A 53,003-nucleotide genomic window follows, 5' to 3' on the forward strand; every position below is an offset into this window, starting at 1 on the left:
CCGACGAACGCCAGCGACAGCGTCAGCGGCGCGACTATCATCAGGCTCTGATGACTGCGGCCGAGCACGGCGTCGAGGCCGATGAGGATCAGCGCAAAAATGATGATCGTGGTCCAGCCGGGTTTGAAAGGCTGCAGAAAGAAATCGACAGTGCCGGCAAAGTTGCCGCGCACGATCAGTTCGATGGCAAACACCAGGATGGCCGCGGCCAGCAAGCTGATAAGGCCATAGCGGATGACAGGCCATTTGCGCTCCGGTAGATAGCCGGTCGACGGATCGCCTTCAAGAAACTGTGGCGCCGCCTCGGCTGCGCTCTGCTTGGTCTTTGCCACTTCAATAGTTCCCCGGCCCGCAACAAAAGCGTCACTCGATTGTCATCGAACTGTGACGCAAAGCCTAGCGCCTGCGGCGAAAATAAGAAGAGCCAGCAAACAAATCGTGAGCGGTTTTCATCATGAGTGATCGCCAAAAAGGCCTGCCGAAACAGGCACTCGGCCGCCATTACGAGGTGAAGGTTGGACTTGACTTGGCCGCACGCCTTGCGTCACAGGCAACGAGAACCAGCAGCTGGGAGCCGACGATGGCCATCGCATTCACCTTTCCGGGGCAGGGCAGCCAAGCTGTCGGCATGGGCAAGGACCTCGCCGAAACCTTTGTGGAATCGCGGCAGATCTTCGAGGAAGTCGACGACGCGCTCGGCGAAAAACTATCGCAGCTGATCTGGGAAGGGCCGGAAGAGATGCTGACGCTGACCGCCAATGCCCAGCCGGCGCTAATGGCGGTGTCGCTTGCCGCAATCCGGGCGCTGGAGGCGCGCGGCTTCTCCCTGAAAGGCAAGGTCACCTATGTGGCCGGCCACTCGCTCGGCGAATATTCGGCACTTGCGGCCGCCGGTTTCGTTTCGGTCGCGGACGCTGCCCGGCTGTTGCGCATCCGCGGCAACGCCATGCAGGCGGCGGTACCGGCAGGCGAGGGCGCCATGGCGGCGATCATCGGGCTGGAACAAGCCGACGTCGAGGCCGCTTGCGCAGAGGCCGCCCAAGGCGCGGCTAAAGATCCCGCACAAGCCTTGGTTTGCCAGATCGCCAATGACAATGGCGGCGGCCAGCTGGTGATCTCCGGCGCCCGGCCGGCGGTCGAACTGGCGGCGAAGCTATGCACGGAGAAGGGCGCCAAGCGGGCGCTGATGCTGCAGGTCTCGGCGCCCTTCCATTCGGCGCTGATGAAGCCGGCGGCCGAGATCATGCGGGAGGCGCTGGCCGCCGTGACGAAGATTGCGCCGGTCGTGCCGCTGGTCTCGAATGTTACGGTGACCCCGACGAGCGATCCCGACGAGATTGCCCGCCGCCTCGTGGAACAGGTGGTCGGGCGCGTGCGCTGGCGCGAAACGGTGGAGTGGTTCGGCGCGAATGGCGTTGCGACGCTCTACGAAGTGGGCGCCGGCAAGGTGCTGTCGGGGCTGGCCCGCCGCATCAACCGCGACATTGCCACCAGCAGCATCGGATCGGCGGCGGAGGTCGAGACGGCACTTGCCGCCTTGGGGTGACCACGTAGCTTGAATTCATCGGTGCTTGCCGCTAGATGAATACATGTATCGCAACGAGGTGCGGCATGCCCACATCGATCCGCCTTTCTCCTGAAGTCGAGCAGCGCCTGGATTTTCTCGCCGCCAAGACTGGTCGCAGCAAGGCCTACTATCTGCGCGAGCTCATTGAACGTGGTCTGGAGGACTTGGAAGATTACTACTTGGCTGCCGAAGTCGTTGAGCGGATCAGGCGTGGTGAAGAAGACGTCATGAGAGCCGAGGACTTCTGGCGTGGCCTGGACGCTTGAATACGCCCGCTCGGCGCGAAAATTTGTCGAAGAATTGGATCCGCAGACACGTCACCGTATCCGTGATTTTATCGAAAACCGCATTGCCGTTCTCGACAACCCGCGTGAACTCGGCAAACCGCTGAAGGGTCCGCTCGCAACCTTTTGGAGATATCGCGTCGGAGATTATCGCATCATTTGCGATGTGCAGGATAACCGGCTCGTCATTCTGGTGGTAACCATAGGCCACCGCGGCGACGTTTTAAGATAGCCGAACTCGCCAGCCCCTATGATTGGCCAGTATGATTTGGGAAGAGGATAAAACATGTTCGAATTGACCGGCCGCAAGGCGCTCGTCACTGGCGCATCGGGAGGCATCGGCGAGGCGATCGCCCGCGTGCTGCATGCCCAGGGCGCCATCGTCGGCCTGCACGGCACACGTATCGAGAAACTGGAGGCGCTGGCCGCCGAACTGGGCGACCGGGTAAAGCTTTTCCCGGCCAATCTTTCCAATCGCGACGACGTCAAGGCGCTCGGCCAGAAGGCGGAGGCCGATCTCGAAGGCGTAGATATCCTCGTCAACAATGCCGGCATCACCAAGGACGGGTTGTTCGTACGCATGGCTGACGCCGACTGGGATAGCGTGCTCGAGGTCAACTTGACCGCCGTGTTCCGGCTGACCCGCGAGCTTACCCATCCGATGATGCGGCGCCGCCATGGCCGCATCATCAACATCACCTCAGTGGTCGGCGTCACCGGCAATCCCGGCCAGACCAATTATTGCGCCTCCAAAGCCGGTATGATCGGCTTTTCCAAATCGCTGGCGCAGGAGATCGCCACCCGCAATATCACCGTCAACTGCGTCGCCCCGGGCTTCATCGAATCGGCGATGACCGCCAAGCTCAACGACAAGCAGAAAGAGGCGATCATGGCGGCGATCCCGACCCGGCGCATGGGCACGGGCGCCGAAGTCGCCTCTGCCGTCGCTTACCTAGCTTCCAACGAGGCAGCCTACGTCACCGGCCAGACCATTCATGTCAATGGCGGCATGGCAATGATCTAACACTTGGGAAAACGCTTCATTCCGTCTTGGATGCACGGGATTTTTCGTGTAATGCCGCCCGCAACCCGGCGGTTCGGGCAAAAACCGGTCCTGTTCCGTTGCGTTTCCGGCAGGACCATCTTTCAGCTTGATTAGCGGCATTCTGCCCGCTAACGAAGACAGACAACCAAAAGACGAGGATGCCCAAATGAGTGACACCGCAGAGCGCGTCAAGAAGATCGTCATCGAGCACCTTGGCGTCGATGCCGACAAGGTGACGGAGCAGGCGAGCTTCATCGATGATCTGGGCGCGGACAGCCTCGACACGGTCGAACTTGTCATGGCGTTCGAAGAAGAATTCGGTGTCGAGATCCCGGACGATGCGGCCGAGACCATCCTGACTGTTGGCGATGCGGTGAAATACATCGACAAGGCCTCCGCCTGACGCTATTTGCAGTCATTACCGGGGAGGACCTGCGATGAGGCGTGTCGTCGTCACGGGCCTTGGGCTGCTTTCGCCGTTCGGCATGGGCTTCGAGCACAGCTGGAAGGAGCTTCTGACCGGCCGCAGCGCAGCCAAGCGCATCACCGAATTTGAGGTGGAAGACCTTGCCTGCAAGGTCGCCCACGTCATTCCGCGCGGTGACGGCTCCAATGCCACTTTCAATCCTGAAGCCGTTCTCGAGCCGAAGGAATTGCGCAAGATCGGCGACTTCATCCTGTACGGGATCGCGGCCGCCGACGAGGCACTCAAGGATTCCGGCTGGCAGCCGAAGACGCATGAGGAACAGTGCGCCACCGGCGTGCTGATCGGTTCGGGCATCGGCGGCATCGAAGGCATCGCCGAGAATGCAATGATCCTCAAGGAACGCGGTCCGCGCCGCATCAGCCCGTTCTTCATCCCCGGCCAGATCATCAACCTCGTCTCCGGTCAGGTCTCGATCCGGCATGGGTTGAAAGGCCCCAACCATGCCGTCGTCACCGCCTGCTCGACCGGTGCGCACGCCATCGGCGATGCCGCCCGGCTGATCATCTGGGGCGATGCCGACGTTATGGTCGCCGGCGGCGCCGAAGCGCCGGTGACGAGGCTTTCGATCGCCGGATTCGCCGCTTGCCGCGCGCTCTCCACCGAGCGCAACGACGCGCCGCAAACGGCCTCACGCCCCTACGATCGCGATCGCGACGGCTTCGTCATGGGCGAGGGCGCCGGTGTTGTCGTGCTCGAGGAGCTCGAACACGCCAAGGCCCGCGGCGCCAAGATCTATGCCGAGGTCACCGGCTACGGTCTGACCGGTGACGCCTATCACATCACCGCGCCTGCCGAAGACGGCGACGGCGCTTTCCGTTGCATGACCGCGGCGCTGAACCGGGCGAAGCTGACGCCGGCCGATGTCGACTACATCAACGCGCACGGCACCTCGACCATGGCCGATACGATCGAACTCGGCGCCGTCGAGCGGCTGGTCGGCAACGCCGCCTCGAAGATATCGATGTCGTCGACCAAATCGTCGATTGGCCACCTGCTGGGCGCGGCGGGTGCTGCCGAGGCGATCTTTTCGGTCCTCGCCATTCGCGACAACATCGCGCCGCCGACCATCAATCTCGACAATCCGGAGCGCGAAACGGCGATTGACCTGGTGCCGCACAAACCGCGGGCCCGGCAGATCGAGGTGGCGCTGTCCAACTCCTTCGGCTTCGGTGGCACCAACGCCTCGCTCGTCTTCCAGCGCTACAATGGCTGACCGCTCCGCCGGTTTCCGTCTGCCGTCAATTTTGCCATATTCGCCCCTACTCTGCCCGAGGGGATTCGTCGCAAGATCAAATGGTAGGGCGCTATGAACACAAATCCGGCCGATAACGGCGAATTCGGGCAGCGGCCAGCAACGCCCGGCCCGATCGTGCCGAAGACGGCCAGCGAGGCGTTGCGGCCCGAGGCCGGCACGCCGCCGCCGAAGCGCTCGCGTGCCTCGCGCAGCCAGTTCGTCGTGTTCATGAACTTCGTCATCTCTTCGGTGATGCTGATGGTTCTGGCGGCAGGCGTTGCGCTGTATTTCGGCAAGCAGGAGTTCAACGAGCCCGGCCCGTCGGCCAATGGCGACACGTTCCTGGTCAAGCCGAATAGCGGCGTCCAGGAGATCGCCGACCAGCTTGAGCGGCGAGGGCTGATCAGCGACGCCCGCATCTTCCGCCTTGGCGTGCGCGCCTTTGGCAATGATTCCGCCCTGAAGGCCGGCGAATACGAGATCAAGCCGCAGGCGTCGATGCACGATATCATGGAACTGTTGAAGAGCGGCAAGTCGGTGATGTATTCGCTGACTATCCCCGAGGGACTGACGGTCGAGCAGGCGCTGCAACGGATCGCCGAGCAGGACGCGCTGACCGGCGATATGCCGTCGACCACTCCACCCGAGGGCAGCCTCGCCACCGACACGCTGCGCTTCACCCGCGGCGCAACACGCCAGCAGATGGTCGACAAGCTTCTGGCCGACCAGAAGAAGCTGGTCGACGAAGTCTGGCAGCGCCGAGCGCCGGATCTGCCGATCGCCAACGTTGAGGATTTTATCACCCTGGCCTCGATCGTCGAGAAGGAGACCGGCAAGGGCGATGAACGCTCGCGCGTAGCCGCCGTCTTCCTCAACCGGCTGGCCAAGGGTATGCGGCTGCAGTCGGACCCGACCATCATCTACGGCCTGTTCGGCGGCAAGGGCAAACCCATCGACCGCCCCATCTATCAGTCGGACATCCAGAAGCCGACGCCCTACAACACCTATCTGATCAACGGCCTGCCGCCGACGCCGATCGCCAATCCCGGTCGTGCGGCGCTGGAGGCAGTCGCCAATCCGTCGAAGACCAGCGATCTTTACTTCGTTGCCGACGGCAGTGGCGGCCACGTCTTTGCCTCGACCCTCGATGAGCATAACGAGAATGTCGCTCGCTACCGGGCACTGCTGAAAAAGCAGGCGCAGGACGCCGCCAAGGCCGGGGCAACCAATACCGGAGCCGACACGCCGGCGGGAGCCATCGTTGACGATGCGGGCGCCACCGCCGCCCAGTAGGGCCGGACGCCATCAGGTTCGCCCTGTGCATGTCCGGGTGGATGTGCAAGGGCAGCTATGACATTGAAATTCACATGATCCTGTCCGGAGAAATCGTTCCGGCTTGAGAGCATTCGGCAAAGGGACGCACGGCTACATGAACTTGCAGAGCATGACCGGTTTTGCGCGCAGTGTCGCCGAACACGACGGCACTTCGATTGCCTGGGAAGCCAAGTCCGTCAACGGCAAGAGCGTCGAGGTCAGGCTGCGGCTGCCGCAAGGTTTCGACCGGCTGGAGCCGGCCGTCCGGCAGACGGTGCAAAAGCGTTTTGCGCGCGGCAATTTCCAGATGACGCTGACCATTGGCCGCGCCGCCGGCGCTCAAGCGCAACCCGTGGTCAACGAGGCTTTCCTGAAGGATCTGGCGGGGTTGGCCAAGCGACTGCAGGAGCAGTTCGGAGTAGCACCTGCGGCGGCCGACGGGCTGCTTGCGCTGCGCGGCGTCCTCGACATTCCCGAAACCATCGAAACCGAAGAGGCGCGCAGTGTGCTCGATACCGCGATACTGTCGGCGCTGGAAGCAGCACTGAACGGGCTGCAGCAGGCGCGCCAGGGCGAAGGTGCCGCACTTAGTTCCCTGCTGTCCGGCCATATCGACGCCATCGAGGCGCTGACGCTGCGGGCCGAGGCCGATCCATCACGCGAGCCGGCCACGATCCGCGAAAGGCTCGCCGAGCAGATCCGCCTGTTGATGGACGCGTCCGCCAACCTGGACGCCAGCCGGCTGCATATGGAAGCGGCGTTCCTGGCCACCAAGGCCGACATACGCGAGGAGATCGACCGGCTGAAGACGCACGTGGCGTCGGGCCGGGCGCTGCTCGCCGGCGGTGGCGCCATCGGCCGCAAGCTCGATTTCCTAGCACAGGAATTCAACCGCGAATCGAATACGCTGTGTTCCAAGTCGAATGCCGCTGCGGTCACCGCCATCGGGCTGGAGCTGAAGGCGGTCGTCGACCAGTTTCGCGAACAGGTCCAGAATCTGGAATGATCCCGATGCCAAGCCACATGACTGCCAAGCCCCATGACCGCTAGGGATGTGGGTTCCCGCATTCGGCGCCGCGGGCTGATGCTGGTCTTGTCGTCGCCGTCAGGCGCCGGCAAGTCGACGATTGCGCGCAATCTGCTGGAGAGCGATTCCAGCCTGGAATTGTCGGTCTCGGTCACCACGCGGCCACGCCGCGGCAGCGAGATCGAGGGCGTCCATTACCACTTCCGCACCATGCGCGAGTTCGAGCGGCTGCGCGATTCCGATGCGCTGCTCGAATGGGCGGAGGTGCACGGCAATTGCTACGCGACGCCGCGCGAGCCGGCTGAACAGGCGCTGGCCGAAGGCCGCGACATGCTGTTCGACATCGACTGGCAAGGCGCTCAGCAGCTCAAGGAGAAGATGCGCGCCGACATCGTCTCGATATTCATCCTGCCGCCATCGATGAAGGAATTGAAGGCGCGGCTGAAGCGTCGCGCCGAGGATCAGGAAGCGGTGATCGAGACGCGGCTCAAGAACGCCCGCAACGAGATCGAGCACTGGAAGGAATATGATTTCGTCATAGTCAACGACGATCTCGACCGCGCTTTCGCCGAGGTGCGGGGCATCGTCACGGCCGAACGGCTCAGACGCGATCGCCGGCCAGGCCTGTTCGATTTCGTCTCGGGGCTGCTCGACGAAAAGACGGATTGATCAAGGCGCTGTCCCCGCGACCAGGATCAGATTGCGACTGAGTGCGGCGTCGCGCAGTTCCAATGCCGCGGCATATTCGGCGGAGCGATACCAACGCCGCGCCGTGTCCATGTCGGGGAATTCGACGATGATCAGCGGCCCGGGAGACCAGTCGCCTTCCAACATTTCCACCTCGCCGCCGCGTACCAGATAGCGCCCGCCATGCTGGGCGATGGAGGCAGCCGCGCGGGCGCGATAGGCTTCGATAGCCTCTGCGTCACGGATCGCGACGTCGGAAATGACATAGGCGGCCACTGTTTGTCTCCGGGCAAGGTTTGTCAGGCTATCTATGCCATGAGAGCGGAAATTCCACGCGGACGCTTCCCTGCATCACACCGCGTTGGTCAGGCGAACGAATTCCTCGACGCTGAGCGTCTCCGCACGCCTGGTCGGATCGATGCCGGCGCGGGTGAGCAGTGCCTCGCCGCCGAGGCTTTTCACGCTCTGCCGCAGCATTTTCCGGCGCTGGCCGAATGCCGCTTCGGTGACGCGGCTGAGCCGTTTCACCTCTGCCGGCAAGGGGTTGGGGCGCGGCACCAGATGCACCACCGAGGACGTCACCTTGGGTGGCGGCGTGAACGCCTGCGGCGGCACGTCGAACGCAATCCTCGCCTCCGTCCGCCAGCCGGCCAGCACGCCGAGCCGACCATAGGCCTCGCTGCCGGGGCTGGCTGCAATGCGTTCGGCGACCTCGCGCTGGAACATCAGCGTCATCGATGTGTAGAAAGGCGGCCACTCGGTCACGGTCAGCCAGCGAACCAGCAATTCGGTACCGATATTGTAAGGCAGGTTGGCGACGATTTTCGCCGACCCGCCGCTTCCCGGCACTCCTTTGGCAAGCGCTGCAAAATCAGTTTTCAGCGCATCGCCGGCTACGATCTCGAGCCGACCCGGATAGTGGTTCGCGATCTCGGCCAAGGCCGCCAGGCAGCGCTCGTCGCGCTCGATCGCGACGACCCGCCGGGCGCCATTGAGGAGCAGGGCCCGGGTCAGCCCGCCCGGACCGGGACCGACCTCGATAACCGTAACATCGGACAGGTCGCCGGCGATCCGTGCAATCTTGCTTGTCAGGTTAAGGTCGAGCAGAAAATTCTGGCCGAGTGCCTTTTTCGCCTGCAGCCCATAGCGCTCGATCACCTCGCGCAGTGGCGGCAGGCCGTCTATGCTCATCGGGCTGGGCTCATCGGGTTAATGCCATGGAATTGGGCTCATTGGGCTCAGGGGCCTACGGCCTTTTCCCGGTATCGGCAAGCAGGCGAGCGAGTTTCAGCGCCGCAATCAGGCTGTCGGCACGGGCGATGCCCTTGCCGGCGATGTCGAAGGCGGTGCCGTGGTCGGGCGAGGTGCGGACGAAGGGCAGGCCGAGCGTGACGTTGACCGCCTCGTCAAACGCCAGCGCCTTGGCCGGGATCAGCGCCTGGTCGTGATACATGCAGAGCGCCACGTCGTAGCCGGCGCGGGCGCGGGCGTGAAACAGCGTGTCGGCCGGCAATGGCCCGAAGGCGTCGATCCCTTCCTGCCTCAGCCGGTCGATCGCCGGGCGCACGATCCGCTCGTCTTCGGTGCCCATCGCGCCGCCTTCGCCGGCATGCGGGTTGAGGCCGGCAACGGCGAGCCGCGGCTTGGCAATTCCGAAGCGGTTTGCAAGGTCGGCGGCGGTGATGCGCCCGGTGGCGACGATCAGGTCGGTCGTCAGCGCCTTCGGCACCTCGGCCAGTGCGATGTGGATGGTGACCGGCACGGTGCGCAGGTCCGGGCCGGCAAGCAGCATCACCGGCGTCAATTCGGTGCCGGTGTGAAGCGATGCCAGATGCGCCAGGTATTCGGTGTGGCCGGGAAAGCGAAAGCCGACATCGTAGAGCGGCTTCTTGGCAATGGGGCAGGTGACGACCGCGGCAGCGCGGCCAGCCAGGCAGTCGGCAACGGCGCGGTCGATCGCCTCGATGATGCCGGCGGCGTTGGCTGGATCCGGGCGGCCGGGACTGTCGACGAAACGGGCAGCAAGCGCCACCACCGGCAGCGCGCGCGAAAACACCCCCGGCGCTAGCGCCGGCGTCGTCTCGGCAATCGCGATATCGGTGCCGAGCCTGTGCGCCCGCGCGGCAATCAGTGCCGGATCGGCAAGGAGATAAAAAGACGGAACGCCAGCGCTATCGCGGGCCTGCCAAGCAGCGATGGCGATGTCCGGCCCCACGCCGGACGGATCGCCGACGCTCAACGCCAGCGGAAGCTCTACGTCAGGCACGGCGCTTCGACTTCAGCGCTCGATTATGCGGGCTTTCTTCCGCAACTCCTCGACATATTTCTTCGAGAGTTCGTCGGCGTTCTTGTCGTTCGAACCTTCACTCTGGAACACCATCTGCGCGGCTTTGTCGTCTGACACTTCGCGCGACGAGCAGATGCCGATGAATTCGACACCGCGGTCGGTTTCGCGCGTCGTGGTGGCGCCGCCGACCTTTGTAGCCTTTATCTGCTCGGCCCAGTCCGCCGGCAATTGCGGCGCCAGCACCCGGCCGAGATCGCGAACCGTGACATCGATCAGGCCCTTGGCGAATTCGCGCGTGGTGTTGCAGCCGTTGAAGCGGGCGCGCATGGCGTCGGCTTCGCGTTTGCGCTTGGCCAGCGTCGCGCTTCGCTCGGCGGCCGGCACCACGAAGATGACCTGTTGCAGCATGTACTCTGTGGCGCTCGGTTTGCTGCCGCCTTTTTCGAGCATGCGCTTGACGAGGTCCTGCTCGCTCATGGCGCCGCCGCCGTCGCTAGAACGGTGACGCGCGGTCAGCGCCTGGTTCCAGGCCATCTGCGCCCGGATAAACTCCTTGAAATGCTCCTTGGTGACGCCGGATTGCGCCATGGCGCCGTCAAGCTGCTTGAGCGGCATCTTGTTGCTGGTGGCGAAACGCTGATAAGCGGCATCGACCTGCGCGTCGCTGATGCGGATGCCGAGCCGCCGGGCTTCGGCCAGACGCAGCGTCTGGTCGATCATTTCCTGGCCGGCATCGCCCTTTCTGTGCTGCAGGCGCAGGAAAGCGGCCCGATGCTGGATGTCGCCGGTGGTGATCGGTATATTGTTGACGACGTATTTGATCTCGGTGGCGAAAACTGGCCGCGTCACTGCGGTGATCGAGAACGCCACCAGCAGCGCGAACCCTGCCGAAAAGAGGTATTTCCTCATCGAAAGCATCCCAATTCCATCCCGATTCGGCCCAACCTATCCCAGTTCAAGCCGCTGAAATTCGTGCCTGCTCTATGCGGCGAAACAATGTCGTCCGCCAGCCGCCCCGTTGCCGACCGCTGCCCGTTATTGAATGGTGTCGATGGAGCGTTGCGACGAGCCGAAATCGCCGAGCGTGCGGAACGACAGGTTGAAGCCGACGTTCTGCGATACTTCCTTGGTGTTCAGGTCACGTCTTTCCGAAAACGTCATCAAATAGGTAAAGCACGAATCACTATAGGCAAAGCCGACCCCGTCCTTGACCAGAACGCTCTGCTCCAGATCGTACGTGCCGGTGCCAAAGACGCGCCAATTCTCGGCAAGATGTGTCGAGGCGCCGAGCGTAACTTCATGGCGATCGGTCGAGAACCCATAGAGCGGCTGCGCCTGGATGAAGGCGTATTTGGCGCTCAGCGATACCGGCAGGCCTGAAAAGGCGGCCTTTACCTCAGCGCGGCGGATTTCGAAGCTTTGCTCGTCGAAACGGCCACTGACCGAGCCGGAAAACCCGCTGGGGCTGTTGAAGCCGACAAGGCCGACATAGTCGGAGGTTGCAGTTTCAAGACCCGAATAGGCGCCGACATTGACCAGGTCCGGCGTGCCGAACGAGTTCTGGCCGCCGAGCTGGTAGGATTGGCCGAACACCGCATTAGTGCCCCAGCCATTGTCGTATGCGCCGGAATAGCGCAGCCCGACATTGGCGCGTGTGCCGCCTTCCATGCGGTCATAGCCCGAGAATTTGTCGCGCTCGAACAGCGTCGTGGCGTCGAAGACGAAGCTCTGGGCGTCCTCGTTGGGGACCGCCAGCCCGCCGACATATTGCTCGTTCGGACGCATGAATACTTGCGCCATCGGTTCGAAGACATGGCTGGAACTGGTCATCGAGAACAGTACCGGCCAGCGCATCTCAAGGCCGGCGGTCGCCATGTAGCGGGCAAGCGATGAACGCATATCGTCCTCGACGCCGAGATTGGTCGCCATCTGGTTGATGGCGTCGAGCGAGGCCGAGGAGGCGTTGACGTAGCCGGCGTCGCCGCGCAGCGCCAGGAGCGGTGTCAGCAGCAGCCCGCCATCGGTGGTGAAGGTGCGCTTCCATTCGGCTTCCGCGGTAAGGCGGCCGGATTGACCGTCGATGCCGCGGACGTTGTTGACGGACGAAGGGATGCCCGAATTTGCAAGAGCCGTATCGAGCCTGTCGCGGTCAATGACCCGCGCGTTGACGTCGAACGACAGCTGCCCGCCGGCCACCGGCATGTCGGGGATATAGGCGTAGTCGAGCGAGGGCAGCACCCAGGGCTGCTTGGCGGCGCGTGCGGTCGGATCGCTGGCGAGCGTGTCTTCCTGAACGTCGAAGTGCATGGCGCGCACATCGAAGTAATTGCGATCGTTGAGCCCCGTCAGGTACACCTCGGAGCGGTGCACGCTATCGTTGAAGCCATCGATGTCGTAGGTGCGCGCGAAATTCTTGTCGCTCTGCAGCAGGATGTCCCAGCCGAAGTCCCAGCGCGGGTTGATGGCGAACTGGCCCTGGGTGCCCATCATGCCGCGGAATCTGTTCGGGTCGCCTTCGGTACCCGAATTCACGTTGTGGCCATTGTCGTCGATGAAGGCGTCGGGATTCTCCTGCCGGATGCCCGCAATCTTCAGGCTGTACTGACCGTTGTTGAAGCGCTGCCTCCACTCGGCCTCACCGAGGAAACCTTGCTTGGTATAGCCGCTGCCGGTGACAGTGAGATCGTAGGTCGGCGAGAGCGCGAAATAATAGGGAACTTTAACACCGACGCCGAGATCGCTCTTGTAGGCGACGCCGGGGATCAGGAAGCCGCTCTTGCGCTTGACCGTTGGGTCGGCGATCTCGAAAGCCGGCAGATAGGCCAGCGGAAAGCCGAAGAACTCGAAATTCGAGTTCTCGAAGCGAACCGTCTTCTTCTCGCCGTTCCAGATGATCTTCCTGGCCTTGATACGCCAGGTCGGCGCTTTGTCGGGCTTGTCCTCGCACGGCTCGCAGGCGGTGTAGACGCCATTGTGGAACGTCGTCAGCACGCCGCCCATGCGCTCCGCGCTTTCGGCGGCGAAATACGCCTTGTCTATGGTCTCGACACGCAGCGCGTTGACGAAGCCGTCGGCAAAATCGTCGGTGATGTCGGCATGCTGCGAATAGATTTTGGTTCCGTCGCTATTGACGAGCTCGACATTGCCGCTGGCGACGAGGCGTTTGGTGTTGCGGTTGTATTCGACCCGCTGGGCGACCAGACGGTTGCCGCCATAGTCGATCTGGACGCCGCCGACGGCCGTCACGGTCTGCTTGTCGTTGTCGTAGACCAGCGTATCGGCTGCCAGCAGCATCTGCGTGCCGCTCGGAACCTTCGTTGCCAGGTCACTGATCTCCTGGGCAAAAGCCGGAGCAACCGGGGCGACGCTGGCAAGCAGGCATGCCAAGGCGCTCGCCGCAGAGAGGCGTGCCAAACCGGCGTGCCTATGGCTGCGCAAAACCGCCTCCCTCACTAGCCGTCTTCCTTGTATAGCAGGAATGTCACCCCGAAGAACATAGCCACGACAACCGGGACCCAAGCCGCTACGGCAGTGGGTACGAATCCCGCTACGCCGAATGCCTTGACCAGCACCGAAACGACATAAAGCAGAAAGCCGGCCGCGATGCCACCCAGAATCATCGTTGCCGACTGCCCCATCCTCGCAAATCGCATTGATACCGTTGCCGCAATCAGCGTCATCGCGACAAGCAGGAAAGGCAGCGCAATCAGGGAATTGAATTGCATGGCGAAGGCATTTGCCTTGAGGCCGAAGGAGCGGGCCACCTCGATCTTGCCGGGCAGATCGTAGAAGGGAATGGTCTCAGGGCGCGCCAACCGCTCTTGCACGAATTCCGGCTTGAGATTGGTCGGCAGCCGATCGCTGGATAACGACTGGATGGTGCCGTCCCGGAACACCTTCACGTCCTGCAATTCCCAGTAGCCGTCCCGCAAAAAGGCGCGCGCCGCATCCTTGCGCTCGATGATGTCGCCTTGCGGGCTGAAACTGAAGAAGACCGCGTCGGCCATCTCGAGGCCTTGGTTGAGAATGGCGCGCGCGCCGATGATGGTGTCGCCGGCGTTGGTTTTCTGCCTGATCCAGGGCGCGGCATCGGCCGAGACGCTGTTCGACTTGCCCGAACGGAGCTGGGTCTCGATCTCCTCGGACCAGGAATAGGCGTGCGCGGCTACCGGATTGATGACGCCGACCGACAAGGCTCCAAACAGCAGCGCCCCGATGCAGCATGGCAGCAGGAACTGCCATGCAGAGACGCCGGCGGAACGGGCGATGACCAATTCATATTTGCGGTTGAGCGACACCAACGTCGCCATCGCCGAGAACAAGCCGACGAACGGCACCGTCTGCAGCATGATCATCGGCATCCTGAGCCCCGAAATGGCGAACGCAGTTGCGTAGGTGAAGCCCGGCACGCCGGTCGTGCGGCCGGAAAGCTCGGTGAAATCGATCAGGAACACCAGCGCCAAGAGGCCGATGAAGAACCAGATGGTGATCGTCACATAGCGAAAGAAGAAGTACCGACCCAGAGTCCAGCCCATCAGCCGGCCCCCTGTCCGGATGCGCCACGCCTGGCAAAACGGAGCTTGATGGCGCTCCAGCCGTCACTGAAGCGGCCGGCAAGATTGGTTATCCAATCGGCCCAGGCAACCGGCAATTCCATGGTCCGGTTGGACACGATGAACCAGATGGCGATCGCCGATGCCACGATCGGGACGCCGTAGACCATATAGGCATATTGCGGCACCTTGTCGGCCTTGCCGGCGGCAAAGAACCCGAGCCAGCGCACGAACAGCGCAATCGCGATTGCCGTGATCAGCGGGTGCACACGCGCCTCGCGATGCGAGCGCGCATCTCCGGCGACCGCAAGCGCGATCAGCGCGAAGACGAGCGAATAGGACCACTCGGAAAAACGCTGGTTGAGCTCGGCCAGGTACCTGTTCGGCTTTTGCTGGTACAGCTTGTCGTTCGGACTGGGATTGAGCAGATACTGGGTCGTCCGGTCCTTCGGCAAAAGCAGGATGTCAGATGAGGCCGACATGAAAGCGGACAGGTCGAAGGCATAGGAGGTGAACCGGATCACCGAGAGGTCGCCGGTCATGGTTTTGCGATGGATGACGCCGTCATTCATCATCAGCACCTTCTCGTCGCCGCGTTCGATGATGCTGCCGGTCTTGGCGTAATAGACGAGATTGACGCCTTCTTCGCGCGAATCGGCGACGAAGATGCCGCCGAGGCGATTGTCGGGAAGCCGTTCGCCAACCTGCAGGAACAGGCCGTCATCGATCTTGCGGAAGGTGCCTTCCTGGATGATCAACGACAACAGATCGGCACGCGACGACGCAATCAACTCGCGGTTCTTCTGGCGTGCGTAAGGGTCGACGCCATTGTCGACGGCGAACGAAAAAACGCTGGCTGCGAGCGCCAGAAGCATGATCGGCCTGACGATGGTCCAGCGTGAAGCGCCGGCGGCATTGATGACGGCGAGCTCCGAATCCGAATTCATCACACTGAGTATCTGAGCGACCGCGACCACCAGGGCGAACGGCACGACGATCGGAACAATCGTCGGGATGATCAACGCTGCGACTTCGAAGAAGGTGAGGGCCGACTGACCGCTATCGGTGACGAGGTCGATGCGGGCGAGCACCTGAGTCGTCCAGACGATCGCCAGCGTCCAGACGAGCGCCAGCGCGAATACCGCGAAAGCACGGCGCATGATGTAACGTTCAACGACCTTCATGAAGGCTTTTCTCGGCGATTTCGAACGGCATCATGCCTTGGAACAAGGTAGTCGTCCGGCGCCGGCTGCACAACTGGCTCAGTTTGGCGGTTCGATCTGGGTTCTGTCCCGTATCGCAAATTCCGCTGGGCCGGAGTGTCGGCGGCAATGGATAAGAAAGGGCGAACATTGTTGGTTAACAACAGGTTGCGGCGGGAAGCGGGGCCGTGCCGCGACGAATCGTAGATGGTTCGATATCGCATATGGGAGCGATTTCGGCCAAAGTCTTGTCAAATGCGGCAAAACGACCAAATGTCGCGCCGGTCGCGACCGCCGCGGCGTGATAAGACGGGTCAGGATCTGTTGAGCCCCAGCATGGAAGCGGAAAAATTGCGCAGTCAAACCGGTCGGGAAACCGTCTTTGACGGCGCGATCGTGGTCGGCGCCGGCGCGGCCGGCCTTGCCGCCGCCCACGCCTTGGTGAAGGCCGGCGTACCGACGCTCGTCCTGGAAAAGGAGAGCCGGCTTGCCGAACCCTGGCATCGGCGGCACCAGCGGCTGCACCTCAATACACATCGCGATCTCTCGACGCTGCCCGGCGTCGGCTATCCCGCAGGCACCCCGGCTTTTCCGCACAAATCGGCCGTCATTCGCCATCTGAACGATTTCAGCCAGGCGCATGGTCTGCCGATCGCATTCGGCGCTGCCGTTGAAGAGATCACGTTCGATGGCGATCACTGGACCGTGCGGACGAACGCCGGACGTCGTCTGGCGCGCCATGTCGTCGTCGCCACCGGGCGCGACCGGCAGCCGTTTATTCCCGCGTGGAAAGGCATGAACGATTTTGCCGGCCGAATTATCCATTCGGCCGATTTTGGCAAGGCGAAGGACTATGCCGGCAAAAAGGTGCTGGTGGTCGGTGCCGGCAATTCGGGGTTCGACGCACTCAATCATCTTGCGAATGCAGACGCCCAAAGCATCTGGCTGTCGGCCCGCAACGGCCCGTCGCTGCTGCCGAAACGCATCGGCAAGATCGCCGTCCACAGGCTTTCGCCTGTCATGGCGCGTTTGCCGATGCGGATTGCCGATGCGGTGATGACGACAACCCAGCGCCTGGTTTTCGGCGACCTGACGAAATTTGGGCTTCCGCCGGCTCCCATAGGCGGTGCGAGCCGTCTGAGCGCCGACTACACCGCGATCGCAGCCGATGACGGCGCGGTTCGCGCCATCAAGGCAGGCACGATCGTGGTGGTGCCACCATTGCGGGAATTTACCCAAGACGGCATCATACTGAATGACGGCAGGTTGATCACGCCCGACATCGTCATTGCAGCGACCGGCTATCGCACCGGTCTGGAGCAGATGGTCGGCAAGCTCGGCGTTCTCGACGGCAAGGGCGTTCCGCTTTTCAACGGCGGCGATGCCGATCCGAAATTGCCCGGCCTGTGGTTTGCCGGCATGCGGCCGAGCATTCGCGGTTGTTTCGCCAATGCCCGCATTCAGGCCAGGGCGATAGCGGCGCGGATTGTCAAGCAGCGATGATGAGCAGGACTGTGCCGACTGTTCCGCCCGCAATAGACACGCCTTGTCGAAACGTGCTCGAACCGAAAGGTCAATGATCATGACGCCAGTCAGCATTCGCTACATGGTCGATGATGTCGCCGCCTCGATCGACTTCTACTGTGGACATTTTGGCTTCGCCGTCGAACAGGACGCGCGACCGGCTTTTGCTTCCGTCACGCGCGGCGCGTTACGGCTCCTTCTAAGCGGACCCGGCAGTTCGGGTGCACGGGCTATGCCGGATGGCCGGCAGCCGGTTCCGGGAGGCTGGAACCGCATCCTGTTGGTGGTGCCGGACCTGAAAGAAGAGGTTGCGCGCCTCAAGAGTGCTGGACTTGTCTTTCGCAACGATATCATAACGGGCGTCGGCGGTTCCCAGACCCTGCTCGAAGACCCATCGGGCAATGTCATCGAGCTGTTTCAACCCGCCGCTCACTGACGCAACAACACGGCACCTTCGGTCCGATCTGCCCAATCGAACGCCTCCCGCGATAATCCAACGCACTTCCCGAAAGCAGGACATCATGAATTCGAGACCCTCGATCGCCTTCGCCAAATTCGCCGCGCCCAAAAAGGGCAGCGTTTTCGTTCTGGCGGCCGACGAGGGCGGCCTCAGCGATGCCGCCAGGGCTTGCGATCCGGCAAAGACCCTCGAGCGGGCTTTTCCGGTCGCCGACTTCACCGGCAAATTCGCCAGCCTGGTCGAAGTGCTGGCACCGGAAGGGACATCGCTCGAGCGGCTGGTGGCGGTCGGTGCCGGCAGGGGCTCCAATCTCGATGATTACGGTTGGCTGAAGCTCGGCGGCACGATTGCCGCGTCTTTTCGCAAGGCAACCGAAGTGGCCGTCGTGCTCGATCTTCCCGGTGCGGCCGTCAGCGGCAGGCAAGCCGTTCAGCTTGCAGCGGGCATCCTGCTGCGCAGCTATTCCTTCGACAAGTACAAGACCAAAAAGAACAATGGTGACGACAAGCGCGAGCCAAAAAAGCCGATCAAGGTGACTATTCACACCGCCGATCCGGCAGCTGCAAAGAAGGCCTTCGCCGATGAAGCGGCGGTGATCGACGGCGTCTTGCTGGCACGCGATTTGGTCAATGAACCGGCCAATGTTTTGGGACCGGTGGAATTCGCCGCTCGCATCGCCGAACTGGAGGCGCTCGGCGTCACGGTCGAGATCCTGGCCGAGAAGGAGATGAAGAAGCTCGGCATGGGTTCGCTGCTGGGCGTAGCGCAGGGTTCGCCGCGTGGCGCCCGCATCGCGGTCATGCGGTGGGACGGCGGCAAGGCCAAGGAAAGCCCGGTCGCTTTCGTCGGCAAGGGCGTCACCTTCGACACCGGCGGCAATTCGATCAAGCCGGCCTCCGGCATGGAGGACATGAAGGGCGACATGGGCGGCGCTGCTGCCGTCACCGGGCTGATGCACGCGCTGGCCGCGCGCAAGGCGAAGGTCAATGTCGTCGGCATTGTCGGGCTGGTTGAAAATGCCGTCGACGGCCACGCTCAGCGACCGGGCGACATCGTCACCTCGATGTCTGGCCAGACCATCGAAGTGCTCAACACCGATGCCGAGGGCCGCCTCGTGCTGGCCGATGCGCTGTGGTACTGCAACGACCGCTTCCAGCCGAAATTCATGATCAATCTGGCGACGCTGACCGGGGCCATCATGGTCGCGCTCGGCCAGCATTATGCCGGCCTGTTCTCCAACAATGACGAGTTGGCGGACCGGCTGACGGCGGCCGGACAGGCGACGCAGGAGCGGGTGTGGCGCATGCCGCTCGGCGCCGAATACGACAAGCTGATCGATTCCAAGAATGCTGACATGAAGAACATCGGCGGCCGCCATGGCGGCGCCATCATCGCCGCGCAGTTCCTGCAGCGCTTCGTCAAGGACACGCCCTGGGCGCATCTCGACATTGCCGGCACCGCGATGGGCGCGCCCTCCAACGAGATCAACCAGTCATGGGCTTCCGGCTTCGGCGTCAGGCTGCTCGACCGGCTGCTACGCGATCATTACGAGCAATGAGCGGCTGGGGCGGACTCCGACAATGTAGACTGAACGCATGGCCGAGATTCTGTTTTATCACCTGACCGAATCGACGCTGGAGGATGCGCTGCCCGGCCTCCTGGAGCGCAGTATCGATCGTGGCTGGCGCGCCGTGGTGCAGACCGGCACCGAGGAACGGCGCGACGCGCTGGACCAGCATCTGTGGACTTTCCGGGACGATTCGTTCCTGGCCCACGCAACGGACCGCGAAGCCCATCCCGCCGAGCAGCCGGTGCTTCTGACCGTCGGCCCCGACAATCCGAACCAGGCGCAGATACGCTTCCTGGTCGATGGGGCGGTGCCGCCGGAGCTTGGCGGCTACCAGCGCGCCGTGTTCCTGTTCGACGGCCACGATGCGGCTCAGGTCGAGGCGGCACGCACGTACTGGAAGACAATGAAGGAGGCCGGCCACACCGTGACCTACTGGCAGCAAACGCCCGACCGGCGCTGGGAACGCAAAGCTTAGAGCATTTGCAGCCAAGTGAAATCACTGGCGCCGCAAGAATGCGAAAAACAAAAAGATGGACCGCCGGCTATCCAGAAGATCTGAGCAAGCCCGATGCCGCACGATGAACGAACACCAGGCATGCCGATAGATGCCGCACTTGTTCGCCGGCTGATTGTCGCGCAGTTCCCCAAATGGGCGGACCTGCCGGTAGAGCCGGTCGAGCCTGGCGGCTGGGACAACCGCACGTTCCGGCTGGGCGACAGCATGTCGGTGCGGCTGCCGAGCGCTGCCGCCTATGTTGCCCAGGTCGAGAAGGAGCATCGCTGGCTGCCCCGCCTGGCGCCTCACCTGCCTCTGCCGATACCCGTGCCGCTGGCCAAAGGCGCGCCCGGGGAAGGCTATCCATGGCCTTGGTCCGTCTATCGCTGGCTTGGCGGCAGACCGGCGGCTGGTGAACTGATTGCCGATCTCACTGAGTTCGCCCGTTCGCTGGCCGGCTTTCTGGTCGCGCTCTACCGGATCGACGCCGTCGGTGGGCCACTGGCAGGGCAGCATAATTTCCACCGCGGTGGCCGGCTTTCGGTCTACGACGCCGAGACCCGAGGTGCGCTTTCGGCGCTCGGCGGCCGCATCGACAAGGCCGCCGCCGAGGCGGTGTGGGCGACTGCGCTTGCCTCTGGATGGCAAGCGCCGCCGGTCTGGGTCCATGGCGACGTCGCCTCGGGCAATCTGCTCGTCGAAGATGGCAAGCTCTGTGCGGTCGTCGATTTCGGCAGTTCGGCTATCGGCGATCCTGCCTGTGACCTGGTGATCGCGTGGACGGAATTTTACGGCGAGAGCCGTCAGGCGTTCCGCGACGGCATTGCCCTTGACGAGCACAGCTGGGCGCGCGCAAGGGGCTGGGCGTTGTGGAAGGCGCTGATCGTCGCTTCGGGACATGACAGCAACCAGCGCGAGGCGGAAAAATCGTGGCGACTTATCAATGAGGTGCTGGCGGATCATACAAACCGTTAGAGCGGGATGGCTAATTCAGTTTGAACGCATCCCGCTCTAATAACGAAAGCATTACTGCCCGCCCATCTCCCTCCTGAACGTATCGAAATCGACCTGCATGCCGTTGAAGATGGTGCTTCAATGGCGGGTCAGCGCTGAAACGGCGACCGCCTCCTGGATCTCCTCGTCGGTGGCGCCGGCGCGCTTGGCGTCCTGCGTGTCCGACCAGATACAGTTGTTGCACGGGATTTGCGCCGCCACCGCCAGCGAGATCAGCGACTTGACCTTCGGCGGCAGCGCCGTCTTGTCGCTGAGCTGGATGGCCTTGACCTCGGCCCATGCACCGGGCAGACCGGCTTTCGGGAACTGCTTTACGAAACCGGGCACCCCGCCCATGGTCGACTGGATGTCCTTGACGGTTGCGTCATACTCATCGGCATAAGAAGGGGCTGCAGCCAGGGTCAGCCCGTAGGCGGCGGCGAGCAGGCAGGCACGGCGGACGGAAGAATGCTTTGATGAACGAGTACGACAGACAGACATGATGTTCTCCTCTGGTTTTTGTTGGCCTTACGATGTAAGGTAATGTTGAAAATGAACCTTACAGCGTAAGTTGTTAAGCGGCATCATGGACACATCGATCAAAAAAAAGCGACCCCGCGGCCGGCTGTCTCGCGAGATGATCGAGGATGCCGCTTTGAAGGTGATCGAGAGCGAGGGCCTCGCCGGTTTTTCGATGCGCAAGCTGGCGACTGCACTCGGCTGCGAGGCAATGAGCATCTATCACCACTTTCCTTCGGCGGCGCATCTCTTCGCAGCCTTGGTGGATCGGCTGATCGGCTCCCTCGAAATGCCCGACGCGGACCTACCTTGGCGACAAAGGTTGCCCATCGCCGTGCAGGATTTCCGCCGCGTCGCGCGTGAGCACCCGGCTTTCGCCAGCTTCTTCGTCACCTACCGGATGAACTCGCCGACCTGCCTTGCGTGGCTGAACGGCATCCTCGGCCTGTTCGAGGCCGGCGGCTTCGGACCGGAACTTGGTGCGCGGCTGTTCCGCACCACCGGCTATTATCTGATGGGTGCCATCCTCGACGAGACTGCCGGCTATGCGAAGGGGCCTTCGGCCGTGACCACCGTCAGCGATGAGCAACTGGCGCAGGATTTTCCAAAAGTAGCTGCGGCCGGGCGTTATTTCGGCACCGCCGAATTCGACCGGACGTTTGATCTCGGCCTTGACATGCTCCTGGACGAAATGGAGCGCGCCCGCGACGGCACCAGCGCGCCGAACACCGGGTCTTGACCTCATGCGCTCTCTGTTCGCCCTGATCCTGCTCATCGGCACCAGCATCGGCGTCGTCTACCCCTGGGCGATGACCAACTTCTCCTGCCATGAGATCGGCACCTGGCGGGTTTACGACCAGGGCCGGTTCAAGCCGGTGACGGTGCCCCTGAGCGCACGCGACGGGCCGGTGCGCGTGCTGGTCGACCTTACGGCAAGAGCCGAGCGCATCGTGTCGCAGCAGCGCACCGTGTTAACCCTCACTGCCGCCACCGGCGGCAGGACGGTGCTCGCCTCGACGCTGCAGTTCAACCATTCCGACAATCCGCGCCAGGTCAGTCCACAGCTGCCGGACAGGATCTTTCGCGACGACGCCGGCCTGATCCCGAGCGTTGCCGCCGGGCCCTACATCTTCACCGTCGGTCCGGGCGACGCCGAGGGCATTCCGATGCGGGCCGTCGACATCATGCTGCGCTCGGCTGCCGGCGAGGTCGACCGCCGGGCGCGCCCGGTCGGTTTTTCCCTGATGGCGGCCGGCCTGGTCGGGCTGGTGCTGGCATTTCGTTTCGGCGGCCGCCGGCCGGAAAATCCGAACTCGCAGCCGCCACCGCCGCGCTGGGGCAGGGGCTCCAATTGAACTATCGCCACGCCTACCATGCCGGAAACTTCGCCGACGTCGTCAAGCATGTCGTGCTCAGCCGGCTGATCGAATATCTGAAGCAGAAGGACAAGGCGTTTCGCGTCATCGACACCCATGCCGGGATCGGCCGTTACGATCTGTCCTCGACCGAAGCGCAAAAGACCGGCGAATGGCAAGGCGGCATCGGCCGGCTGGTCGATGCGGCCCTGGATGCCCCGGCGGCAACACTGCTGGCGCCGTATCTTGAAGCCGTCCGTTCGCTCAATCCGGACGGCGGCGTGAAAAAATGCCCGGGTTCGCCGCTGATCGCCCGGCACCTGCTGCGCAAGCAGGACCGGCTGTCGGCGGTCGAACTGCACCCTAAGGATGTTGCCAGGCTAAAGGCGCTGTTCGACGGTGACTTCCAGACCCGGGTGATCGAACTCGACGGCTGGCTGGCGCTCGGCGCGCATCTGCCGCCAAAGGAGAAGCGCGGCCTCGTGCTCATCGATCCGCCTTTCGAGGAAGAGGGCGAGTTCGGTCGCTTGGTCGACGGGCTGCAAAGAGCCCATCGGCGCTGGCCAGGAGGGATTTACGCGCTGTGGTATCCGCTCAAGGACCGCAAGGTGGTCGCCGCCTTTCGAAAGGCGCTGAAGCAGACGGGCATTCCGAAGCTGCTCGACATCGGTTTTGAGATCAGACCGGCCTCCGTCGAGCCGAGCCTCTACGGCAGCGGCATGGTGGTGGTCAATCCGCCCTTCACGCTGGAAGGCGAGTTACGGACACTGCTGCCGGCGCTGCACCGGCTGCTTGCACTCGAGCAGCCGTCGCATTGGACGCTGGATTGGCTCGCGGGAGAGTAGTTTGAGATGCAGTCCTTGCCGTTCCGTCAGCGCAACCGCGTCACTACAACCATCGTCACTACAACCGCTTGACCGCGCGTCAGCGAATCCGCACAGTGCGCGCAGTCGACCTTGAGAGGCTGCCATGACTCGCTTCGCCCAATCCGCCCTTGCCGCACTGCTCGCCTTTTGCACGCCGCTGGCCGCACCTCTTGGCGTCACCCAGGCAGTCCAGGCGGCCGACCTTGCAATCTATACCGACGAGGATAGCGGCGTCTGCGGCGACGCCTGGGTCCTGAACAAGATCACCGACCGCTTCTCCTATCAGGTGCATCACGTGCCGCATCTGCCCGACGTGCAGATCGTCGACTTCCAGCGTATCCACCAGCATCGCTATCTGCCGGCCGACGACACCTGGCCGATCGGCCGCCGTTATTGCGGCGCCACCGTTAGCCTCTCCGACGGCCGCGCCCGCACCATCTGGTACCTGATCGAAGAAGGCCAGGGCTTTGCCTCGATCGGCGACAATGTCGAATTCTGCGTCTCGGGCTTCGACCGCTGGATGGTGTATAACGGCCGCTGCCGCGTCCTGCGCTGATCGCGCACTCGCTGATTCCGACTTTTTAGCACCGGTCACCTGATCGACCGTCACCGCTTCCACGCGGCGCAGCATTCGCGGGAAGCGCGATCTGCTGTCACGAGTTTGCAGGGAAGCAGCACTACATGGATTCGCTTGTCTACGTTGTTGCTCTCGGGGCGGTCGTTGCTGGCTTCGTCCAGGGGCTGTCCGGGTTCGCTTTCAGCCTGGTTGCCATGTCGTTTTGGGTTTGGACCGTGGAGCCCCAGCTTGCTGCCGCCATGGCGGTCTTTGGGGCGCTCACCGGTCAGATCATCGCTGCCGTCACCGTCCGCCGGGGTTTCGACCTCAAGCTTCTGCTGCCCTTCCTGATCGGCGGGACCATAGGGATTCCGGTCGGTGTGGCCATCCTGCCCTTGCTGGATGTGCAGTTGTTCAAGCTGGTCTTCGGCGCGCTGCTGGTCGTTTGGTGTCCCTTGATGCTCTTTGCGCGTCGCCTCCCTCCCATCACGGTCGGGGGTCCTGTTGCAGACGGTGCAATAGGTCTGGTCGGCGGCATCATGGGTGGACTTGGCGGCTTCACCGGCCCGGTTCCAACGCTGTGGTGCGTGCTGCGCCAATGGGAAAAGGACAGGCAGCGCATTGTCATCCAGAATTTCAATCTTGTGACCCTCTCCATGACGATGGCCGCGTATCTTGCGGCCGGAAAGATCAAGCTCGAAATGCTGCCGATGTTTGCCATCGTCGCGCCGGCGATGTTGATACCGACACTCCTTGGCGCGAGTCTCTACATCGGCATTAGCGAGGCGACTTTTCGAAAGATCGTCCTTACGCTCTTGGCCGCATCAGGTGCAGCATTGTTGGCATCGTCCTTGCCGCATCTCATGAGCCGGTTTTGAATCCGACATACAGAAATCCCCGACTTCCGCCGTAGGTCGTTTGCCAATGCCGCGGCGTTGCAATTGAGATGTCGGCAACACGACATGGTCGTGAAAAGGCGCGCCATCGGCTTGGTGTCGCCTATAACGGCACGTGCACAGTCGTGGCCTGCGCTATCGACCGATGCGGCCCGCTCCCGATAGGTAGGCGCTGATCAGTTCAACGAGTTGCTTTTGCAGCTCCGGCGCGGCGAGCATGTTCCGGCGTGCCGCGTTATGAATCACACCTTCGATCGCCGACGACAGCACGCGCGCCACGGTCTCCATGTCGGCGCCTTTCCTTGGCTTGCGATAAGTGGCGACAGCAGTCGCATAGTGATTGAGGTATTGTGCCTGGAACGAAGCATGGGCGGCCCTGGAGCCGCGATCGCCCGGCGCCTCGTCGAGCAGCACCTGGTGTAGTGTCGGGTGAATGCTGTGCGCCGCGATCATGCCGCGCACCAGCTCCTGCGCGAATTTCCTGAGCGGCTTTTGGTCTTCCGCCGAATCGCGAATGACCGACAGCACATGATCGAAGTGACGGCGCCGGACGGCTTCGAGCAGGGAAAGCTTGTCGGGAAAATACTGGTAGAGCGTGCCGATGCTCACACCTGCCGCCTCGGCCACCTTGTTGGTGGTGAAGCCGGCCCAGCCCAGCCCGCTCAGAACATGAGCCGCCGCCTCGATGATCGCCTCGACGGTTGCCCTGGAACGCGCCTGGCGCGGCTGCTTGCGCATGCGCGGATGCGGTTTTGCAATGCGAGTAGACACGCCCGCTCATTCCCCTGAAAATATAGACAACATACTCGCATTTCCGAAAAAGGACAGGACCATGAGTGCGCTCGCTCTGCTTCGCAGCCTGTTTGCCTATCAGGCCTGGGCCAATGACGAACTGTTGGAAAAGCTCGCGAGTCTCGACCCGCACGTTCACGGTAAGGAACGGCAGGCCGTGATACGGCTCGTCGATCACAGCCATGTGGTGTCGCGGATATTCTCGGCGCACCTGATTGCCGCAAGCCATGGCTACTCCGCCGACACCACCGAGGACACGCCGGCGTTCGACGAACTTCGCGCCGCGGTCGCGGCGACCGATCGCTGGTATTTCGATTATCTCGAAACCGTTTCGTCGCGGCAGTTGTCGGAGCCCGTCGCATTCGTGTTCACCGACGGGGATAAGGCATTGATGTCGCGACAGGAAATGCTGACCCACGTCGTACTGCACGGCGGCTATCATCGCGGTGAAGCGGGGCGCATCCTGGCGCAGATTTCCGTCATGCCGCCATGGGATACCTTCGCCGTCCACCTCCACAGGGCCGAGCCTTCGCGCCGGCTGCAGATGCAGCGCGAGCCGCTCGGCGCCTGAACAGCCGAGCGCATTCGAGGTCGGCTCGACCGGATCTATCGAGCGATATCCTGTCTTTCAGAAATGCGAGCTATCTGCTTACTTTCATCGTGTCGTGCAAGATAGTGCAGCGGCGTGCTCGTCGCGTTGCTTCCTACTTACCTGTAGTTTATCGTTTCGGACAAGACGAGGCGGGCGACCGCCTTCGCTCTTGACAATGTTCGCGCCGAGCGTCGGACGTTGAAGCGCTAAGCTGGTCGAAAAGGTCCTGAGCTTGACGAGAAGACCGGTCGAGATAGAGCGACCAGAATTTCTGTCGCAGAACTTCGCTGCGGGACACAAAGATTCGCAGCCGATTTTTGCGCCGGTAAAATGGTCGCGCGCTCGCCGTAACGGAAACTTAAGCTGCAAAAATCATTCTAATGCTTCGCTGGCTAGCAAGCCGCGAGTCAGATATGCAATGCGCGCCGGGTCAATAACGGCCGTCGGCACAACGGAAGGGGCATGATATGGCTAAGCAGTCATCCAAAGCGCCGGCATCCAAGGCACCGGCAAAGTCACCGGCAAAGAAAGCACCAGCAAAAGCAGCCGCGGCAAAGACCGCAACTGCTGTGAAGAAAGCAGCACCCGCTGCCAAAGCGAAAGCCGCTGCGCCTAAGGCAAAAGCAGCGCCAGCCAAAAAGCCGGTCGCCAAGGCCGCGGCAAAACCGGCCGTGAAGAAAGCAGCACCTGCCAAGGCAAAAGCAGCACCGGCCAAGGCTGCACCGGCTAAGAAGGCGGCACCGGCCAAGAAGCCGGCTGCAAAGGCCGCGGCGAAGCCCGCTGCGAAGAAGGCAGCACCGGCAAAGGCCGCCGCTGCGAAATCTTCTGCAGCAGTGAAGAAGGCAGCGCCCGCGGCCAAGCCAAAGGCAGCGCCCGCAAAGGCGAAGGCCAAGAAGTAGCCGCCGCCCTGCTACCGCCGGGGACAGTACTCAAGACGGCCAGGGCGGGATGCCGAACAGGCGCCTCGCTTGCTGGTTGACGATCGGGCAGGACGAGAAAGAGGCGGGAGGAAGACGTCTTTTCGCAGCTCCCAGGACTTCGCCATGCGGCGAAGTCCGGTGGGATTTTCGTGGCTGCCAAAGACCAACCTTCGGTGCAATGGCCGAGTTGGTAGCTGATCGGATTTGGATCGTCCGACCTGCTCGCGTCTGCCGCCGCACCTCCGGCTCATCACATCCGAAGTCGAGACTATGGTTGCACGCTGGCGGCGCGGTTTTCCGCCTCTGGCCGTTGATGAACACTGCATGATCAGTCAACAGTGCCCACGCACGAGCCCCTGTCGGAATCGATTTTCGGTACGGGTCATGGCGAAGTCACAATGCTACCGCGTCCTTTTGCGCGTCCAACAGGGCATATGGAGCTGTAGCCGGCAAACAGGAATCGACAATGCCCAGACTGCTCTACGCGTCTACTTCTCCCTACAGTTCCAAGGTGCGCATGGCAGCACTTCATGCCGGCATTGCGGTCGATCTCGTGCCGATAAAGACCGAGGAAAGGCCGGCCGAACTGATCGGCGCCAATCCGCTCGGCAAGATCCCGGTGCTGGTGCTCGATGACGGACGCTCGGTCCACGACAGCCGCGCCATCACCCAGCATCTCAACCGGATGTCGAAGAACGCATTGATTCCGCGCAATCCCGACAAGCGCCTTGAGGCGGAGGTGCTGGAGGCATTGGCCGACGGTATCTGCGACTGCGCGCTGTCGATGGTCTATGAGCGGCGCACGCGGCCGGAAGAGATGGTCTACCAGCCGTGGCTTGACCGCCAGTGGACGAAGATTTCGGCCGCGCTCGATCTGCTCAACGCCAACCCGCCGAAGCTGCCGAAGAAAATCACCGTCGGTCAGATCGCGCTGCGCGCCTGCCTCGGTTATCTCTCGCTGCGCTTCGCCGGAAAATGGGAAAAGGGCCGCGGCCGGCTGACGCGCTGGGCGGCACGCTTCGACGAGAAATTCCCGGAGCTGAAGCCCGGCATCCCGGCTTGAGGGCGGGGGTCTCAGCCGGTGCCCACAAAAAAAGCCGGGCGCGAGGCCCGGCTTTTTCGTGTCGTGGCTTGGACGACTTAGAACTTCATACCGACGCCGAAAGTGACGCGATTGTCGGTCGACTTGACCTTGCCGATACCGTCGAAGTCCTTCCTGCCGAAGTCCGTGTAACGATACTCGACACGGCCGAACACATTGTCGGTGATCTTGATGTCGGTACCCACGCCGGCTGTCCAGCCAAACTGGGTGTTGGTGTCGCTGACGCCGGCCGCTTCAATCTTCTGGTTCTTCAGCGCGCCACCGGCGGTGCCGTAGAGCAGGATATCCGGGGTGACAGCGTAGCCGAGGCGGGCACGCAACGAGCCCTCGAAGCCACCCTTGGCCTCGATGCCGGCATCGTCGCCCTTGACGCCGTTGTAGCCGATATCGGCTTCAGCACCGTAGACGAAGTTCTCCTGCTGCCAGTTATAGCCGCCGAAGACGCCGCCGACAAAACCCTTCGTGTCGACGTCGACACCAATGTCTTTGGCTTTGGCATGGCCGGCGAAGCCGTAGCCGACGCTCACACCGGCATAGGGACCGGCCCAGGATGCGACCGGAAGTTCTGCAATCGGGGCAGGTGCCGGCGGCTCTTCCTGAACCACGTCCGCGGCATAGGCAGTTCCGCCGAGGGCGAACAGCCCAAACGCCACCGCGAGCGGTCGCGCAAATTTAAGATTGGCTTGCATTGTTCTTTACTCCTTAAGCCACAGGACACAGGCTTGTTTTTTAATGAGCGCCCTCAACCCGTCCGGGGGGTGAAACGGATCCGGCGTTCAACGGTTCCAAATGTCGTGTCGAAATGCGGCTGAAGCGAACCTGAACTTGGGTCATTCCCTGGCACGAATGAGGCAGAACCTTGACGTTGCATCTTCGCAACAGCGAATGTCAGCAGGTTCGCCGTGCTGCACTGCACACGGCTTGGTGTAAGGGCTCCAGCGCCCTATATTGCGGACGGGCTGGCCCGAATTCCGGTCGAGCCAGAACGCCCACCGGCCACTTTGCCACAATCCTGCCCCAGGTGGAAATGGGATTTAACGCTTGGCGGGCCATATTTCGCCGGCACGATCCCGGCAGGTATGAATCGGCATCGGATTGAGGATTGACAGATGAGCAAGGTCGCCGCGACGGCACTGGTGACGGGCGGCGCGAAGCGGATCGGCAGGGCGATCGTCGAGGACCTTGCCGCGCATGGTTTTGCCGTCGCCATCCACTGCAATCGCTCGCTGGCCGAGGCGGAGGCACTGGCGGCCGAAATCAACAGTGGTCATTTTGGTCGACATGGCCGGGCCGCTGTGATTGCTGCCGACCTGACCGACATGGACGCCGTCGGCAACCTTGTCGGCCGCGCGGCGGCGGCGCTCGGGCCGGTCTCGCTGCTGGTCAACAACGCCTCGCTGTTCGAGCACGACAGCGTTGAGGATTTCGACTGGCCGGCCTGGGATCGCCATTTCGCCGTGCATGTCAAGGCGCCGGCGCTGTTGGCGCAGACTTTCGCCCGGGCCTTGCCGCAGAACAGTGAGGGGCTGATCGTCAACATGATCGATCAGCGCGTCTGGCGGCCGACGCCGCGTTATTTCTCCTATGCGCTGTCGAAGTCGACCTTGTGGGCAGCGACCGAGATGATGGCGCAGGCGCTGGGTCCCCGCATCCGCGTCAACGCCATTGGTCCTGGCCCGACCTTGAAGAACACGCGCCAGCACGACAGCGATTTCGATGCCCAGATTGCCGGCCTGATCCTGAAGCGCGGCCCGGAATTGCCGGAATTCGGTGCCACTATCCGCTATCTCTGGGCGGCACGCTCGGTTACCGGCCAGATGATCGCGCTTGACGGCGGCCAGCATCTTGCATGGCAGACGCCCGATGTGACAGGCATGACCGAATGAGCCCGATGGACCAGAAACACAAAACGCGCGGCGGCGCCGACGACCTGCCGCCCGAAATCGACCTCGAGGACGAGGCGGCCGAGGAGGTCGTCGAGCCTGCAGCCAGCGGTCCGGACGTCACCTTCACCGCCATCGACTGGACCCCGCATGCCGGCGACGCCGACGGCATGGTCGGCGCCGAGGTGATTCAGACGCTGGTCAAGCGGCTGCCCAATGCGCCCGGCGTCTACCGCATGATGAATGCCGCCGGCGACGTGCTCTATGTCGGCAAGGCACGCAGCCTGAAGAAGCGGGTCACCAACTACGCGCAAGGCCGGTTCCACACCAGCCGCATCGGCCGCATGGTGCGCGAGACGTCGACGATGGAGTTCGTTGTCACCCGCACCGAGATCGAAGCGCTGCTGCTTGAAGCCAACCTCATCAAGCGCTTGCGGCCACGCTTCAACGTGCTGATGCGCGACGACAAGTCGTTCCCCTATATCCTGTTGACCGGCGACCATGTCTCGCCCGGCATCTACAAGCATCGCGGCGCGCGCTCGCGCAAGGGCGACTACTTCGGCCCCTTTGCTTCAGCCGGCGCCGTCGGCCGCACCATCAACTCGCTGCAGCGCGCCTTCCTGCTCAGGAGCTGCACCAACTCCTTCTACGAGAACCGCACCCGGCCTTGCCTTCTGTTCCAGATCAAGCGCTGTGCCGGCCCGTGCACCGGCGAAATCTCGCATGTCGACTATGCCAGGCTCGTCGCCGAGGCGAAGGATTTTCTCTCCGGCCGCAGCCAGAAGGTGAAGACGGAGATCTCCGCCGCCATGCAGCAGGCTTCGGAGAACCTCGATTTCGAACGGGCCGCCATCTATCGCGACCGGCTGGCGGCGCTGTCGCATGTGCAGAGCCATCAAGGCATCAATCCGCAGACCGTCGACGAGGCCGATGTCTTCGCCATCCATCAGGAGGGCGGCCAGGTCTGCATCCAGGTGTTCTTCTTCCGCACCGGCCAGAACTGGGGCAACCGCGCCTATTTTCCCAAGGCCGATCCGGCGCTCGAAGCTGGCGAGGTGCTGGGTTCGTTCCTGGCGCAGTTCTACGACGACAAGCCGACGCCACGCACCATCCTGTTGTCGTATGGCATCGAGGACCAGGAATTGCTGGCGGAGGCCCTCTCCACCCGCGCCGGCCGCAAGGTGTCGATCTCCGTGCCGCAGCGCGGCGAGAAGAAGGACCTGACCGACAACGCGCTGCAGAACGCGCGCGAAGCGCTCGGCCGGCGGCTCGCCGAGACCTCGACCCAGGCGCGGCTGCTCAATGGCTTTGCCGAGACCTTCGGCCTGGAAAAGCCGCCGGTGCGCATCGAGGTCTATGACAACTCGCACATCATGGGCACCAACGCCGTCGGCGCCATGGTCGTCGCCGGGCCGGAAGGTTTTGTGAAGAACCAGTATCGAAAGTTCAACATCCGCTCGACCGAGATCACGCCGGGCGACGATTTCGGCATGATGCGCGAGGTGATGCAGCGGCGCTTCTCGCGGCTGTTGAAGGAACATGGCGATGCCCCGCAAACCGAGGGCGCGGACGAGGCGAGCCCTACCGGACCGGGCGACGATATCGAGGACGCCGGCGGCTTCCCGGCCTGGCCCGACGTCATCCTCATCGACGGCGGCCAAGGGCAGATGACGGCGGTGCGGAAGATTCTCGCCGATCTCGGCATCGAGGACCGCGTCGTGGCCATCGGCATCGCCAAGGGTCAGGACCGTGACGCCGGCCGCGAACGCTTCTTCGCCAAGGGCAGGGACTCATTCTCGCTGCCCGTACGCGATCCGGTGCTCTATTTCGTCCAGCGGCTGCGCGACGAGGTCCATCGCTTCGCCATCGGTTCGCACCGCGCCCGCCGAAAAAAGGAGATGGTCAAGAGCCCGCTCGACGAGATCAGCGGCATCGGCCCCGGCCGCAAGCGCGCGCTGCTGATGCATTTCGGTACGGCCAAGGCGGTCAGCCGCGCCGCCGTCGAGGACCTGGTCAAGGTCGACGGCATTTCGGAGCAGGTGGCGAAATTGGTCTACAATCATTTTCACGAGAGCTAAGACCTATTGCCGATATTTCGGCCGGCTAATCGATTCTGGCCTGTTGACCCCCCACATTCGCTTCTGATTTGACTAAGCAGGCAGAAAGAGTTCCCAAAACATGTCCCAGCGCGCGTTCAACCTGCCCAACATGCTCACTTACGCCCGCATCCTGGCGGTGCCGCTGGTCGTGCTGTGCTTTTTCCTGGAGGGGCATTTGAAATCGAGCGACTTCGCTCGCTGGTCGTCGCTCATCATTTTCCTGCTCGCCTCGATCACCGATTACTTCGACGGCTATCTGGCGCGCGCCTGGCAGCAGACCTCCAACATCGGCAAGATGCTCGACCCGATCGCCGACAAGCTGCTGGTCGCCACTTGCCTGCTGCTGCTCGCCGCCGACACCGACCGCCATGCCGGCATCGCCGGCTGGTCGCTGTGGGCGGCGATCATCATCCTGTGCCGCGAGATCCTGGTCTCGGGCCTGCGCGAATATCTGGCGGCCCTGAAGGTCTCGGTGCCGGTGACGCAACTGGCAAAGTGGAAGACCACCATCCAGATGATCGCCATCGCCTTCCTGCTGGCGGGACCTGCCGGCGACAAGATCTTCCCGCTGACCACCCAGACCGGGCTGGTGCTGCTGTGGATCGCCGCCTTGGTCACGCTCTACACCGGCTACGACTATTTCCGCGCCGGCCTCAAGCACATCATGGATGAATAAAATGTCGACGAAGCTCATCTATTTCGCCTGGGTGCGCGAGCGGATCGGCAGACCGGAGGAAGAGGTCGAACTGCCGGCCGGCATCGAAACGGTCGCCGACCTGTTGCGCTGGCTGAAATCACGCGGCGAGGAATACGAGAACGCGCTGCAATATCCTGACGTGATCCGCGTCGCCATCAACCAGGAACATGTCGAGCACCGCGAGAAGATCGCCGGCGCGCGCGAGATCGCGCTGTTCCCGCCGATGACCGGTGGCTGAACCATGTCGGCGGTGGTGCCTGTCGTGCGCATCCAGGCGGAGGATTTCGACGTCGCCGCCGAGATCGCCAGGCTGACCAGGGGTCGCAACGACATCGGCGCCGTGGTGACTTTCTCCGGCCTTTGCCGCGACGAGCAAGGCAGGCTCTCCGCACTCGAGCTCGAACATTATCCCGGCATGGCCGAAGCCGAGATATCCCGCATCGCCGGCGAGGCAATCGAGCGCTGGCCACTGCAGGGGCTCACCGCGATCCATCGCCACGGCAAGATCGCTCCCGGCGAAAACATCGTGCTGGTGGTGGCCGCTTCCGCCCACCGGCAGGCGGCGTTCGAGGCCGCGAATTTCCTGATGGACTATTTGAAATCACGGGCGCCGTTCTGGAAAAAGGAACACCATAGCGACGGTTCCGAGGGCGGCTGGGTCGACGCCAAGGAGGCCGACGACAAGGCGGCGAGCCGCTGGAAGCGAGACTGACCAGGCTTTCCGCGAGGGCGTCAGCCTTTGTCGGTGCCGATCAAATGATCGAGCGAAATCCGGCCGGGTCCCCAAGCCACGATGCCAAGCGCCATCGCCGCCCAGGTAATGTGCAGCGGCCAGCCGTCCGGCACGGTGAGCTCGATGATCAGCGTCATCAGCAGCAGCCCGAATGCCGCCAGTCGCGTCACCAGGCCGAAAACAAGGAGAACTGGCAACACGATCTCCGCTGACCCTGAGGCGAACGCCACCAGCCCAGGTGCCGGAAAATCGTAAGGGCCGCCCGGCAGATGCAATTTGAGTTCCGAGCTGAAAAGCAGCACGGCGACATCGTTCAACTGTAGAAAACCGTCCCATTTGTTGACGCCGGACCGCCAGAACGGGACGGCGAGGGCGCAGCGCAGAACAAGCTGCGTCAGCGATGGCGTCGCGATCGTGCGCAGGGCGGCATTCAGCCTTTCGACGAGAGCGGCGACCCCTCGCGGTTCGGTGCTCGCGTTCTGCCCATCGCTCATCGTGCTCACCTTTCCTGATGTGCCGTCGTGAAGGCTCCCGCTTCCAGCACGCCGGCAATGTTGGCGGAAAGCTCGAATTCGGCACTCTCCGCAAATGCCGCCGCGGCCGCCGCGCCGAGCGCCTCGCCCGCGATCAGATGCGAGATAAACACTGCGCCGCCGGGCCGCAGGTGGCGAACGAAGACCTCGAGGCCGGACCGCGTGACCAGCGCATCTTCAGCGCCCGTTGCCCGGATCGGCCCAACAGGAGCCTCGTTCCGGTTTGCCGCGAAGACCGTGACTGCCGGGAACCGGGAGCGCGCGACCCGCGTCGCCGGATGCGGCCGCAGCACGGTATCGGCAAGCCTCTCGCAAGGGATCGACGCCAGTGCCTCAGCCGACAGCGCCTCCGCGTCGGCGGCATGATAGGCGTCGAGCCAGGCCCGCTCGATGCGCGCCACGTCGGCCAGCCACGGCATTGACTGCGCGTATTCGTAGCGCTCGATGAAATCGGGAAAGTCGCGGCCATATTCGAATAGAAGCGGCGAGGTGGGTGGCGTTTCGCGGATGTGAAAGCGCGCCATCGCGCGAAAGAAATCCGGGCCGGTGATGCGCAGCGTCGCTGGAAAGCTGGCGGCCAGCGCATCGATCAGGCTGACCGTGACGTTGTTGCGGTAGACGGCATATCGCTTGACCACAGCCTTCCCGTTCGGCCCCGAGACAGAGTCAGGCGGGGCACGGTCAGGATCGAGCAAACCGGCGGTGAATGCCGCGGCATAGTCAAACCGGTGGCCGAGATCGCCCGACTGGAGCTCATCCTGCGGCATGGGCTTTTCCGAAATAGCTGTCGGCATGACGGTCGAGGATGGCTTGGGCGGCGGCGGCCTCCGCCTTGAGCACCGGCCACTCGGGAATGTCGCTGCCCCATTCGATCAGCGTCGGCAGTGGCCCGCATCGGCCGATGACGGTATCGAAGAGCTTCCAGACCGCGTCGGCAACCGGGCCGTCATGGCTGTCGATGAGCAGCAGGTCGCCTTCGTCGTCCTCCTGCTTGGCGTGCCCGGCCAGATGGATTTCGCCGACATGTTCGAGCGGGAAGTCCGCGAGATAAGAACGTGTCGAATAGCCGTGATTGGTGGCCGAGACGAAGACGTTGTTGACGTCAAGCAGCAGGCCGCAGCCGCTACGCCGAACCAGCTCGCGGATGAAATCCGTCTCGCTCATCGTCGATTCCGGAAAAAGCACATAGGTCGAAGGATTCTCGAGCAGGATCGGGCGGCCTATCGTGCCCTGCACTTCGTCGATGTGATCAGCCACGCGCGAAACCGTTGCCGGCGTGTAGGGCAGGGGAAGCAGGTCGTTGTAATAGGTGGTGTCGTGCGTCGACCAGGCGAGATGCTCTGAAACGAGCGCCGGCTCGTAGCGATCGACCAGCGCCTTGAAACGACCAAGATGCGCCTTGTCGAGCGGCTGCGGGCCGCCGATCGACATGCAGACGCCATGCAGCGAGACGGGATAATTGCGGCGGATGCGGGCGAGCGCGTCGTGCGGCGGGCCGCCGGCGCCCATGTAGTTTTCCGCATGAACCTCGAAGAAGCCGCTTTGGGGACCGTCGCCGAGGATTGCGGATAAACGCTCATGCTTGAAACTGGTGCCGGCAAGGCCGGCGACCGGGTGCGCCGGAAAGCGCGAGGTCTTCGACATGCGGGATGCTGGACGGGTCGGTCCGTTCATTGTCATCGCCACTTTCCGGGCAGGGTGCATCGCTTACGATGGGACGTCGCGGGTCAGCTCGGTGGGTGAGCCCTTGCGGCCGCCGGGTAGGTCCATCGTCGTGCAGGTGCCGCCGTCGACGAACTTCCAGGCGTTGCCTTGATAGTCGACGGTCGAGGTACCTTGGCAGGTGGTTCCCGGGCCTGCCTTGCAGTCGTTCTGTCCCTTCAAGGCGACGCCAAAGCACTTCTCCTTGCCGGCGTCCATTGCTGCCTTGACCTGTGCCTCGGTCAGCGGCGCGGCCGTCGCAAAAGAAGCAAGAGCCGTGGCAACGGCGCTGGCCAGTAAGGCCGCGCTCACGGTTGATCTCGTTGACATGATTTCACCTCCGGTTGGGTTTCAAGCGCACTCTCCTCAGTGCGCATTGGTCAGTTCGGTCCGGACGCCCGCCGTGTTACGTCTGTTTGGAACACGAATTCGTGATCGCCTGAGGCTTGGCCGAGGGTGGCCTGAACAGGGTTTGCGGAGCGGCCAAGAAGGCCGACGACAAGGCGGCGGGCCACTGGAAGCGCCCGCCGTCCAAATAAATCCCTGGGACAGCCGTGCCCATACCCCGCCAGCCATTCATTGACCGCAATCCTGCGAGACCTTTGGCCGGAAGGGGAGCAGGATCATGCTGGACAGGATCGCCGAGTTCTTCATCTTCGGGCTGGTGCCGCTGGCCGTCGGCATACTGGCCGTTCCGGATCACTCCGTGGCCGCCGAAAAGACCCTCAAGGGCGAGGTGATGTATCGCGAGCGCATCACGCTGCCGCCCAACGCCGTGCTTTCCGTGCAGCTTGCCGACGTATCGCTGGCCGACGCGCCGGCCGCAATTATCGGCGAACGCAAGATCGTGCCCACCGGCCAGGTGCCGATCAAGTTCGAGATCAGCTTCGATCCGCAGGCGATCAGGCCGAACATGACCTACGTGCTGCAGGCACGCATCACCGCCGACGACAGGCTGCTGTTCATCTCCGACGAGCGTCATCAGGTCGACCCGCTGAGCGATGCACCCCTGACCATCATGCTGAAAATGGCGGCGCCGAGCGACGAGCCGGCGGCAGCCTCCGTGTTCGGTCAAAGCTGGCTGATCGAATATATCGACGGCATCGGCGTGATTGCCGAGCCGCGGGCGACGTTCCGGATCAGCGAAGCCGGCAAGGCCGGCGGCAGCGGCCCTTGCAACGTCTACTTCGCCACCGCCAAAGTCGATGGTTCGACGATTACCATCAGTGACATCGGTTCGACCTTCAAGGCCTGCGCGTCCGAGACCATGGCCGAGGAAAAGGCGCTGTTCGAGGCGCTGGCCAAGGCAGCGTCGTACCATATCGACGCCGGCAAGCTCATCATCGCCGACAAGGATGATCGCGTCATCCTGCGGTTCAATGCTGCGAGCTGAGCCTGTCGCTATTCAGGTAAGGGCTTCACCGGCTCGGCCTGCCCTGAATCTCAACAGGCCTTGGACCGTTCCGAAACGATCACACCTGTGGTGGCGCAGGCGTCAGGCCAAAGCGGTGCATCAAATCCATGATCCTGGCGCGGTCGGGCGGGCCGCCGGCGCCGAAGATGGCGAAGGCCTCGCGGAAATATTCCGGCCCGATCGCCGCCGGCGTCACCATGCAGAGCACCTTGGCCGTCTCTGTGCCGTTATTGTCGAAGCGATGGATTGCTCCGCGCGGAATGCACAGTGCCTGTCCAGGCCCCAAATCGTGCCGGTATCCGTCGACGGTCAGCGTCAGCACGCCATCGATCCCGTACATCGTCTCTTCGTAGTGGTCGTGGCTGTGTGCCGGCGCGAGCAGGCGCTGCGAGCCGGGGACAGTCAGTTCGAAGGCCGCGATGCTGCCGGCCGATTGATCGCCGGTGAGCAGGAAACGCACGGCAAGACCGCCATGGCTGATCGTCTCGTCAGCAGGATTGACGCGGACCTGGCTGGCTTTTTCTAGCATTCCATCCTCCCATGTGGTAAATCGAATTTACCGATGACGAGTAAACTCAATTTACCAAGGTGTCAATGCCATCGCCCATTGAAGATCCGCCAAGGAAGCCGCCGCTGATCGGCGCGCTGCTGCGCGTGCCTGCCATGGCCATCCACCGCAAGCTGATCAGAGAACTCAGGGCATCGGGTTTCGAGGATCTCAGCCCGCCGCATATGGCCGTGATCCAATATCCCGGCCCTGACGGCCTGAGGCCAAGCGCGCTTGCCGAGCGCGCCGCCATGAGCAAACAGGCCATGAACCAGCTGCTGAAGACGCTGGAAACGATGGGCTACATCAGGCGCTCCGCAGCACCTGACGAAAGCGGCGGGACGATCGTCAATTTCACCGACCGCGGGCGCGCCGCCTATCAGAAGATGGCCGACATATTGCTGGATATCGAGCGGGAATGGGCTGAGGAACTTGGCTCAAAACGCTTTCATGAGCTGAAGATGCTGCTCGGCGACCTTTGGGACACGCCGCTCATTCGCTGAGAAGGAGATCGGCAGCTTCGACGCTCCGCTCACTCCCGAGGCGTTGGATGACGCCTCGTTTGTCTCCGACCACGGCCTGCTCGCAGACGGCGGCTATTCGGTCGCCTGATCGGCCGCATGCCGATCACGTTGTGTTTCAGCGGGAATAGGCCGGGCAGGGGGCGCGTTAGTCGTTCATAAGATGGCGGGTAAGGCAAAAGGGACGTTTGTCCCTTCGTTGAAGCCGCCAGAATGGCTGCGGCTCGTTCTGGCCACTCAAAGGAGTCCAGAGATGAAAACGCATACGCTTATCGTTGCCGCCACCGGTGCATCGCTTCTTGCCTTTACCGGTCTTGCCAAGGCGGACGACCATCTGTTCGATGCCCTTCAGCATGGTCTCAGTCCTGACAGCCAGCCTTTCGAGACCAACAAGGCTGGTCATAGCGGCGATCTCGCGCCCGGGCAGGGCAGCCCGTTCACAGGTGAGGAGACCAAGACCCCGGCCACCGACACGGACGCGGCGAATGAACATGCGAACGTGAAGGAACGCCAGGCGAAATAGACTGGCAGAACCCGCCGCTAGGGGGCGGCGGGCGAGATCTATCGGGCGACGACCGCATACACCAGGCATTCTCAATTTGTTGCGAGTTTGAATACCGCGCCATAGTGATAGGGCGGCACATCAACCAGCTCGGCGAGCTTGAACCCGCTCGCTTCCACCGCCGCGGTGGTCTGTTCGGGTGACAGCCTCAGCTCGGTCTTTGGCCCGCGCGGCTCGCCGAGGACCGTGGTTTGCTCGCGCGGCTGCTGGTGCCAGTTGACGATGGCAAAACGACCAGCAGGGCCAAGCGTCGCGCGCACGGCGCGGGCAAGGCGCGGCCGATCCGGAACACCGTGGAAAGCGTTGGCCATAAAGACGAAGTCGACGGTTTGAGGCACCAGCCTGGCAAGCTCATAGGCATCGCCCGCCACAAACTCGCAATTGCTCGCGCCACCTTCGGCCAGTCGCCGCCGGGCGACTTCGAGGAGATCGGCATCGATGTCGATGGCGACTACATGACGGGCGACCCTGGCGATTGGCAGCGTGAACCAGCCGTCGCCGCAGCAAAGATCGACCACGTCCGTGCCGGGCTTCATGCCTACTGCCGCCACGACACTGGCAGGCTCGGGCCACAGCGCTTCCCACCAGCCGCCGGTCGGCATTTCGGTGCCCTGGAAGAAGCCGGGAATGGTGCTGGTCATGGCCTGGTCGGCTCCATTGTCGGGACCGCGTTTGATCGGTGCCCTCGAGCTTAACGCACCCATGATCCGTCGAGGAGCCTGAAGCTGAAAATGTCCGCTAACAAAAAAGGCCGGCGTTGCGCCGGCCTCTTTGATGGGGTTCGGGATGCCGGCTTAGCCGACGATCTCGGTGTCCGAGAACCAGTATTTGATCTCCTGCGCGGCGGTTTCCGGCGCATCAGAACCGTGCACGGAATTCTCGCCGATCGACAGCGCGTGCAGCTTGCGGATGGTGCCTTCGGCGGCGCTTGCCGGATTGGTGGCGCCCATCACTTCGCGGTTCTTGGCAATGGCGTTCTCGCCTTCCAGTACCTGCACGATGGTCGGGCCCGACGACATGGACTCGACCAGCTCGCCGAAGAACGGACGCTCCTTGTGGACGGCATAAAAACCTTCCGCCTCGCGGCGGCTCATCCACACCCGGCGCGAAGCGACGACGCGCAGGCCGGCATCTTCCAGTATCTTGGTAATGGCGCCGGTGAGATTGCGGCGGGTCGCGTCCGGCTTGATCATGGAAAAGGTGCGTTCGAGCGCCATGGGATCGTCCTTGTGATGGAGAGTGGAATTGAGGGTGGCGGGCTCTATACAAGCCGCCCGCCGGCTTGCCAAGGGGACGCTGGCGCGGCGCGCATTTCTGCACTAGCCGCCGCACAGCGCGTCACCAATGTCGTCATAACTGCATCTCGATCGTCAGGTTGGCGGTGTCGCCAGCCCGAAGGCCTTCGCGGACCCGCACCGCCGTCTTGATCGGCAGGAGCAGGCTGCCGGATTTCTTGTCGGGAAACAGCGATGTCCGCCATCTGGTCTGGCCGATGACGGCTTCCACGCCAAGCGAACCCCAGGGCCGTGCCATCCCCATCATCGCCGTTTTGATCCGGGTCCCAAGCTCCGGCGGCAACGTCACGAAATGCCAGCCGCCCTTGCCCGGATAGACCCAGATCTCGGCCTGCATGTCGTAGCGAAACATTCTATGCCCTTCCTCAGGTCAAGGTCGTCACGACCGGCTTTGCCATGGTGTCTTGTTGGCAATGCTGACGATCGGCGAAACCATCCATGATATCCACAGCCCTGCAGCGGAGGAGTCATTCTTCCCCGCAAAGAGGATGGCAGCGCCGCCATACCACTACCGCCTTGTCACGATAGACGGCCGCCGGATTTCCCAGCCTTCCCGTTCCAGCTCCGGCACGCTGTGGTTCTCGCTCGGGTAGCCGATGCAGAAGTAACCGATCAGTGTCCACTCCGGCGGCACGTCCAGGATCGTCGCCATCTCGGCCGGATCGAGGATCGAGACCCAGCCCATGCCTATTCCTTCGGCGCGCGCAGCCAGCCACATCGTGTGGACCGCCATGACAGCCGAATAGTCTATGGTGGCTGGCATGGTCAGGCGGCCGAGCCCATGCCCTTGCGAGGTTGTACGGTCGGCGAAAACCGCAAGCTGGCAGGGTGCCTCATTCAGGCCCGCAAGCTTCAGGCGCGCATAAAGCGCGGCGCGTTCGCCGCAAAAGGTTTGGAGTGCCTCCGCGTTGCAGCGCTCGAAGCATGTCCTGACGGCAGCGCGGCATACTACGCTCTCGACGACGACGAAGCGCCAAGGTTGGCTCAGCCCGACGGACGGCGCGGCGCTGGCAAGCTCGAGCAGCCGCTCCAGCGCCCCTTCGGGGAGCGGCGTCGGCTTGAACCGCCTGACGTCGCGTCGCCACAGGAAGAGATTGGCGAGCCCGGCGCGAAAGTCGGCCGGGAACTCTGGGTTTGCGGTCATGGCGCGCTGCCTTTGTTGTGATTGTCCGGTTCGCCGGATGTTCGTCTTGTTTGCTGCGATCCGGGTGCTGATGAGGCGCTTCGAGCGACACGTCTGCTACCCGCATTGTCGCATTTCGCCGGGCGGCAATTCTAACGCATGTCGCGCAAAAGTGTGCAGCGGTTTTGCGGTAACGACATGCATCAAAACAAGAACCTAAAGCGCGTCACATGAGGCCGGTCGGACGCGACGCGCTCTAGCCAAGGCTGGACGACATTGCCGCGATCTACGCCGTTGGACCTTGATCGGCAAACAAAACCCGCCTCGGCAAGCCGGGCGGGTCGTCGGTACGAATCAGCACCATACCCAAATTAGTAGCATAGCTGCCGCACAAAGCAAGAACAAAATGTGGCGTTGCCGATGAAACTGCCGATTTCACCCCTCAAGCGGGGCGATCGCTGCCGGCGCGACCGTGCGGCCGACGCCGCCATGCAGATCGAGGCATCGTTCGAACCATTGCGCCACGACGTCGCTGTCGTCGAGCAGCCGGTAGGGCGTGGCGATGCGCGCCCATTGCAGCGCGCCGAAAACGATGTAGTCGGCAAATAGCGGCGACTGGCCGCTGATGAAGGGCTGATAGCCAAGCATCGAGCGGAGCGGCTCCAGCGAGGCGCGGAAGCTGGCGAGCCCAGCGTCGCGGGTGGCGTATACCGCCTCCAGGCGATTGCCGAAGCGCTGCTCGCGGGTCTGCCGGAAATAGGCGGCGTTCGCCTCGTCCTGCATGGCGTGTAGGTCCAGTATCGCAGCGGTGGTGACGTAGGGATGGATGGTCAGCTGCGACCAGCGTTCGATGAAGCGCGCCATCGCCTTACCACCGTCGCCGGAAAACAATGTCGGCCGCTCGGGATAGGCCTCCTCGAGATAGAGCGCGATGGCGAAGGAATCGGCGACCACCGTCTCGCCGTCGCGGATCACCGGAACGAGCTTCGAGACGCCGCCTTCCACCTTCGGCACTTCGAGGAAACGGGTCGGCACGCTGGTGATGTCGAGCCCTTTGTGGGCCAGCGCCATCGCCGCCTTCCAGCAATGTGGGCTGAATGGGCGGGCGGCGTCGCGTCCGACAAGGTCATAGAGCAGAATGGTCATTGGCGGCAGCGTCCTTGCAGTCTAACTATGCCCGAAACAGACCCGCGCGAAACAGGGTCTCGCAGGTCGAGAGAAGAATGAAACAGCATTTCAGGATGTTTGCGGCCTACAATCAATGGGCCAACGGCCGCATCTACGACGCCGCCGCCGATCTCGACGAGGAAGAGTTCGACCGCAATGTCGGCGTCTTCTTCGGTTCGATGATGGGAACGCTCAACCACCTCCTGGCAGCCGACCGTATCTGGATGAAACGCTTCACCGGCGAGGGCGACGCGCCGGCAAGGCTCGACACGATCCTGCACCGCGCCTTGCCCGGCTTGCGGCTGGCGCGCGAGGCCGAGGACAAACGGATCATCGACTGGGTCGACGGCCTGAGCGACAAGGCGCTGTCGGGCCGCTTCTCCTACATGACCGTCTCGGATATGCGCACCGTCTCGCAGCGGCTGGCGCCGGCGCTCGATCACTTCTTCAACCACCAGACCCACCACCGCGGCCAGGCGCATGCGATCCTGACCGTTCTGGGCAAGCCAAGCCTCGGACTGGACCTGACGATGTTCCAGCGCAGCGAGGAGGGCAGAGCATTCGCCTAAAGCGCGTCGCGTTCGACCGGCCTCCATGCGACGCGCTTTAGGTTCTTGTTTGATGCATGTCGTAATCGCAAAACCGCTGCACACTTTTGCGCGACATGCATTAACCCTGGGGCGGCTGGTGAAGCGGACGGTGGATAGAGGACGATCTGCCGAGATTGCAAAACGCGCCAAAACATTTTATGGAGCGCACGGTCGTGAGGGCGGCCGCTTCAGCAGCATTCAGCAGCAACAGCGAGAATTGGCACGCATGCCCAATGAACCCTTGCGCCTTGTGGCGTTCTTCGCCGTGGTCCTGGCGCTCCTCAACTCCGGTTATTATTTCCACCAGGGGGACATCGTCGCGACCATCTATTTCATGATCGGCGCCATTCTTGTGACTGCGGTGACCCGGATGAGTGTCAGAAGGCAGCTGATTTAGGACCGACCCGCTTATCTGGCCGCCATCTCGACGGCCGGTTCGCTTCGACTGCGATCGAATTGAAAGCAAAGTCTTAGGACTTCGTTTGCGCTGTTGCTTCAAGGTGGCCGGCTGAAGCAGGAGCAAAAAAATGCGGATCGATTTGTCCCCGACGAGCTGGGGCAGGGTCGTGGCGGTTACCGTCGCTGGCACCGTGGTCTGCATTGCAGCCGCGTTCTTCGTCGATTCCTTCAATTTCCCGTATTTGTCGCCGGAAGCGCTGTGGCGGGCGCAGCTCACCGACCTGCTGCTGCCGCTTGTGCTGGCCGGCTCGTTCTTCTTTTTCCTGATGTGGAAAATGCGCCAGCTGGCCATCGCGCAGAAGGCACTGGCCATCGTCGCGGCGACCGACAGCCTGACGGCGGTGTTCAACCGGGGTGCGTTTTCGATGCTCGTCGAAGCCTATCTCGAACAGGCCCGCAGCCATTCCGTCGTCAATGCCGGCGCCTTGTTGATCGTCGATGCCGACCATTTCAAATCCGTCAACGACCGCCTCGGCCACGACTGCGGAGACCAGGCGCTCAAGCTGATCGCCAGGACGATCCAGGGCCAGCTGCGCGGCGCCGATATCGTCGGCCGGATCGGCGGCGAGGAATTTGCGGTTTTCCTTCCCGGCGCAGATCCTTCGCAGTCCTGGCTGGTGGCGGAGACAATTCGCCGACGCGTCCGTGAGGCGGAGTTCTCGCCTGGCGGCCGGCCCTGTCCTCTCTCGGTCAGCATCGGCGGCGTCGCCTTCAGCGGGCCGACCACCTACGCCGAGATGTTCGTGGTGGCGGACAAGCACCTTTACAAGGCCAAATCGAACGGCCGCGATCAGGTCAGTTTCGAGACCGCGGCAGCGGGCGACCCGCCGGGCGGCGGCCCGATGACGGTCCATTGACGGTCGTTTCTGTCAGGCGGCGTAGCCGCCGAGGCCCCGGGCGACCGGCTTGACCGAGACTGCCGGCTGCGCGGCCGGCCAGAGGATGCCTGCCGTCACGGCGAAGGTGATCAGGGCGTCGCGTGCCGCTTCGGCCGAGATCTCGCCGGCACGTGCCGCCTCGCAGGCCTTTACCGCGGCGCCATAGCTCAGCCGCCGGCGCGAAGGCGGGAACTCGGTCAGGAATTCGTGCATCTCGGAGAACGAAGCGATCGTACGCTTGTAGCCGGCGCCAACGGTTAGGGCGACCGGGGTGGAAAACGTCCTGTCGTGCATTCTGGCCTCTCGAATGGGCGGAGGTCACGGCGGACGCCGTTCTCCGGTCTGGGGGTCGGGCAGAAACGCGGATCACGGCGCGAGGTTCCATGTTGCCGGGATTGTTTTTCGCCGGCTCTGGGAGCGGTCGCCGGGCGAGCAGCGCCAGCGGCGAGGCGGGTGCCTATTTCCACATGCCGCGCATGCGGGCGCCGAGATCGACACGCACCTGCGGCTGGCGGCGCGGATCGTCTCTGGCCTGGACGCTGGCCCAAGCCACCTGCTCGAACGCGCCGAGGATCGAGCGCGGGATGAAGCGCGTGCGCGAGGCATAGACATGGCGGTCGCCGCGCGCCGCCTGGCCGTGGACGAAAAAGCGATGCGGCATGACCAGGTGCAAGCTGTCCTTGGCCCGCGTCATCGCCACGTAGAGCAGCCGCCGCTCCTCGTCGATGTCCTCCTTGCTGCCGACGCCGAGATCGATCGGGATGCAGCCGTCGACGGTGTTGAGCACGAAGACGCTCTTCCACTCCTGGCCCTTGGCCGAATGGATGGTCGACAGGATCAGATAATCCTCGTCGCGGTGCGGCGGGCCGGCCTCGTCGCTGGTCGCGTCCGGCGGATCGAGCGTCAGCTCGGTGAGGAAGCGCTCGCGCGAGGCATAGCCGGAAGCGATCTGTTCGAGCTGCAGGAGATCGGCCCGGCGCGTCGTTGCATCCTCGTGGATGCGTTCCAGATACGGCTCGTACCAGAGCCTGACCTGCTCGATGTCGGCCGGCCATTTTTGCGCGCCGGCGCGCAGGCCGCAATAGAGCGCGACAAAGCCCGGCCAGTCGTCGGCGGCCCGCTGCGGCGGCCGGTAGCGGGCAAGCCCCATCGTCTCGTCGAGCGACGTGGCCATGGTCTCGACGATCGCATTCGCCGCCGAAGGGCCGATGCCGGGCAGAAGTTGCAGCACGCGAAAGCCGGCGACGCGGTCGCGCGGGTTCTCGGCAAAGCGCAGCACGGCCAGCACGTCCTTGACGTGAGCCGCATCGAGAAATTTCAGCCCGCCGAACTTGACGAAGGGGATGTTGCGGCGCGTCAGCTCGATCTCCAGCGGGCCGCTATGGTGCGAGGCGCGAAACAGCACGGCCTGCGCTTTGAGAACGGTGCCGGCCTCGCGTTCGGTGAGTATCGCCTGGCAGACATAGCTCGCCTGCTCGGTCTCGTCGCGCACGCTCACCAGCTTCGGCTTTTCCGCCGATTTGCGCTCGGACCAGAGATTTTTGGTGAAACGTTCCGACGCTTCGCCGATCACCGCGTTGGCCGCCGCCAGGATCGTCTCGGTCGAGCGGTAGTTGCGCTCCAGCATGACGACCTCGGCCGGCTGCGCGAACTGCTTGGGAAAATCCAGGATATTGCGCACTTCCGCGGCGCGGAACGAATAGATCGACTGCGCGTCGTCGCCGACCACCGTCAGCCCCGATCCGTCGGGCTTCAGCGCCGTCAGGATCGATGCCTGCAGCCGGTTGGTGTCCTGGTATTCATCCACCAGCACATGGTCGAAACGTGCACCCAGATGCGCGGCGATTTCCGGCTCGCCGGCCATCTGCGCCCAGTAGAGCAGCAGGTCGTCGTAATCGAGCACGTTCTGCGCCTGCTTGGCCTCGACATATCGGGCGAACAATTGTTTCAGCTGCTCGGCCCAGCCGGCGCACCACGGGAACACCGAACCCAGCACCTCGCCGAGCGGCGCCTGTGCATTGACGGCACGCGAATAGATCGCAAGGCAGGTGCCCTTGGTCGGGAAGCGGGCTTCGGTCTTCGAAAACCCAAGCTCGTGGCGGGCGAGGTTCATCAGGTCGGCGGAATCCTCGCGGTCGTGGATGGTGAAGGCCGGATCGAGACCGATCTCCAGCGCATAATCGCGCAGCAGCCTGGCGCCGATGCCGTGGAATGTGCCGGCCCAACTCAGCGCATCGGTGATGACAGAAGCATCGCGGCCCAGCACCTCGCCGGCGATGCGCTCGACCCGCTTGGCCATTTCCGCTGCGGCACGGCGCGAAAATGTCATCAAAAGGATGCGGCGGGGGTCGGCACCCCTGACGATCAGATGGGCGACCCGGTGCGCCAGCGTGTTGGTCTTGCCGGAGCCGGCGCCGGCAATGACCAGCAACGGTCCGGCGATCTTGCCGTCGCCATGTTCGACGGCAAGCCGCTGCTCGGCATTGAGCTTCGCCAGATAGGCCGGCTGGAAAGACGAATCACTGGCGGCGAGGTTCATCGCTCATCAAGCATCGTTTCTGCTTTGTTCGCAACGGTTTGCGGAGACCAATAGGGCTCGTGAGCGACGGAGCCTTGCGGGCGGACCTGTCGACTAACGCTCGGGCTCGACGCCCATCCTTGCCGATTGCCGCCGCAGCGCCTCGCGATCGTCCTGTGGCGGCGGCAGCAGCAGCGGATCAAAATCGTCGGGTACCTCGTCGATCACTTTCTTGGCGACGCGATAGGCGACATAGACGATTGCCCCGGCGATGAGCAGACGGATCATGCCTTCCTCCATTGATTGTGGAGCAACCGGAGACGCGGCATTTTGTTCCCAGGCCCCTTGGCGAATGCAGGAACGACACCGGCCGCGCAACCAAATCGCCGACGCCTCGTTGTCGGGCGAGAGGAGACTGCGATGAAAAAGCGCTCAATCCTGCTGCTTATGGCAGCTCTGACGGTTGCGGGTTGCGACAACAACATCCAGCCGACCAAGGCCCCTGGCGACACGGTCGAGCAGAACCCGCAGGTCGACAAGAATCCGGTGCCGAAGTCGACGACCGGCGGCGATCAGCCCGGCACGCCGCCGAAACAATGACCACCTGAAATAGCATCGGCACCGGTCAAAGAGGTGGCCGGCGCCGCTTGGGAGGAAGCTGATGGCGCCGGCCAGGCGGAGATCAGGCCCGCCGCACATCCAAGGATAGCCGAGTCTTTCCGCAGCGTCATGGTCGATAGCGTACAGACGGCACGCCCCTGTGGACAAACCTGCCGGCCACGCCAGCGTTTGTTCATCAACACATGGAACAAACCCGCCTGCTGCGTGTTTGGGTGTCGATCGGACGCTCCCAAGGCCGCCGTTCACGAAAGAACCCGCTCTCCTTGTCCCCCCTCAGGATAGCGGGTTCTTTTTGCGTCTTGCGGGAGTCGCCGCCAGGCGGATTGACTTACCTGCTTGCCGGTTTTCGCGCCTTATGCGGCGAACCGGGGCTCCAGCCCTTGCGAAGCATGGTTGTCCCGTGCAAAAGCGCGGCCATGCTGATCATCAACGACCTTTCGCTCCGCATGGCCGGACGCCTGCTTCTCGACCATGCCTCGCTGACCTTGCCGGCCGGCAGCAAGGCTGGCCTTGTCGGTCGCAACGGCACCGGCAAGACGACCTTGTTCAAGGCAATCACCGGCGATCTCGCCTCCGAGACCGGCTCGATCAGCCTGCCCAAAAACACGCGCATCGGCCAGGTCGCGCAGGAAGCGCCGGGCACCGAGGAGCCGCTGATCGAGATCGTGCTCAAGGCCGATCTTGAGCGGAGTGCACTGCTCGAAGAGGAAAAGACGGCGGCCGATCCGCACCGCATCGCCGACATCCACATGCGGCTGGCCGATATCGATGCGCACTCGGCCGAGTCACGCGCGGCGACCATTCTCGCCGGCCTCGGCTTCGACGATGCCGCGCAGCGGCGCCCGGCCTCGTCCTTCTCCGGCGGCTGGCGCATGCGCGTCGCGCTGGCCGCCGTGTTGTTTGCCGAGCCCGATCTGCTGCTGCTCGACGAGCCGACCAATTATCTCGACCTCGAAGGCACGCTGTGGCTGGAAAACTACGTATCGAAATACCCGCATACCGTGCTCTTGATTTCGCACGATCGCGACCTGCTCAACCGCGCCGTCAACTCGATCGTCCATCTCGACCAGAAGAAGCTGACCTTCTGGCGCGGCGGCTACGACCAGTTCGAGCGCCAATATACCGAGCAGCGCGAATTGCAGGAGAAGGGCCGCGTCAAGCAGGAGGCCGCGCGCAAGCACATGGAATCCTTCGTCGAGCGCTTCCGCGCCAAGGCGTCGAAGGCGAGGCAGGCGCAGTCGCGCATCAAGGCGCTGGAGAAGATGAAGCCGATCGCCGCGATCGTGAACGACACGGTTCGGCCGTTCTCCTTTCCGGAGCCGGTGAAGACGGTTGCCTCGCCGATCATTGCGCTGAACAACGTCAATGTCGGCTATACCGAGGGCGAGCCGATCCTGAAAAAGATGACGCTGCGCATCGATGCCGACGATCGCATCGCGCTGCTCGGCGCCAATGGCAACGGCAAGTCGACCTTCGCCAAGCTTTTGGCCGGCCGGCTGAAACCGGAGACCGGCAGCATGACGGTGGCGCCCGGGCTGAAGGCGGCAATCTTCGCCCAGCACCAGCTCGACGACCTCAGGCCCGACGAAAACGCTTATGAGCACGTCCGCCGGCTGATGCCGGACGCGCCGGAATCCAAGGTGCGCGGCCGCGTCGCCCAGTTCGGCCTGACCACCGAAAAGATGAACACGGCCGCCAAGGATCTGTCCGGCGGCGAGAAGGCCCGGCTCCTGATGGGCCTGTCGGCCTTCGAGGGGCCGAACCTGTTCATCCTCGACGAGCCGACCAACCATCTCGACATCGACAGCCGTGAATCGCTGATCCATGCGCTGAACGATTTTCCTGGTGCCGTCATGCTGATCTCGCACGACCGCCATCTGCTCGAAGCGACCGCCGACCGGCTGTGGCTGGTCAAGGACGGCGCGGTCAATCCGTATGACGGCGACCTCGAAGATTACAAGACGCTGGTCACCGGCGTCTCCGGCGACCGCCGCGGCAAGCGCGAGGCGGACAAAGCCTCGAAAGCCGACCGCCGCCGCGATGCAGCCGCGCGCCGCGCTGCCTTCGAGCCGCTGGCCAAGGAAATCCGCGCCACCGAAGCGCTGATGGACCGCCTCCGTAAGCGCATCGACCTGATCGAGGATGAACTCGCCAACCCGGCCGTCTACGAAAAGGACCCCTCAACCGCGACAAGGCTGGCCAAGGAGCGCTCACAACTTGCGCAACAGCTGGCCGGCCACGAGGAAAAATGGCTGTCGATGTCGGCGGAGTACGAGGAAGGCACGGCGGAGTAGGACGATGTCGACAAAACTCTGGATCGAAGCTGCCAAGGTTTTGGTTGTCAATTCCGAAGCTGTCGTAAAATGCCCTGAGTGTGGAGACGGCAATCTGCTGGTCATCGACGCAGCCGGATCATCGCATGTCGAGCGCCACATACATTGCCCGAAATGCGGCGCCTACAACGCCTTGCTCAAGAGCATTGATGGCGGGTAACTGGCCCTACACGCCGCTATCACAACCGGCTAGTTTGCTCCCATGAATCAGCACGCCAAGCTCAAAATCGGCCATTCGGCCTGTCCGCATGATTGCCCGTCGACCTGCGCGCTCGAGGTCGAATTGCTCGACGCCAGGCGCATCGGCCGGGTCCATGGCGCCAAGGCCAACAGCTATACGGCCGGCGTTGTCTGCGCCAAGGTCGCCCGCTATGCCGACCGCATCCATCATCCCGACCGTTTGCTGAAGCCGCTGGTCCGCGCCGGCGCCAAGGGCGAGGGCGTATGGAAGGAAGCGAGCTGGGAGGCCGCACTCGACCTCGTCGCCGAAAAGTTCATTGCGGCGGAGGCGAAATACGGCTCGGAGACGGTCTGGCCCTATTACTATGCCGGCACGATGGGGCTGGTGCAGCGCGACGGCATCGAGCGGCTCAGGCACGCCAAAAAATACTCCGGCTTCTTCGGTTCGATCTGCACCAATCTGGCCTGGACCGGCTGGATGATGGGCGCCGGCGCGCTGCGCGGCCCCGATCCGCGCGAAATGGCGAAGTCCGACTGCGTGGTGATCTGGGGTACCAATGCCGTGGTCACGCAGGTCAACGTCATGACACACGCAATCAAGGCGCGCAAGGAACGCGGCGCCAAGATCGTCGTCATCGACGTCTACGAAAATGCGACAATGAAGCAGGCCGATCTCGGCTTGGTGCTGAAGCCCGGCACCGACGGCGCGCTGGCCTGCGCGGTGATGCACGTGCTGTTCCGTGACGGCATGGCCGACCGCGCCTATCTGGAAAAATACACCGACGATCCGCACGGTCTGGAAGCGCATCTTAAGACGCGGACGCCACAATGGGCCGCTGACATCACCGGGCTTTCCGTCGACGAAATCGAGGCCTTCGCCCGTCTCGTCGGCACGACGAAGAAGACTTATTTCCGCCTCGGCTACGGTTTTTCCCGGCAGCGCAACGGTTCGGTCAACATGCATGCCGCGGCCTCGATCGCGGCGGTCACCGGCTGCTGGCAATATGAGGGCGGCGGCGCCTTCCATACCAATTCGGGCATCTTCAAGCTCAACCAGGAACTGCTCGAAGGCACGCGGATGCGCGACCCCGCGATCCGTCATCTCGATCATTCGCGCATCGGCCCGGTGCTGACCGGGGCTGAGGATGCGCTCTATGGCGGCCCGCCGGTGACGGCGCTGCTGATCCAGAACACCAATCCGGTCAATGTCGCGCCGGAGCAGCGGCTGGTGAAGCAAGGTTTTCTGCGCGGCGATCTGTTTTCCTGCGTGCACGAGCAGTTCATGACCGACACCGCCAAACTCGCCGATGTGGTGCTGCCGGCGACGATGTTTCTCGAGCATGACGACGTCTACAAGGGCGGCGGCAACCAGCACATCACGCTCGGGCCGAAGCTGATCGACCCGCCGGAAGGACCGCGCACCAATCATTTCGTCATCGAGGAGCTCGGCAAAAGGCTCGGTGTCGCCGATCGCCCGGGCTTCGGCATGACCGAGCAGCAGCATATCGATGTCATTCTCGGCAAACGCGGGCTGGGCAGCTTTTCGAGCCTGAAAGAGCAGAAATGGGTCGATTTGCAGCCGAATTTCGCGGCCGCGCACTTCCTGGACGGCTTCGGCCATGCCGACAAGAAATTCCATTTTCGCGCCGACTGGACGGGCCAGGCGTCGCCCAATCGGCCACCGAAAACCATGGGCCTGTTCGGGCCGGTGGCGCGCCTGCCGGAATTCCCCGATCATGTCGACCTGATCGAGGTGGCGGACGAGGCGCACCCGTTCCGGCTGACTACCTCGCCGGCGCGCAATTTCCTCAATTCGACCTTTGCCGAAACGCCGGTGTCGCAGGCAAAAGAGCGCCGGCCGGAGCTGCTCTTGCATCCCGATGATGCGGCGGCACTCGGCGTTGCTGACGGCGGCCGTGTCGAAGTCGGCAACCAGCGTGGCGAGGTGGTGCTGCACGTAAGATTGTTTGACGGCATCAGGCGCGGCGTGGTCGTCGCCGAAGGCATCTGGCCGAACAGCGCCCATGAGCGCGGCGAGGGCATCAACGTGCTGACCGGCGCCGATGCGCCGGCGCCCTATGGCGGCGCCGCCTTCCACGACAACAAGGTCTGGCTGCGCCCGGCGGATTGAGCGTCGGAACGATATCTCCATCCGGCCGTTTTCGCGTGGCGGGTGGAGGCATGGTCATGGCAGAAGCGTTGGCGGCGCCGGATCCCATCGGAAGGACACTGTCGTCCGGCGAACTCGTAACCACGATGTCCCACTTTCATCGCGCCGAGATTGCGCGCATGGCTGGGTGGCGCGACCGCCTGGACCGGACGAGCAACTGGGCGATAACGGTTGTCGCGGCGATGCTGTCTGTCTCGCTTTCGACAGCCAGCGCTCACCACGGCGTGCTGCTGTTTGCCATGCTGCTTGTTCTGCTGCTGCTGTGGATAGAGGCGCGGCGATACCGCTTCTTCGACTTCTATCGGGCTCGCGTGCGCCAGTTCGAACGGCACTATTTCGCGCAGGTATTCTCGCCGCGGCCGGATTTCGCGTCCGATTGGCTGTTGATCGTCGGCGAGAGCCTGCGCGCACCAAAATTCCTGATTTCGCAACGAGTGGCTTTGGCGCGCCGCCTGCGTCGCAATTACATCTACATGCTGCTGATCCTGCTGCTGGCCTGGATCCTCAAACTGTCGACCCCCAGCCTCTTAAACGAAGGCGTCCGCATCGGTTTCGTTGGGTCGATGCGTGAGGCCGTCACCAGTGCTGCCTTAGGCCCAGTTCCGGGCGCGGTCATCGTCGTGCTGGTCGCCGTCCTCTATGCCGGCCTAT

The 53,003-nt window shown here is 63.1% G+C and carries 62 protein-coding genes (2 of these 62 running past the window's edge); 37 read left to right on the plus strand and 25 right to left on the minus strand.

The window, feature by feature from the left end:
* Nucleotides 1–332 carry the 5' portion of an LTA synthase family protein gene (locus NKH23_RS08705; protein WP_352911492.1) on the minus strand. 1,594 nt of this gene lie to the left of the window's left edge, so only the first 332 of its 1,926 coding nucleotides appear in the window; the start codon lies at nt 330–332; its stop codon lies beyond the left edge, outside the window.
* Between the two features lie 248 nt (nt 333–580).
* Here NKH23_RS08705 and fabD point away from each other — a divergent pair, with 248 nt between their 5' ends.
* The 9 genes from fabD to gmk all read left to right on the plus strand — a co-directional run bounded on the left by fabD (nt 581) and on the right by gmk (nt 7,627).
* On the plus strand, nt 581–1,546 hold the full coding sequence (gene fabD, locus NKH23_RS08710; RefSeq protein WP_352911489.1) for an ACP S-malonyltransferase: 966 nt from the start codon (nt 581–583) through the stop codon (nt 1,544–1,546).
* 65 nt (nt 1,547–1,611) lie between these two features.
* The gene (gene relB / locus NKH23_RS08715) at nt 1,612–1,833 is read left to right on the plus strand and encodes a type II toxin-antitoxin system RelB family antitoxin (RefSeq protein ID WP_352467166.1); all 222 of its coding nucleotides are present in this window, start codon (nt 1,612–1,614) and stop codon (nt 1,831–1,833) included.
* Nucleotides 1,817–2,083, plus strand: a complete 267-nt coding sequence (locus tag NKH23_RS08720) for a type II toxin-antitoxin system RelE family toxin (RefSeq protein ID WP_352911486.1) — start codon at nt 1,817–1,819, stop codon at nt 2,081–2,083. Before relB ends, NKH23_RS08720 begins: the two co-directional genes overlap by 17 nt.
* A 54-nt stretch (nt 2,084–2,137) precedes the next feature.
* A complete protein-coding gene (fabG, locus tag NKH23_RS08725; protein ID WP_292663869.1) occupies nt 2,138–2,875 on the plus strand; it encodes a 3-oxoacyl-[acyl-carrier-protein] reductase in 738 nt (245 codons plus the stop codon).
* A 187-nt stretch (nt 2,876–3,062) separates the two neighbouring features.
* Nucleotides 3,063–3,299, plus strand: coding sequence for an acyl carrier protein (locus tag NKH23_RS08730; protein WP_006203723.1), 237 nt, complete (start codon nt 3,063–3,065; stop codon nt 3,297–3,299).
* A 34-nt stretch (nt 3,300–3,333) separates the two neighbouring features.
* The gene (gene fabF / locus NKH23_RS08735) at nt 3,334–4,596 is read left to right on the plus strand and encodes a beta-ketoacyl-ACP synthase II (RefSeq protein ID WP_352911483.1); all 1,263 of its coding nucleotides are present in this window, start codon (nt 3,334–3,336) and stop codon (nt 4,594–4,596) included.
* Between the two features lie 93 nt (nt 4,597–4,689).
* On the plus strand, nt 4,690–5,910 hold the full coding sequence (mltG, locus tag NKH23_RS08740) for an endolytic transglycosylase MltG (RefSeq protein ID WP_352911481.1): 1,221 nt from the start codon (nt 4,690–4,692) through the stop codon (nt 5,908–5,910).
* A 136-nt stretch (nt 5,911–6,046) separates the two neighbouring features.
* A complete protein-coding gene (locus NKH23_RS08745) occupies nt 6,047–6,937 on the plus strand; it encodes a YicC/YloC family endoribonuclease (RefSeq protein ID WP_352911478.1) in 891 nt (296 codons plus the stop codon).
* 33 nt (nt 6,938–6,970) lie between these two features.
* Nucleotides 6,971–7,627: a guanylate kinase gene (gene gmk, locus NKH23_RS08750; RefSeq protein WP_023677701.1), complete on the plus strand. Its 657-nt coding sequence runs from the start codon at nt 6,971–6,973 to the stop codon at nt 7,625–7,627.
* Here gmk and NKH23_RS08755 read toward each other — a convergent pair whose 3' ends face one another.
* The 7 genes from NKH23_RS08755 to lptF all read right to left on the minus strand — a co-directional run bounded on the left by NKH23_RS08755 (nt 7,628) and on the right by lptF (nt 15,669).
* A complete protein-coding gene (locus NKH23_RS08755; RefSeq protein ID WP_352467161.1) occupies nt 7,628–7,921 on the minus strand; it encodes a DUF1330 domain-containing protein in 294 nt (97 codons plus the stop codon).
* 75 nt (nt 7,922–7,996) lie between these two features.
* A complete protein-coding gene (gene rsmA, locus NKH23_RS08760; protein WP_352911474.1) occupies nt 7,997–8,836 on the minus strand; it encodes a 16S rRNA (adenine(1518)-N(6)/adenine(1519)-N(6))-dimethyltransferase RsmA in 840 nt (279 codons plus the stop codon).
* Between the two features lie 55 nt (nt 8,837–8,891).
* Nucleotides 8,892–9,911, minus strand: a complete 1,020-nt coding sequence (gene pdxA / locus NKH23_RS08765; RefSeq protein ID WP_352911472.1) for a 4-hydroxythreonine-4-phosphate dehydrogenase PdxA — start codon at nt 9,909–9,911, stop codon at nt 8,892–8,894.
* A 12-nt stretch (nt 9,912–9,923) separates the two neighbouring features.
* The gene (locus tag NKH23_RS08770; RefSeq protein WP_352911469.1) at nt 9,924–10,850 is read right to left on the minus strand and encodes a peptidylprolyl isomerase; all 927 of its coding nucleotides are present in this window, start codon (nt 10,848–10,850) and stop codon (nt 9,924–9,926) included.
* A gap of 117 nt (nt 10,851–10,967) precedes the next feature.
* A complete protein-coding gene (locus tag NKH23_RS08775) occupies nt 10,968–13,385 on the minus strand; it encodes an LPS-assembly protein LptD (protein ID WP_353034568.1) in 2,418 nt (805 codons plus the stop codon).
* Nucleotides 13,385–14,470, minus strand: a complete 1,086-nt coding sequence (gene lptG / locus NKH23_RS08780) for an LPS export ABC transporter permease LptG (RefSeq protein ID WP_352911633.1) — start codon at nt 14,468–14,470, stop codon at nt 13,385–13,387. The genes NKH23_RS08775 and lptG overlap by 1 nt, the downstream gene beginning before the upstream one ends.
* Entirely contained in the window at nt 14,467–15,669 is a 1,203-nt protein-coding gene (gene lptF, locus NKH23_RS08785) for an LPS export ABC transporter permease LptF (RefSeq protein ID WP_292664502.1), read from the minus strand. The genes lptG and lptF overlap by 4 nt, the downstream gene beginning before the upstream one ends.
* A gap of 354 nt (nt 15,670–16,023) precedes the next feature.
* Between lptF and NKH23_RS08790 the strand changes: the two genes are divergently transcribed.
* The 5 genes from NKH23_RS08790 (at nt 16,024) to NKH23_RS08810 (ending at nt 20,712) form a co-directional block, all read left to right on the plus strand.
* A complete protein-coding gene (locus tag NKH23_RS08790; protein ID WP_352911464.1) occupies nt 16,024–17,190 on the plus strand; it encodes a flavin-containing monooxygenase in 1,167 nt (388 codons plus the stop codon).
* Nucleotides 17,191–17,263: 73 nt separating this feature from the next.
* Nucleotides 17,264–17,647 carry a VOC family protein gene (locus NKH23_RS08795; RefSeq protein ID WP_292664497.1) on the plus strand — a complete coding sequence of 128 codons (384 nt, stop codon included), beginning with the start codon at nt 17,264–17,266 and terminating at the stop codon, nt 17,645–17,647.
* 85 nt (nt 17,648–17,732) lie between these two features.
* Entirely contained in the window at nt 17,733–19,229 is a 1,497-nt protein-coding gene (locus NKH23_RS08800; protein WP_352911461.1) for a leucyl aminopeptidase, read from the plus strand.
* Nucleotides 19,230–19,266: 37 nt separating this feature from the next.
* A complete protein-coding gene (locus NKH23_RS08805) occupies nt 19,267–19,716 on the plus strand; it encodes a DNA polymerase III subunit chi (RefSeq protein WP_352911459.1) in 450 nt (149 codons plus the stop codon).
* 120 nt (nt 19,717–19,836) lie between these two features.
* Nucleotides 19,837–20,712 carry an aminoglycoside phosphotransferase family protein gene (locus NKH23_RS08810; protein WP_353024958.1) on the plus strand — a complete coding sequence of 292 codons (876 nt, stop codon included), beginning with the start codon at nt 19,837–19,839 and terminating at the stop codon, nt 20,710–20,712.
* 117 nt (nt 20,713–20,829) lie between these two features.
* Here the strand turns inward: NKH23_RS08810 and NKH23_RS08815 are convergent, their stop codons facing one another.
* Nucleotides 20,830–21,231 (minus strand): carboxymuconolactone decarboxylase family protein, encoded by a 402-nt coding sequence (locus tag NKH23_RS08815; RefSeq protein WP_352911453.1) that lies wholly within the window; start codon nt 21,229–21,231, stop codon nt 20,830–20,832.
* Nucleotides 21,232–21,316: 85 nt separating this feature from the next.
* On the opposite strand from NKH23_RS08815, the gene NKH23_RS08820 reads away from it, so the two are divergent.
* From NKH23_RS08820 to NKH23_RS08840, 5 genes are all read left to right on the plus strand, one after another.
* Complete coding sequence (locus NKH23_RS08820; RefSeq protein ID WP_352911451.1) at nt 21,317–21,988, plus strand: TetR/AcrR family transcriptional regulator; 672 nt, start codon at nt 21,317–21,319, stop codon at nt 21,986–21,988.
* 4 nt (nt 21,989–21,992) lie between these two features.
* A complete protein-coding gene (locus NKH23_RS08825) occupies nt 21,993–22,604 on the plus strand; it encodes a hypothetical protein (protein WP_353024961.1) in 612 nt (203 codons plus the stop codon).
* Nucleotides 22,601–23,449 carry a 23S rRNA (adenine(2030)-N(6))-methyltransferase RlmJ gene (locus NKH23_RS08830; protein ID WP_353034570.1) on the plus strand — a complete coding sequence of 283 codons (849 nt, stop codon included), beginning with the start codon at nt 22,601–22,603 and terminating at the stop codon, nt 23,447–23,449. Before NKH23_RS08825 ends, NKH23_RS08830 begins: the two co-directional genes overlap by 4 nt.
* A 124-nt stretch (nt 23,450–23,573) precedes the next feature.
* Entirely contained in the window at nt 23,574–24,026 is a 453-nt protein-coding gene (locus tag NKH23_RS08835; RefSeq protein ID WP_352911446.1) for a hypothetical protein, read from the plus strand.
* Between the two features lie 125 nt (nt 24,027–24,151).
* A complete protein-coding gene (locus NKH23_RS08840) occupies nt 24,152–24,904 on the plus strand; it encodes a sulfite exporter TauE/SafE family protein (protein ID WP_352911445.1) in 753 nt (250 codons plus the stop codon).
* Between the two features lie 153 nt (nt 24,905–25,057).
* On the opposite strand, the gene NKH23_RS08845 is transcribed toward NKH23_RS08840, so the two are convergent.
* Nucleotides 25,058–25,693, minus strand: a complete 636-nt coding sequence (locus tag NKH23_RS08845; protein WP_352911443.1) for a TetR/AcrR family transcriptional regulator — start codon at nt 25,691–25,693, stop codon at nt 25,058–25,060.
* 61 nt (nt 25,694–25,754) lie between these two features.
* On the opposite strand from NKH23_RS08845, the gene NKH23_RS08850 reads away from it, so the two are divergent.
* Nucleotides 25,755–26,285: a DinB family protein gene (locus tag NKH23_RS08850; protein ID WP_352911441.1), complete on the plus strand. Its 531-nt coding sequence runs from the start codon at nt 25,755–25,757 to the stop codon at nt 26,283–26,285.
* A 451-nt stretch (nt 26,286–26,736) separates the two neighbouring features.
* Here NKH23_RS08850 and NKH23_RS08855 read toward each other — a convergent pair whose 3' ends face one another.
* Nucleotides 26,737–27,198, minus strand: a complete 462-nt coding sequence (locus NKH23_RS08855) for a hypothetical protein (protein WP_292662348.1) — start codon at nt 27,196–27,198, stop codon at nt 26,737–26,739.
* 494 nt (nt 27,199–27,692) lie between these two features.
* Here NKH23_RS08855 and NKH23_RS08860 point away from each other — a divergent pair, with 494 nt between their 5' ends.
* Nucleotides 27,693–28,289, plus strand: a complete 597-nt coding sequence (locus NKH23_RS08860) for a glutathione S-transferase family protein (protein ID WP_352911438.1) — start codon at nt 27,693–27,695, stop codon at nt 28,287–28,289.
* Between the two features lie 77 nt (nt 28,290–28,366).
* Here NKH23_RS08860 and NKH23_RS08865 read toward each other — a convergent pair whose 3' ends face one another.
* Entirely contained in the window at nt 28,367–29,017 is a 651-nt protein-coding gene (locus tag NKH23_RS08865) for an outer membrane protein (protein WP_292662341.1), read from the minus strand.
* A gap of 420 nt (nt 29,018–29,437) precedes the next feature.
* Between NKH23_RS08865 and NKH23_RS08870 the strand changes: the two genes are divergently transcribed.
* From NKH23_RS08870 to NKH23_RS08890, 5 genes are all read left to right on the plus strand, one after another.
* Nucleotides 29,438–30,214 carry an SDR family oxidoreductase gene (locus NKH23_RS08870; RefSeq protein WP_352717574.1) on the plus strand — a complete coding sequence of 259 codons (777 nt, stop codon included), beginning with the start codon at nt 29,438–29,440 and terminating at the stop codon, nt 30,212–30,214.
* Nucleotides 30,211–32,289, plus strand: a complete 2,079-nt coding sequence (gene uvrC, locus NKH23_RS08875; RefSeq protein ID WP_352911436.1) for an excinuclease ABC subunit UvrC — start codon at nt 30,211–30,213, stop codon at nt 32,287–32,289. The genes NKH23_RS08870 and uvrC overlap by 4 nt, the downstream gene beginning before the upstream one ends.
* Nucleotides 32,290–32,389: 100 nt before the next feature.
* A complete protein-coding gene (gene pgsA, locus NKH23_RS08880) occupies nt 32,390–32,986 on the plus strand; it encodes a CDP-diacylglycerol--glycerol-3-phosphate 3-phosphatidyltransferase (RefSeq protein WP_353034572.1) in 597 nt (198 codons plus the stop codon).
* A 1-nt stretch (nt 32,987) separates the two neighbouring features.
* On the plus strand, nt 32,988–33,245 hold the full coding sequence (gene moaD / locus NKH23_RS08885) for a molybdopterin converting factor subunit 1 (RefSeq protein WP_023677674.1): 258 nt from the start codon (nt 32,988–32,990) through the stop codon (nt 33,243–33,245).
* A gap of 3 nt (nt 33,246–33,248) precedes the next feature.
* Complete coding sequence (locus NKH23_RS08890) at nt 33,249–33,719, plus strand: molybdenum cofactor biosynthesis protein MoaE (RefSeq protein WP_352667162.1); 471 nt, start codon at nt 33,249–33,251, stop codon at nt 33,717–33,719.
* Nucleotides 33,720–33,739: 20 nt separating this feature from the next.
* Here NKH23_RS08890 and NKH23_RS08895 read toward each other — a convergent pair whose 3' ends face one another.
* From NKH23_RS08895 to NKH23_RS08910, 4 genes are read right to left on the minus strand one after another with little or no spacing between them, the layout of a single operon-like run.
* Nucleotides 33,740–34,234: a DoxX family protein gene (locus tag NKH23_RS08895; protein ID WP_352911433.1), complete on the minus strand. Its 495-nt coding sequence runs from the start codon at nt 34,232–34,234 to the stop codon at nt 33,740–33,742.
* Nucleotides 34,235–34,239: 5 nt separating this feature from the next.
* On the minus strand, nt 34,240–35,040 hold the full coding sequence (locus NKH23_RS08900) for an HvfC/BufC family peptide modification chaperone (RefSeq protein ID WP_352911430.1): 801 nt from the start codon (nt 35,038–35,040) through the stop codon (nt 34,240–34,242).
* Complete coding sequence (gene bufB / locus NKH23_RS08905) at nt 35,027–35,947, minus strand: MNIO family bufferin maturase (RefSeq protein WP_502912332.1); 921 nt, start codon at nt 35,945–35,947, stop codon at nt 35,027–35,029. Before bufB ends, NKH23_RS08900 begins: the two co-directional genes overlap by 14 nt.
* Nucleotides 35,948–35,980: 33 nt before the next feature.
* Nucleotides 35,981–36,304, minus strand: coding sequence for a BufA1 family periplasmic bufferin-type metallophore (locus tag NKH23_RS08910; RefSeq protein ID WP_352479258.1), 324 nt, complete (start codon nt 36,302–36,304; stop codon nt 35,981–35,983).
* Between the two features lie 295 nt (nt 36,305–36,599).
* Here NKH23_RS08910 and NKH23_RS08915 point away from each other — a divergent pair, with 295 nt between their 5' ends.
* On the plus strand, nt 36,600–37,367 hold the full coding sequence (locus NKH23_RS08915; protein ID WP_352911426.1) for a YbaY family lipoprotein: 768 nt from the start codon (nt 36,600–36,602) through the stop codon (nt 37,365–37,367).
* Nucleotides 37,368–37,446: 79 nt separating this feature from the next.
* Here the strand turns inward: NKH23_RS08915 and NKH23_RS08920 are convergent, their stop codons facing one another.
* A complete protein-coding gene (locus NKH23_RS08920; protein ID WP_352911423.1) occupies nt 37,447–37,917 on the minus strand; it encodes a cupin domain-containing protein in 471 nt (156 codons plus the stop codon).
* A 65-nt stretch (nt 37,918–37,982) separates the two neighbouring features.
* On the opposite strand from NKH23_RS08920, the gene NKH23_RS08925 reads away from it, so the two are divergent.
* Both NKH23_RS08925 and NKH23_RS08930 read left to right on the plus strand, forming a co-directional pair.
* Entirely contained in the window at nt 37,983–38,438 is a 456-nt protein-coding gene (locus NKH23_RS08925) for a MarR family winged helix-turn-helix transcriptional regulator (RefSeq protein ID WP_352911420.1), read from the plus strand.
* A 271-nt stretch (nt 38,439–38,709) separates the two neighbouring features.
* Nucleotides 38,710–38,979 carry a hypothetical protein gene (locus NKH23_RS08930; RefSeq protein WP_352911417.1) on the plus strand — a complete coding sequence of 90 codons (270 nt, stop codon included), beginning with the start codon at nt 38,710–38,712 and terminating at the stop codon, nt 38,977–38,979.
* A 71-nt stretch (nt 38,980–39,050) separates the two neighbouring features.
* Here the strand turns inward: NKH23_RS08930 and NKH23_RS08935 are convergent, their stop codons facing one another.
* From NKH23_RS08935 to NKH23_RS08955, 5 genes are all read right to left on the minus strand, one after another.
* Nucleotides 39,051–39,659 (minus strand): class I SAM-dependent methyltransferase, encoded by a 609-nt coding sequence (locus NKH23_RS08935; RefSeq protein ID WP_352911415.1) that lies wholly within the window; start codon nt 39,657–39,659, stop codon nt 39,051–39,053.
* Nucleotides 39,660–39,812: 153 nt separating this feature from the next.
* Nucleotides 39,813–40,235: a nucleoside-diphosphate kinase gene (gene ndk, locus NKH23_RS08940; protein WP_023719783.1), complete on the minus strand. Its 423-nt coding sequence runs from the start codon at nt 40,233–40,235 to the stop codon at nt 39,813–39,815.
* 133 nt (nt 40,236–40,368) lie between these two features.
* Nucleotides 40,369–40,665 (minus strand): DUF1905 domain-containing protein, encoded by a 297-nt coding sequence (locus NKH23_RS08945; protein ID WP_352911412.1) that lies wholly within the window; start codon nt 40,663–40,665, stop codon nt 40,369–40,371.
* Between the two features lie 156 nt (nt 40,666–40,821).
* Nucleotides 40,822–41,457, minus strand: a complete 636-nt coding sequence (bluB, locus tag NKH23_RS08950) for a 5,6-dimethylbenzimidazole synthase (RefSeq protein WP_352911410.1) — start codon at nt 41,455–41,457, stop codon at nt 40,822–40,824.
* A gap of 414 nt (nt 41,458–41,871) precedes the next feature.
* Nucleotides 41,872–42,582, minus strand: coding sequence for a glutathione S-transferase family protein (locus tag NKH23_RS08955; RefSeq protein WP_352717592.1), 711 nt, complete (start codon nt 42,580–42,582; stop codon nt 41,872–41,874).
* A 77-nt stretch (nt 42,583–42,659) separates the two neighbouring features.
* On the opposite strand from NKH23_RS08955, the gene NKH23_RS08960 reads away from it, so the two are divergent.
* From NKH23_RS08960 to NKH23_RS08970, 3 genes are all read left to right on the plus strand, one after another.
* Nucleotides 42,660–43,172, plus strand: coding sequence for a DinB family protein (locus NKH23_RS08960; protein WP_352717594.1), 513 nt, complete (start codon nt 42,660–42,662; stop codon nt 43,170–43,172).
* Nucleotides 43,173–43,224: 52 nt separating this feature from the next.
* Nucleotides 43,225–43,590, plus strand: a complete 366-nt coding sequence (locus tag NKH23_RS08965) for a hypothetical protein (RefSeq protein WP_352911406.1) — start codon at nt 43,225–43,227, stop codon at nt 43,588–43,590.
* A 130-nt stretch (nt 43,591–43,720) separates the two neighbouring features.
* Complete coding sequence (locus NKH23_RS08970) at nt 43,721–44,509, plus strand: GGDEF domain-containing protein (protein WP_352717597.1); 789 nt, start codon at nt 43,721–43,723, stop codon at nt 44,507–44,509.
* Between the two features lie 12 nt (nt 44,510–44,521).
* Here the strand turns inward: NKH23_RS08970 and NKH23_RS08975 are convergent, their stop codons facing one another.
* The 3 genes from NKH23_RS08975 to NKH23_RS08985 all read right to left on the minus strand — a co-directional run bounded on the left by NKH23_RS08975 (nt 44,522) and on the right by NKH23_RS08985 (nt 47,336).
* Nucleotides 44,522–44,824 carry a DUF982 domain-containing protein gene (locus NKH23_RS08975; protein ID WP_352452964.1) on the minus strand — a complete coding sequence of 101 codons (303 nt, stop codon included), beginning with the start codon at nt 44,822–44,824 and terminating at the stop codon, nt 44,522–44,524.
* A gap of 163 nt (nt 44,825–44,987) precedes the next feature.
* Complete coding sequence (locus NKH23_RS08980) at nt 44,988–47,069, minus strand: ATP-dependent helicase (RefSeq protein ID WP_352911400.1); 2,082 nt, start codon at nt 47,067–47,069, stop codon at nt 44,988–44,990.
* 93 nt (nt 47,070–47,162) lie between these two features.
* Nucleotides 47,163–47,336 (minus strand): hypothetical protein, encoded by a 174-nt coding sequence (locus NKH23_RS08985; protein ID WP_023677660.1) that lies wholly within the window; start codon nt 47,334–47,336, stop codon nt 47,163–47,165.
* Nucleotides 47,337–47,468: 132 nt separating this feature from the next.
* On the opposite strand from NKH23_RS08985, the gene NKH23_RS08990 reads away from it, so the two are divergent.
* The 5 genes from NKH23_RS08990 to NKH23_RS09010 form a co-directional block, all read left to right on the plus strand.
* The gene (locus NKH23_RS08990) at nt 47,469–47,648 is read left to right on the plus strand and encodes a hypothetical protein (protein ID WP_254820275.1); all 180 of its coding nucleotides are present in this window, start codon (nt 47,469–47,471) and stop codon (nt 47,646–47,648) included.
* 437 nt (nt 47,649–48,085) lie between these two features.
* On the plus strand, nt 48,086–49,963 hold the full coding sequence (locus NKH23_RS08995; RefSeq protein WP_352911397.1) for an ABC-F family ATP-binding cassette domain-containing protein: 1,878 nt from the start codon (nt 48,086–48,088) through the stop codon (nt 49,961–49,963).
* Nucleotides 49,964–49,967: 4 nt separating this feature from the next.
* Nucleotides 49,968–50,162, plus strand: a complete 195-nt coding sequence (locus NKH23_RS09000) for a hypothetical protein (RefSeq protein WP_352911394.1) — start codon at nt 49,968–49,970, stop codon at nt 50,160–50,162.
* Nucleotides 50,163–50,204: 42 nt separating this feature from the next.
* Entirely contained in the window at nt 50,205–52,313 is a 2,109-nt protein-coding gene (locus NKH23_RS09005) for a molybdopterin-containing oxidoreductase family protein (protein ID WP_352911392.1), read from the plus strand.
* Nucleotides 52,314–52,381: 68 nt separating this feature from the next.
* Nucleotides 52,382–53,003, plus strand: partial view of a DUF2270 domain-containing protein gene (locus NKH23_RS09010; protein ID WP_502908322.1) — the 5' portion only. It continues 65 nt past the right edge of the window; only the first 622 of its 687 coding nucleotides appear in the window; it begins with the start codon at nt 52,382–52,384; the stop codon falls past the right edge of the window.

Origin of the sequence: Mesorhizobium sp. M1328, assembly GCF_040318075.1 — a bacterium.
GTDB lineage: Bacteria > Pseudomonadota > Alphaproteobacteria > Rhizobiales > Rhizobiaceae > Mesorhizobium.

What these genes read in the sequence shown, in the direction of transcription:
- fabD (WP_352911489.1), top strand. Translation starts at nt 581, where the DNA reads ATGGCCATCGCATTCACCTTTCCGGGGCAGGGCAGCCAAGCTGTCGGC.
- relB (WP_352467166.1), top strand. Translation starts at nt 1,612, where the DNA reads ATGCCCACATCGATCCGCCTTTCTCCTGAAGTCGAGCAGCGCCTGGAT.
- fabG (WP_292663869.1), top strand. Translation starts at nt 2,138, where the DNA reads ATGTTCGAATTGACCGGCCGCAAGGCGCTCGTCACTGGCGCATCGGGA.
- NKH23_RS08730 (WP_006203723.1), top strand. Translation starts at nt 3,063, where the DNA reads ATGAGTGACACCGCAGAGCGCGTCAAGAAGATCGTCATCGAGCACCTT.
- fabF (WP_352911483.1), top strand. Translation starts at nt 3,334, where the DNA reads ATGAGGCGTGTCGTCGTCACGGGCCTTGGGCTGCTTTCGCCGTTCGGC.
- mltG (WP_352911481.1), top strand. Translation starts at nt 4,690, where the DNA reads ATGAACACAAATCCGGCCGATAACGGCGAATTCGGGCAGCGGCCAGCA.
- NKH23_RS08745 (WP_352911478.1), top strand. Translation starts at nt 6,047, where the DNA reads ATGAACTTGCAGAGCATGACCGGTTTTGCGCGCAGTGTCGCCGAACAC.
- gmk (WP_023677701.1), top strand. Translation starts at nt 6,971, where the DNA reads ATGACCGCTAGGGATGTGGGTTCCCGCATTCGGCGCCGCGGGCTGATG.
- rsmA (WP_352911474.1), bottom strand. Translation starts at nt 8,836, where the DNA reads ATGAGCATAGACGGCCTGCCGCCACTGCGCGAGGTGATCGAGCGCTAT.
- NKH23_RS08770 (WP_352911469.1), bottom strand. Translation starts at nt 10,850, where the DNA reads ATGCTTTCGATGAGGAAATACCTCTTTTCGGCAGGGTTCGCGCTGCTG.
- lptF (WP_292664502.1), bottom strand. Translation starts at nt 15,669, where the DNA reads ATGAAGGTCGTTGAACGTTACATCATGCGCCGTGCTTTCGCGGTATTC.
- NKH23_RS08790 (WP_352911464.1), top strand. Translation starts at nt 16,024, where the DNA reads ATGGAAGCGGAAAAATTGCGCAGTCAAACCGGTCGGGAAACCGTCTTT.
- NKH23_RS08795 (WP_292664497.1), top strand. Translation starts at nt 17,264, where the DNA reads ATGATCATGACGCCAGTCAGCATTCGCTACATGGTCGATGATGTCGCC.
- NKH23_RS08800 (WP_352911461.1), top strand. Translation starts at nt 17,733, where the DNA reads ATGAATTCGAGACCCTCGATCGCCTTCGCCAAATTCGCCGCGCCCAAA.
- NKH23_RS08805 (WP_352911459.1), top strand. Translation starts at nt 19,267, where the DNA reads ATGGCCGAGATTCTGTTTTATCACCTGACCGAATCGACGCTGGAGGAT.
- NKH23_RS08810 (WP_353024958.1), top strand. Translation starts at nt 19,837, where the DNA reads ATGCCGATAGATGCCGCACTTGTTCGCCGGCTGATTGTCGCGCAGTTC.
- NKH23_RS08815 (WP_352911453.1), bottom strand. Translation starts at nt 21,231, where the DNA reads ATGTCTGTCTGTCGTACTCGTTCATCAAAGCATTCTTCCGTCCGCCGT.
- NKH23_RS08820 (WP_352911451.1), top strand. Translation starts at nt 21,317, where the DNA reads ATGGACACATCGATCAAAAAAAAGCGACCCCGCGGCCGGCTGTCTCGC.
- NKH23_RS08825 (WP_353024961.1), top strand. Translation starts at nt 21,993, where the DNA reads ATGCGCTCTCTGTTCGCCCTGATCCTGCTCATCGGCACCAGCATCGGC.
- NKH23_RS08835 (WP_352911446.1), top strand. Translation starts at nt 23,574, where the DNA reads ATGACTCGCTTCGCCCAATCCGCCCTTGCCGCACTGCTCGCCTTTTGC.
- NKH23_RS08840 (WP_352911445.1), top strand. Translation starts at nt 24,152, where the DNA reads ATGGATTCGCTTGTCTACGTTGTTGCTCTCGGGGCGGTCGTTGCTGGC.
- NKH23_RS08850 (WP_352911441.1), top strand. Translation starts at nt 25,755, where the DNA reads ATGAGTGCGCTCGCTCTGCTTCGCAGCCTGTTTGCCTATCAGGCCTGG.
- NKH23_RS08860 (WP_352911438.1), top strand. Translation starts at nt 27,693, where the DNA reads ATGCCCAGACTGCTCTACGCGTCTACTTCTCCCTACAGTTCCAAGGTG.
- NKH23_RS08865 (WP_292662341.1), bottom strand. Translation starts at nt 29,017, where the DNA reads ATGCAAGCCAATCTTAAATTTGCGCGACCGCTCGCGGTGGCGTTTGGG.
- NKH23_RS08870 (WP_352717574.1), top strand. Translation starts at nt 29,438, where the DNA reads ATGAGCAAGGTCGCCGCGACGGCACTGGTGACGGGCGGCGCGAAGCGG.
- uvrC (WP_352911436.1), top strand. Translation starts at nt 30,211, where the DNA reads ATGAGCCCGATGGACCAGAAACACAAAACGCGCGGCGGCGCCGACGAC.
- pgsA (WP_353034572.1), top strand. Translation starts at nt 32,390, where the DNA reads ATGTCCCAGCGCGCGTTCAACCTGCCCAACATGCTCACTTACGCCCGC.
- moaD (WP_023677674.1), top strand. Translation starts at nt 32,988, where the DNA reads ATGTCGACGAAGCTCATCTATTTCGCCTGGGTGCGCGAGCGGATCGGC.
- NKH23_RS08890 (WP_352667162.1), top strand. Translation starts at nt 33,249, where the DNA reads ATGTCGGCGGTGGTGCCTGTCGTGCGCATCCAGGCGGAGGATTTCGAC.
- NKH23_RS08895 (WP_352911433.1), bottom strand. Translation starts at nt 34,234, where the DNA reads ATGAGCGATGGGCAGAACGCGAGCACCGAACCGCGAGGGGTCGCCGCT.
- NKH23_RS08900 (WP_352911430.1), bottom strand. Translation starts at nt 35,040, where the DNA reads ATGCCGCAGGATGAGCTCCAGTCGGGCGATCTCGGCCACCGGTTTGAC.
- bufB (WP_502912332.1), bottom strand. Translation starts at nt 35,947, where the DNA reads ATGAACGGACCGACCCGTCCAGCATCCCGCATGTCGAAGACCTCGCGC.
- NKH23_RS08910 (WP_352479258.1), bottom strand. Translation starts at nt 36,304, where the DNA reads ATGTCAACGAGATCAACCGTGAGCGCGGCCTTACTGGCCAGCGCCGTT.
- NKH23_RS08915 (WP_352911426.1), top strand. Translation starts at nt 36,600, where the DNA reads ATGCTGGACAGGATCGCCGAGTTCTTCATCTTCGGGCTGGTGCCGCTG.
- NKH23_RS08920 (WP_352911423.1), bottom strand. Translation starts at nt 37,917, where the DNA reads ATGCTAGAAAAAGCCAGCCAGGTCCGCGTCAATCCTGCTGACGAGACG.
- NKH23_RS08925 (WP_352911420.1), top strand. Translation starts at nt 37,983, where the DNA reads ATGCCATCGCCCATTGAAGATCCGCCAAGGAAGCCGCCGCTGATCGGC.
- NKH23_RS08930 (WP_352911417.1), top strand. Translation starts at nt 38,710, where the DNA reads ATGAAAACGCATACGCTTATCGTTGCCGCCACCGGTGCATCGCTTCTT.
- NKH23_RS08935 (WP_352911415.1), bottom strand. Translation starts at nt 39,659, where the DNA reads ATGACCAGCACCATTCCCGGCTTCTTCCAGGGCACCGAAATGCCGACC.
- ndk (WP_023719783.1), bottom strand. Translation starts at nt 40,235, where the DNA reads ATGGCGCTCGAACGCACCTTTTCCATGATCAAGCCGGACGCGACCCGC.
- NKH23_RS08945 (WP_352911412.1), bottom strand. Translation starts at nt 40,665, where the DNA reads ATGTTTCGCTACGACATGCAGGCCGAGATCTGGGTCTATCCGGGCAAG.
- bluB (WP_352911410.1), bottom strand. Translation starts at nt 41,457, where the DNA reads ATGACCGCAAACCCAGAGTTCCCGGCCGACTTTCGCGCCGGGCTCGCC.
- NKH23_RS08955 (WP_352717592.1), bottom strand. Translation starts at nt 42,582, where the DNA reads ATGACCATTCTGCTCTATGACCTTGTCGGACGCGACGCCGCCCGCCCA.
- NKH23_RS08960 (WP_352717594.1), top strand. Translation starts at nt 42,660, where the DNA reads ATGAAACAGCATTTCAGGATGTTTGCGGCCTACAATCAATGGGCCAAC.
- NKH23_RS08965 (WP_352911406.1), top strand. Translation starts at nt 43,225, where the DNA reads ATGCATGTCGTAATCGCAAAACCGCTGCACACTTTTGCGCGACATGCA.
- NKH23_RS08970 (WP_352717597.1), top strand. Translation starts at nt 43,721, where the DNA reads ATGCGGATCGATTTGTCCCCGACGAGCTGGGGCAGGGTCGTGGCGGTT.
- NKH23_RS08975 (WP_352452964.1), bottom strand. Translation starts at nt 44,824, where the DNA reads ATGCACGACAGGACGTTTTCCACCCCGGTCGCCCTAACCGTTGGCGCC.
- NKH23_RS08980 (WP_352911400.1), bottom strand. Translation starts at nt 47,069, where the DNA reads ATGAACCTCGCCGCCAGTGATTCGTCTTTCCAGCCGGCCTATCTGGCG.
- NKH23_RS08985 (WP_023677660.1), bottom strand. Translation starts at nt 47,336, where the DNA reads ATGATCCGTCTGCTCATCGCCGGGGCAATCGTCTATGTCGCCTATCGC.
- NKH23_RS08990 (WP_254820275.1), top strand. Translation starts at nt 47,469, where the DNA reads ATGAAAAAGCGCTCAATCCTGCTGCTTATGGCAGCTCTGACGGTTGCG.
- NKH23_RS08995 (WP_352911397.1), top strand. Translation starts at nt 48,086, where the DNA reads ATGCTGATCATCAACGACCTTTCGCTCCGCATGGCCGGACGCCTGCTT.
- NKH23_RS09000 (WP_352911394.1), top strand. Translation starts at nt 49,968, where the DNA reads ATGTCGACAAAACTCTGGATCGAAGCTGCCAAGGTTTTGGTTGTCAAT.
- NKH23_RS09005 (WP_352911392.1), top strand. Translation starts at nt 50,205, where the DNA reads ATGAATCAGCACGCCAAGCTCAAAATCGGCCATTCGGCCTGTCCGCAT.